This is a genomic window from uncultured Thiodictyon sp. (genome assembly GCF_903828115.1).
Taxonomy (GTDB): domain Bacteria; phylum Pseudomonadota; class Gammaproteobacteria; order Chromatiales; family Chromatiaceae; genus Thiodictyon.
On sequence record NZ_CAIKKU010000575.1, the window covers coordinates 1 to 48,932 of the forward strand.

Annotated in this window: 36 protein-coding genes and 1 pseudogene; 13 read left to right on the forward strand and 24 right to left on the reverse strand. The window is 63.6% G+C overall.

Annotated features, from left to right (window positions below; translation table 11 throughout):
• Positions 1 to 415 precede the first annotated feature (415 nt).
• A pseudogene (locus QZY48_RS21650) lies at positions 416 to 631 on the forward strand (glycerol-3-phosphate dehydrogenase); the annotation flags it as partial.
• Positions 632 to 696: 65 nt separating this feature from the next.
• Here QZY48_RS21650 and QZY48_RS21655 read toward each other — a convergent pair.
• The 5 genes from QZY48_RS21655 to QZY48_RS21675 all read right to left on the reverse strand — a co-directional run bounded on the left by QZY48_RS21655 (position 697) and on the right by QZY48_RS21675 (position 12,306).
• The gene (locus tag QZY48_RS21655) at positions 697 to 3,351 is read right to left on the reverse strand and encodes a DEAD/DEAH box helicase (RefSeq protein WP_295435049.1); all 2,655 of its coding nucleotides are present in this window, start codon (positions 3,349 to 3,351) and stop codon (positions 697 to 699) included.
• A gap of 21 nt (positions 3,352 to 3,372) precedes the next feature.
• Positions 3,373 to 3,795 carry a type II toxin-antitoxin system VapC family toxin gene (locus tag QZY48_RS21660; protein ID WP_295435051.1) on the reverse strand — a complete coding sequence of 141 codons (423 nt, stop codon included), beginning with the start codon at positions 3,793 to 3,795 and terminating at the stop codon, positions 3,373 to 3,375.
• Positions 3,792 to 4,019 (reverse strand): type II toxin-antitoxin system Phd/YefM family antitoxin, encoded by a 228-nt coding sequence (locus tag QZY48_RS21665; RefSeq protein ID WP_295435053.1) that lies wholly within the window; start codon positions 4,017 to 4,019, stop codon positions 3,792 to 3,794. Before QZY48_RS21665 ends, QZY48_RS21660 begins: the two co-directional genes overlap by 4 nt.
• 151 nt (positions 4,020 to 4,170) lie before the next feature.
• Positions 4,171 to 11,661, reverse strand: a complete 7,491-nt coding sequence (locus QZY48_RS21670; RefSeq protein ID WP_295435055.1) for a hypothetical protein — start codon at positions 11,659 to 11,661, stop codon at positions 4,171 to 4,173.
• Positions 11,662 to 11,829: 168 nt separating this feature from the next.
• Entirely contained in the window at positions 11,830 to 12,306 is a 477-nt protein-coding gene (locus QZY48_RS21675; RefSeq protein WP_295435056.1) for a tRNA (cytidine(34)-2'-O)-methyltransferase, read from the reverse strand.
• Positions 12,307 to 12,480: 174 nt separating this feature from the next.
• Here QZY48_RS21675 and QZY48_RS21680 point away from each other — a divergent pair, with 174 nt between their 5' ends.
• On the forward strand, positions 12,481 to 12,705 hold the full coding sequence (locus tag QZY48_RS21680; protein WP_295435058.1) for a hypothetical protein: 225 nt from the start codon (positions 12,481 to 12,483) through the stop codon (positions 12,703 to 12,705).
• Between the two features lie 87 nt (positions 12,706 to 12,792).
• Here QZY48_RS21680 and QZY48_RS21685 read toward each other — a convergent pair whose 3' ends face one another.
• From QZY48_RS21685 to glnA, 5 genes are all read right to left on the reverse strand, one after another.
• A complete protein-coding gene (locus QZY48_RS21685) occupies positions 12,793 to 13,188 on the reverse strand; it encodes a hypothetical protein (protein WP_295435060.1) in 396 nt (131 codons plus the stop codon).
• A gap of 63 nt (positions 13,189 to 13,251) precedes the next feature.
• Complete coding sequence (gene ntrC, locus QZY48_RS21690; RefSeq protein WP_295435062.1) at positions 13,252 to 14,670, reverse strand: nitrogen regulation protein NR(I); 1,419 nt, start codon at positions 14,668 to 14,670, stop codon at positions 13,252 to 13,254.
• Positions 14,663 to 15,739, reverse strand: coding sequence for a nitrogen regulation protein NR(II) (glnL, locus tag QZY48_RS21695; protein ID WP_295435104.1), 1,077 nt, complete (start codon positions 15,737 to 15,739; stop codon positions 14,663 to 14,665). Before glnL ends, ntrC begins: the two co-directional genes overlap by 8 nt.
• A gap of 91 nt (positions 15,740 to 15,830) precedes the next feature.
• On the reverse strand, positions 15,831 to 16,340 hold the full coding sequence (locus QZY48_RS21700) for a DUF4124 domain-containing protein (protein WP_295435106.1): 510 nt from the start codon (positions 16,338 to 16,340) through the stop codon (positions 15,831 to 15,833).
• A 94-nt stretch (positions 16,341 to 16,434) separates the two neighbouring features.
• The gene (glnA, locus tag QZY48_RS21705; protein ID WP_295435063.1) at positions 16,435 to 17,838 is read right to left on the reverse strand and encodes a glutamate--ammonia ligase; all 1,404 of its coding nucleotides are present in this window, start codon (positions 17,836 to 17,838) and stop codon (positions 16,435 to 16,437) included.
• 690 nt (positions 17,839 to 18,528) lie between these two features.
• On the opposite strand from glnA, the gene glyQ reads away from it, so the two are divergent.
• Genes glyQ through QZY48_RS21725 form a run of 4 tightly spaced genes read left to right on the forward strand, consistent with a single transcriptional unit; the run spans position 18,529 to position 22,870 of the window.
• Positions 18,529 to 19,434: a glycine--tRNA ligase subunit alpha gene (gene glyQ / locus QZY48_RS21710; protein WP_295435064.1), complete on the forward strand. Its 906-nt coding sequence runs from the start codon at positions 18,529 to 18,531 to the stop codon at positions 19,432 to 19,434.
• On the forward strand, positions 19,431 to 21,554 hold the full coding sequence (gene glyS, locus QZY48_RS21715; protein ID WP_295435066.1) for a glycine--tRNA ligase subunit beta: 2,124 nt from the start codon (positions 19,431 to 19,433) through the stop codon (positions 21,552 to 21,554). The genes glyQ and glyS overlap by 4 nt, the downstream gene beginning before the upstream one ends.
• A gap of 9 nt (positions 21,555 to 21,563) precedes the next feature.
• Positions 21,564 to 22,124 carry a D-glycero-beta-D-manno-heptose 1,7-bisphosphate 7-phosphatase gene (gene gmhB / locus QZY48_RS21720; RefSeq protein WP_295435067.1) on the forward strand — a complete coding sequence of 187 codons (561 nt, stop codon included), beginning with the start codon at positions 21,564 to 21,566 and terminating at the stop codon, positions 22,122 to 22,124.
• Entirely contained in the window at positions 22,121 to 22,870 is a 750-nt protein-coding gene (locus QZY48_RS21725) for a 1-acyl-sn-glycerol-3-phosphate acyltransferase (RefSeq protein WP_295435070.1), read from the forward strand. Before gmhB ends, QZY48_RS21725 begins: the two co-directional genes overlap by 4 nt.
• A 45-nt stretch (positions 22,871 to 22,915) precedes the next feature.
• Here the strand turns inward: QZY48_RS21725 and gyrB are convergent, their stop codons facing one another.
• The 4 genes from gyrB to dnaA form a co-directional block, all read right to left on the reverse strand.
• On the reverse strand, positions 22,916 to 25,327 hold the full coding sequence (gyrB, locus tag QZY48_RS21730; RefSeq protein ID WP_295435072.1) for a DNA topoisomerase (ATP-hydrolyzing) subunit B: 2,412 nt from the start codon (positions 25,325 to 25,327) through the stop codon (positions 22,916 to 22,918).
• Positions 25,328 to 25,508: 181 nt separating this feature from the next.
• Complete coding sequence (recF, locus tag QZY48_RS21735; protein WP_295435074.1) at positions 25,509 to 26,594, reverse strand: DNA replication/repair protein RecF; 1,086 nt, start codon at positions 26,592 to 26,594, stop codon at positions 25,509 to 25,511.
• A gap of 15 nt (positions 26,595 to 26,609) precedes the next feature.
• On the reverse strand, positions 26,610 to 27,710 hold the full coding sequence (gene dnaN / locus QZY48_RS21740; RefSeq protein WP_295435075.1) for a DNA polymerase III subunit beta: 1,101 nt from the start codon (positions 27,708 to 27,710) through the stop codon (positions 26,610 to 26,612).
• Between the two features lie 197 nt (positions 27,711 to 27,907).
• Positions 27,908 to 29,242, reverse strand: a complete 1,335-nt coding sequence (dnaA, locus tag QZY48_RS21745; RefSeq protein ID WP_295435077.1) for a chromosomal replication initiator protein DnaA — start codon at positions 29,240 to 29,242, stop codon at positions 27,908 to 27,910.
• 289 nt (positions 29,243 to 29,531) lie between these two features.
• On the opposite strand from dnaA, the gene rpmH reads away from it, so the two are divergent.
• Genes rpmH through mnmE form a run of 5 tightly spaced genes read left to right on the forward strand, consistent with a single transcriptional unit; the run spans position 29,532 to position 33,365 of the window.
• Complete coding sequence (gene rpmH, locus QZY48_RS21750; RefSeq protein WP_100922234.1) at positions 29,532 to 29,666, forward strand: 50S ribosomal protein L34; 135 nt, start codon at positions 29,532 to 29,534, stop codon at positions 29,664 to 29,666.
• 5 nt (positions 29,667 to 29,671) lie between these two features.
• A complete protein-coding gene (gene rnpA / locus QZY48_RS21755; protein ID WP_295435109.1) occupies positions 29,672 to 30,088 on the forward strand; it encodes a ribonuclease P protein component in 417 nt (138 codons plus the stop codon).
• Positions 30,073 to 30,294, forward strand: coding sequence for a membrane protein insertion efficiency factor YidD (gene yidD, locus QZY48_RS21760; RefSeq protein WP_295435079.1), 222 nt, complete (start codon positions 30,073 to 30,075; stop codon positions 30,292 to 30,294). Before rnpA ends, yidD begins: the two co-directional genes overlap by 16 nt.
• Positions 30,295 to 30,299: 5 nt before the next feature.
• Positions 30,300 to 31,997 (forward strand): membrane protein insertase YidC, encoded by a 1,698-nt coding sequence (gene yidC / locus QZY48_RS21765; RefSeq protein ID WP_295435081.1) that lies wholly within the window; start codon positions 30,300 to 30,302, stop codon positions 31,995 to 31,997.
• A gap of 30 nt (positions 31,998 to 32,027) precedes the next feature.
• The gene (gene mnmE, locus QZY48_RS21770) at positions 32,028 to 33,365 is read left to right on the forward strand and encodes a tRNA uridine-5-carboxymethylaminomethyl(34) synthesis GTPase MnmE (RefSeq protein WP_295435083.1); all 1,338 of its coding nucleotides are present in this window, start codon (positions 32,028 to 32,030) and stop codon (positions 33,363 to 33,365) included.
• A 17-nt stretch (positions 33,366 to 33,382) separates the two neighbouring features.
• On the opposite strand, the gene QZY48_RS21775 is transcribed toward mnmE, so the two are convergent.
• The 3 genes from QZY48_RS21775 to QZY48_RS21785 are packed head-to-tail and all read right to left on the reverse strand — an operon-like array spanning position 33,383 to position 37,309.
• On the reverse strand, positions 33,383 to 35,395 hold the full coding sequence (locus QZY48_RS21775) for a DUF3488 and transglutaminase-like domain-containing protein (protein ID WP_295435085.1): 2,013 nt from the start codon (positions 35,393 to 35,395) through the stop codon (positions 33,383 to 33,385).
• Positions 35,364 to 36,392, reverse strand: a complete 1,029-nt coding sequence (locus QZY48_RS21780) for a DUF58 domain-containing protein (protein ID WP_295435087.1) — start codon at positions 36,390 to 36,392, stop codon at positions 35,364 to 35,366. Before QZY48_RS21780 ends, QZY48_RS21775 begins: the two co-directional genes overlap by 32 nt.
• Entirely contained in the window at positions 36,389 to 37,309 is a 921-nt protein-coding gene (locus QZY48_RS21785) for an AAA family ATPase (RefSeq protein WP_295435089.1), read from the reverse strand. The genes QZY48_RS21780 and QZY48_RS21785 overlap by 4 nt, the downstream gene beginning before the upstream one ends.
• A gap of 169 nt (positions 37,310 to 37,478) precedes the next feature.
• Here QZY48_RS21785 and mnmG point away from each other — a divergent pair, with 169 nt between their 5' ends.
• Positions 37,479 to 39,353 (forward strand): tRNA uridine-5-carboxymethylaminomethyl(34) synthesis enzyme MnmG, encoded by a 1,875-nt coding sequence (gene mnmG, locus QZY48_RS21790; RefSeq protein ID WP_295435090.1) that lies wholly within the window; start codon positions 37,479 to 37,481, stop codon positions 39,351 to 39,353.
• 48 nt (positions 39,354 to 39,401) lie between these two features.
• Positions 39,402 to 40,109 carry a class I SAM-dependent methyltransferase gene (locus QZY48_RS21795; protein ID WP_295435092.1) on the forward strand — a complete coding sequence of 236 codons (708 nt, stop codon included), beginning with the start codon at positions 39,402 to 39,404 and terminating at the stop codon, positions 40,107 to 40,109.
• Between the two features lie 361 nt (positions 40,110 to 40,470).
• Here QZY48_RS21795 and QZY48_RS21800 read toward each other — a convergent pair whose 3' ends face one another.
• The 7 genes from QZY48_RS21800 to QZY48_RS21830 all read right to left on the reverse strand — a co-directional run bounded on the left by QZY48_RS21800 (position 40,471) and on the right by QZY48_RS21830 (position 48,730).
• Positions 40,471 to 43,518 (reverse strand): tetratricopeptide repeat protein, encoded by a 3,048-nt coding sequence (locus QZY48_RS21800; RefSeq protein WP_295435093.1) that lies wholly within the window; start codon positions 43,516 to 43,518, stop codon positions 40,471 to 40,473.
• 1 nt (position 43,519) lies between these two features.
• Positions 43,520 to 44,701, reverse strand: coding sequence for a hypothetical protein (locus tag QZY48_RS21805; RefSeq protein WP_295435095.1), 1,182 nt, complete (start codon positions 44,699 to 44,701; stop codon positions 43,520 to 43,522).
• A gap of 232 nt (positions 44,702 to 44,933) precedes the next feature.
• The gene (locus tag QZY48_RS21810) at positions 44,934 to 45,245 is read right to left on the reverse strand and encodes a hypothetical protein (RefSeq protein ID WP_295435096.1); all 312 of its coding nucleotides are present in this window, start codon (positions 45,243 to 45,245) and stop codon (positions 44,934 to 44,936) included.
• Positions 45,246 to 45,444: 199 nt separating this feature from the next.
• Positions 45,445 to 46,914: an AAA family ATPase gene (locus QZY48_RS21815; RefSeq protein WP_295435112.1), complete on the reverse strand. Its 1,470-nt coding sequence runs from the start codon at positions 46,912 to 46,914 to the stop codon at positions 45,445 to 45,447.
• 181 nt (positions 46,915 to 47,095) lie between these two features.
• Positions 47,096 to 47,293 carry a GNAT family N-acetyltransferase gene (locus QZY48_RS21820; RefSeq protein ID WP_295435098.1) on the reverse strand — a complete coding sequence of 66 codons (198 nt, stop codon included), beginning with the start codon at positions 47,291 to 47,293 and terminating at the stop codon, positions 47,096 to 47,098.
• 275 nt (positions 47,294 to 47,568) lie between these two features.
• Positions 47,569 to 47,892, reverse strand: a complete 324-nt coding sequence (locus QZY48_RS21825; protein ID WP_295435100.1) for a DUF1778 domain-containing protein — start codon at positions 47,890 to 47,892, stop codon at positions 47,569 to 47,571.
• A 307-nt stretch (positions 47,893 to 48,199) separates the two neighbouring features.
• Positions 48,200 to 48,730, reverse strand: a complete 531-nt coding sequence (locus tag QZY48_RS21830; RefSeq protein WP_295435102.1) for a hypothetical protein — start codon at positions 48,728 to 48,730, stop codon at positions 48,200 to 48,202.
• Positions 48,731 to 48,932: the final 202 nt, after the last annotated feature.

Below are 48,932 nucleotides of genomic sequence, written 5' to 3' on the forward strand. Positions count from 1 at the left end.
CGGGCAGCGTAGGGGGAACATACTGATCGGGCTGGAGGCAGCGGTCAAGGGGTCTCTGAACGGCTACGAGCAAACAGCAAGACGCACTGCTGGTCCTGGAGGAGACCGCCCAGTCTCTGAAAGACGCGGCCGGGGCTTTGGATGCGTCGTCCGCCTATGACGAAGGGCGTCTGATGGGCTACTACGAGGCACTGTCAACGCTCTTGTCCCAGTGTGCCGCGCTGGATATCACGCCGGCCGATCTGCATTTGGGAGCGGATTTTCGTCCGGAATCTCTGTTGCGGCCGTCTTCCGTTGCCCGCGCCGCGTAGGTCGGGTTAGCGGAGCGTAACCCGACGGCCAGATTGCCATGCCGGGTTACGACGCGCGGCACCTTCGGTGCGGACGGCAGGTCCCGACGGACCCGACCTACGGGCTGGCGCGGGGCGCCAGCGTCGCCGAGGCGCGGGCCGCCATCGGACAGGAGGTCGAGGGCGTGATCACGGCCGCGGCCGTGCGCACCCTCGCCCACCGGCTCGGGGTCGAGATGCCGATCAGCGAACAGGTCTACCAGGTGCTCTACAAGGGGGTGCCGCCGCTGGCGGCGACGGCGGCGCTGCTGGAGCGGGAGCCGAAGGCGGAGTTTGGTTGAGCCGAGCAGCGGTTTGGACCCGGATTCGGGTATTTCTCACGCAACGCACGTCAGCCGTCAGCCGTTTACTTGCTGTCAGCGCTCTCCGGCCAGAACAGGGTCAAATCGCTCATCAATGGCTTGCGAAACGGTAGTCGCAGGGTTTCGACGCTCGCGAGGGCATGTCGGCGGGCTTCGTCGAGCCAGCCAGTCAGCACTTCCGAAGACCGGCAGGCGGAGCCCGTGTCCGGCTCCGTTGCCGTCATCCTGCGCTGGTTGAGGATCTCCAACACGTCCTCGTCACGGACCAGAACCATCTCACCGACGTCATTGGCAGTGACGCCGGCAACGACCTGTCGCACCTGCCCGCTCTGGCTCGTGACCGCATCCATGAACCGGAATACCGCCAATGGGTGAGAAAGCCCCTTCACCTGTGCCAGCGCCCCCTCCCATTCGCACGCCTGGGTCAGCGCCTGATCGAACAACTGGTGCCCTACGCCAACGATCTTTTTCGCCTCCTCGTTGTCTTTCGGATTTCGGTGGAAGATCAGCCCCTCGTAGCGCGACCGGATACCCGGTGAGGTCAGCCAGACCTCCGGGGTCTTGAAGCTGAAGATGCCATCCTCGCGTTCAGGGCGGCGCCGATTACGAACCAGCATCCCATGGAAAAAGGGGATCAAATCCGGTAGGTCTTTGCGCGGCACGTCGGCGAGTTGGGAGAGGTCGAAACTCTGGCAATGGCCCACCAGGTCCAACACGGTGGAGATGGCCGCTCGGCCGCCGAGGCTCCGGGTCTTGGCATCGAACCAATCGTCCAGCCGCTCGGGGCGCACGCCTTGTCCCTCGCCGAACAATTCGTTGAAAAAGCCGGGACCGGCCATCCCGAGCACCATCTGCATCAGGTCTTCCGGCTCATCCATCGCATGACCCAGGGCCTCCATGATGTGTCTGAGCTTCTGCTCGAGCTTGCCCCAAATCCGGGACTCCACTGTGCTGGGATTGCGCACCGTGACGACTTCGACCGGTCGGGTCTGTCCATAGCGATTGAGCCGTCCGACCCGCTGATGCAGGCGCATCGGATTCCACGGCAGGTCAACATGGATCAGCGTATGGCAGCGCGCCTGGAGATCAATGCCCTCGCCGCCGGCCTCAGTGGAGACCAGGAAGCGGATACGCCCCTGATTGAATGCCTCAGCGGTCGTCTCACGGTTACCGCTCAGCGTCCGCTCCTGACCGGACGGCAGACGGACGCCGACGAGTCGATCGTCACCGTTGATGAAGCCAACCGTACTCTCGCCAAAACGTGCCATCAGGGTCGAGACCACCAGGGCCTGGGTCGCCTTGTATTCGGTGAACAACAGGACCGAGCGCTCGCCAAAGCGCGCGTCGATCAGCTCTCCGATGCGCAGGATCTTACTCTCGTCCGTGATTGGCTCAGCCGCCTCGATCAGGGAGCGCAGATACGGTAACTCGTCGGTCATCAGTTGGAACCTGGCCTCGTTCTCCCAACGCTCGAGGGCCTCGAAGACATCCTCGTCTGTCTCATCGGCCGTGCGCTCCGCACTCGCCTGTTCTTCTCTGAACTTCGTCACCTCATGCTCGAGCTTTGCGAGCCGCTTACGCAGGGCCGAGCGGATGGCCGCGACGGAACTCGAGGCAATCTTCTGCATGGCGATAAGGACCAGGGTCACCTGGCGGCGCCCGCTCTGATCCAATCCGGAAGCATAGGCGTTACCGGCCGTAATGAAGCGGGTCAGGAGTTGGTAGAAGCCCGCCTCCGCCTCACTATAGGCGTAGGTTTCCGGATGATTGACCACGGGTTGGAACAGACGCATGCCTGCCATATCCGTGACCTTCTGCTTGAAGTTGCGGATCAGGAACGGGCGCAGCAACGGAAGTTGCTCAGGCTCCGGGCGCCGTGGGCTGAAGACATCGGGCTGTAACAGGCCCATCAGCGACCAGAACCCATAGGGCTTGCCGCGGTGGGGCGTCCCGGTAAAGAACAGGCAGGACTCCACCCGATCCTCCGTGATCAGTCGTTCGACGAATCGATAGCCCAGGGTCTTGCCGGTCTCTTCATCCGCATTGAGGTGATGTGCCTCATCGACGATCAGCATGTCCCAGCGGGGCGCGTCCAACAGACGCTCATGGCGACCCTTGCGGTCGGCTCGCAAGGTCGGCAGCGAAGCGACCACCTGATTGTGTGTACTCCAGAAGTCGGCCTTCTGCGTATCCACCTCGGGACGGTACATCGACATCCGAATATCGAATAGGGTACGCAGGCGGTATTGCCACTGTTCCACCAACGAGGCAGGGGTGAGGATCAGGAGTCGCCGGACCTTGCCGCTCGAGAGCAAGGGCCAGAGGATCAACCCGGCTTCAATGGTCTTGCCTAGACCCACGTCGTCCGCGATCAAGAGCCGGATCGGCCATTGTTGCAAGGCGCGATGGCAGACCCAGAGTTGATGGGGCAAGAGATCGATACGGGAGCGCGAGAACACCCCCCAGGCATCGTTGAGCGAGCGGATCGCCGCCGCTTGGGCCTTGAGCGTCACATCCAGTGCGGGGGACCAGTGGCCCAGTCGGACAGCCTCGGCCAGTGCGATGCGCCGGGTCAGCGCCGCCGTCTCGCAGGACTCGATCCGGTCGCCAAAGCGGACGATGACGGTCTCGCCCTGATCCAGGATGACCGTGCCCGTGCCGAAAGCGGGGTGTTGGACCTGTTGATCCTTCTCAAACATGTTGTCTCACTCCAGTCTCGATCAGCCGACGGGGAGCAGTGGGACACCGCAGGCCGGGGCCGCATCCGCAAGCCGGCGGTCCAAGGTCGCGAGGTCCGCGGACAGGCGTTTCGCCAGCGCCAGATGCAGCGCGTCGCCGGCACGCAGGCCGCCCGGACCCGCGATCAGCATCGCCGCCGACCTGAAATCGGCTGGATCGACCTCGACGAGGGTCAAATTGGACGAGGCGAAGCGGTGGAACGTCGATAGCGCCTGCTGCCGCGTTGCGTGATCGATCGCGCCCGTACGCTCTTTGATGGCGCCCACGCTCGCCATCTCCGTCAGGGTCCAGGCCGAAATGACCAGTCCGCGGGAGCGTGCCGCCTTGACTTGGCCGAAGACCAAGGCCGCGTTGGGCTCGCGGAAAAAGATCGCACCCAGCACCGAGGTATCGAGATAGATCACAGGAGGTCTTGCTCACGCAACTGCGCGACCGTTACACCCGGTGCCGGCGGGCCGGACTCCACCCAAGCTTCAAGCGTATCCCAATTGCAGGCAATCCCTGGTTCCGGAACCAGCCGCGCGATTGGCCGTCCGCGGCGGGTAATGACGACTTCCTCTCCCGCCTCTACGTCGGCGAGCAGGGATGAGAGGTGGGACTTGGCATTGGCGACGGTCGCAACCTTCATGGCAGGGTCCGGTGGGTGGTGTGGGGCCGAAGTATCGGTCGGACTTGGCTGGACGGCAAACTGCGGCCCGCGGGGCACGATTCCAGGGCCGGCGCTGCACGGCCCTTCCCCTGGTGGCCGACTGCCGCCGTCGACATTTCGTTTGCGAAACTCAAGGGCTGAACAGTCGCCGTTGTAGATCTTCATCTCCGGTGACCAGGCGTAGGGGAATGTCGTACGCGCTGTCAAAGGTCGCTGCCTCGCCCAAGTGTTTGCACAGCAGGTCGTGGATACCCTTGGATGTCTCGACGAGCTCGTCGAACTCTGCAAACCAGTCCCGGATGCGCTGGATAGGGGCGTACGCGTGGGGGACGGCCAATGGATTGGTGATGACGCCGCGTTGCAGCAGCTCCCGGATGACCAGTGGCCCGCCCACCCGCAGGGTGCGGGTTAGGGGCGGTGCCTCGATCCCGCCGCCCTGGAAGTGAGGGTTGACCTTGGGCGCGAGGAGCAGGTCAAGGGGGAAGGGTGCGTTGAATCGGTCGATGGACAAGAACAGATCCACGTAGTCGTCTATCCAGCGGCGCAGCCGGTAGAGCTTGGGGAACTGACCGATCCATTGGGTCCACTCCTCGTCGTCGTGCTGGGCCTCGGCATACTGCTCGATGATCCCCATCCACTTCTCGGGATACTGCGTTGGGTCTCGCTCCGAGAACACCTGCCACCAGGTCTCCCCCGCGCAGTCCTCACCCTGGCAGTGGGTCGCCTTGCACTTGCGGAGAAAACCGAGGTGTTGCCGACCCTGAGTTCGGGGGATGGTCTGAAAGGCCGCGATGGCGAACAGGGTGAACCAGCCCGGGCGGTCGCGGATGCGGCCCTCCTCATCCAGGCCAAGATCCAGGTCGCCGGGCGGAAAAAGGTCCTGGCGGTACTTGGGCTCCTCCTGGACCCTGGCGGTCTTCCACCAATCGGCGATTCGGGTCAGGGCCGTGCCAAGATCGAGCGTTGGTGGCAAGGGGCGCGGCGGGATGGGCGGCTGCCAGATCTGTTGCAGTTGGCTCGCGGAGGCGAGGCGCCCCCGAAGCCGTTCCATCTGGGTCGAATTCAGCCCGGCCACCAAAGCCTGGTCGTGGAGGGCATCGGGGAGCCAAGCCTGGGTCTTGACCTGCTCCGCCACCCGCTGCCCCAGGTCACCGTCACTGAGGTAGACCAGCGCCGCGCGGCGCAACTCTGGCGTGTCGGCAGCCAACGCCCAGCCCGCCAGAGCGGGCGCATCCGCCTGCAAGCCCTCGCGGACCAAGATGAAAAAGGCGACCTTGGCCTCCGCACCGTCGCCGCCCAACCAGTAGCTCGGGTGCAGCCGTCGTGCGGGCGGCGCGAAGGCATGGCGCAGGGTCTCGTCCTTCTCGATCCCCTGGCCGCCACCGGACACCAGGCGCGCCGACTCTACCCAGGTATCCGCGGCAGTGCGGAAACGTAGGGCGCGCAGGCGCCGCTTCAGGTCGTCGTCACGCCAGCCGCGGTCGTCTTCGGGCAGCAGGTGCAGGCCGCCCAGGGCCAAGGCGTCCTCCGGCGTCACCTCCGCCGGATCGATCAGGGCCACCAGGGCAGAGAGGCCGAGGTTGGCCGGTCTAGCCATGTCCCCCTCGCGGAGGATCCTTCCAATCGCCTCCGAGACCACATGCTGCCGGGGGTACCGGACCGCGAAGCGCTCCCAAGCACTTAGGGTGGCGATGGCCCTGGGGCTCGCCAGGGACTTGTCGAGCTGATAGCGAGCCTCGCAAAGGTCGACGAGCGCCCGAAGGGGCGCGGCGAGGCCGTTGGGGACCGCCTTGGGTCTAGCGCTCAAGCGCTTGAGCAGGAACAACCCAAGCGCCTTGGTCAGGCTCGCAGCCCCGTCCTGACGGTTGCGCCAGTGCTCGGTGAGGCAGGTCCAAAGACTCTGCCAGAGGTCATGAGGTTCCAAATCCTCGGCGAGCCCCAGGTCTCGGCGCAGGCCAGGCCAGTCCGAACGGCCGCGGTCGAACAGGGTCCCAAGCAGTTCCCCCACCGCCGCCCCGAGCCGCTGGGCCACCCCCAGGTTGTGCTGACTGTCCCCAGCCAGTCGGGCCCGACCCGCGTCCAGGTCGAAGGGCGCGGTGCAGGCGAAGCCGAGTCCGTCGGTCTCACGCAGCGGAGCCGTTACCCAGAGGGACGGCGTGTCCTTGGGCAGCAGGCGGAAGCCGCCGGGGCCAAGGGCCAGCAGGACCGCGCCGGGGTCCGTGCGCAGGCATAAGGCCTCGGTCTGGGCGCCCCAGCCGTCTGGGCCCCCGTCGCGCAGGCGCAGCCGGCCTTGTTCCACGCCAGGGGCGATCTCAGTGGGCTCCCAGTCGAAGGGTTGTCGGGACGAGCAATCAAACAGGTCGATCTTCCGCACCGCCCGGGCAAAGATGCAGAGGACCCCAGCCAGGGCCCGGAACCGGTCCAATATCCGCCCGCGGGCTCCTTGGTCGATCCCCGGAAGCTCGATCAGGGTCCCACGTCCGCGCAGCTCCGGCGGTGCCTGTCGGTTCAGCGCCCCGCGGGCCGCGGCGGTATCGGCCCAGGGCTCGGGCAGGATGCCCGCAATCACCTCGAAGGCCAGGCGCCCGCTCAGGATGCGCGGGCGCTCGCAGGCGAGTAGCACGCTCTTAAAGCCCAGGCCGAACTTGCCCGTCACACCCTGGCCGGGCTGTTTGTCCGAGGCGGAGAGGATGAGCATCTTCTCCAGGTCACGACCGAAGCCCCGCGCCTCGCCATTGAAGCCGGCAGGACCCCGGGCGTTGATGGGTCGCCCCCAGTGCATCAGGCGCAGACCCGCATCGTCCGACTCCACCACGACCCGGCGGGCACCGGGCGGGATCGTGCAGCCCCCGCCGGGATGAGCCTCCATCTGGCCCAACTCCACCGCCGCATCGTCGGCGTTCTGGAACAGCTCGAAGGGGATGCTGCCCTGGTCATACTGGTATTGCTTGAGTTTCGCGCAAACCCCCGCGAGGATGGCGGCGGCAATCGTCTGGTCCTGGTCGATCAGGCGAGTAAGGTCCTCAACACTTCGCCGCTGGCCCTGCCATTCCCGGCCCGCATCCCGGCCCGCATCCCGGCCCTTGTCCTCGACCTCGGCGACGCGGTGGCGCCAGTCGTCACAGCGTGCCAGTGCAGTCTTAAGGTTCGATTGATCTGTCGGGAACTGCCGTAAGTAAAGGAGGGCATGATCGAGGATGAGGCGACGAGCAACCCGCACCTGCACCTGGTCGCTGCGGCTCAGATCCTGCCAAAGAACTTGAAAATCGCTCGGGGGCTGATTGTATAGGCCGGCATAAAGGGTCTCCGCCATCGCCCTGAGCAACAGACCTAACTGTGCTTCGCCCAGGGCGCCCGGATCGACGCGGCGCAGTTGGAGCAGGGCACGATAGCCGCCCATCCATTGGATTCCCCCCACCAGAAGGCTCTTGGCCTCCTGGGCGATGGGCACATTGATCCAATCGCCCAGCAGGTTCGGGACCTCGGTGCAGTCGCCCGAAAGCACCCGGACGGCGACCTGGATCTTCTCCATCAATTGGTCCCGGCTGAACCCATGCATCCAGTTGCGATGCATCGAGTCACCGCCGGGGTCGACCCAGGGAACCTCGGAGAAAAGCAGGTCCAAGGGACGGGCGTGCAGGTATACCGAGGCAAGCTCGCGATAGCCCAAGACGCCCAGGACCAGTCCGATCATGGGCTCCGGGACCCAGCCGCCCTCCCAGGGTTTGAAGTAGGCCGCGAGCGTCTCCTTTGAGGTCCGGAGGGCCGCATCGAAATCGGTCCGAGTCGCTTGGGTGGCCATGCCGTCGGCCTCGGCCGGACCCGTATCCGCCCGCCGGATGACCGAAACCAATATCTCGGCCTGGCGGCTGTCCACGAGGCAGGCGCTGTCGATGCCGTGGGCACCGGCGCAGAGCCGGTCGGCCGGTTGCCAACGCCGATCTGCCGAGGCCAGACGCAGGTCCCTCAGCGACAGCCGGGCGAATCCTGGGGTCTCCATCAGCCAACCGAGGCATCGGTCGAATACGCCCTTGCGGATACTCCAGTCCGTCGTGGCCCGGCTGAGCCAATCGAGCACGTCGAACAGGCGCTCGGATTTCAAGGGCTGGGCGAGCCCGTCGCGCAGGGCAAGCCAGGCGGTCTGGCCGTCGAAGCCCTCGCTTGGGGCCTGCGCCAGCTTCAGCAACTGCCAACCGGGAAGATGCGAACAGTCAGAGAGGAGCGCAATCTCGCCATCCTCTGGTGCATTCCGCCAGGGTCCGATGCGGTACTCCTCCAGGTCGGCGAGCAGCAGGCCCAGTTGCTTGAGACCGATCTCGCCGGACGCGCAGAGTCCGCGGCCACGATCACTCCAGGCTGGGTGCCCGGTCAACGCCGGATCGAGGTCGGAAGCGACGGCGTAATAGGGACCGTGGGCGGCACGGTGCTCCGCGACCAGGCGGCGGGCCTGGTCAGCCATCCCCCCGGGAAGCTCGATCACATCCTGAGGCTTCACAGGGCGACCATCCGCCATCGGTAGCCAAGCGGACCTACTTAGCCTTTCTTCCAGGTCCGGATCGGGTTCGGTGGCAAGCTTGGAAAGGGCATCAAGAACGGCTCGCCAATGCACGGATTGGTCGAGCGCGGACAAGCCGAGCTCGATGATGGCCCGGTGGTTCAGAGGCTTGAGCCAGTCGCGCTGTTGGTTGGCAACGGTCCGGTTGAGACTGCGGGCGATCAAGGTCGCCTCGCGGGTCAGCGGGTCATCCGCAGCCCCACCCTCAGGTGCCAGGTACACCCGCTCGTTCAGGGCAGAGACCGGCTCGCCGGTCACGGTCGTGTGGAGCGGCAGCCGTTGCCAGAGCCCTTGGTCTTCGATCTTGGAGAGGATCTCCTCGCGCTCCGCCGGGTCAAAATCGGTCGGTACCGGGATGCCTGCACCGGGCCGGGCAAGCTCGCCCAGCAGGTTGAGGGCGCCGATCTCGCGCACGTCGAGCATTGACCAACCGGACTGCGGGACGGTCTCGGCGAGTTCGGAGGGAACCAGACTCCAGCGATCCACGGTGTGTATTCGGCCCCAGAGCTTGGCCCAAACGGGGTGCTGATTGTGGCCGGGGAACCAAAGTGGCTGCCCATCGGCCCGGCGATGGTCTGCGCAACCGTGTAGCAGAAAGCGCAGGCCCTGACGCGCCAACTGGTCCGTGCCAGGATCGTTGGCCTCTTTCAAGAATTCGCGGCGGTCCTTCAGACTGCCCAGTCGCCCTGAATCATCCCGGCCGATGGCGGCGAGACAGGACCGCTTGTCTCCCGCGGCAGGCAATGGGGCCTCGTTCGGAAACAGGTCACGATAGCGGTCCGCCCGCACGAGCCAGATGCGGCTGTCCGGAAGAACGGCGGCGAGCAGCGGTGTCAGCCCCAGCCGCTCCCGATCCTGGGTTCCCTGGGCAAAGCCGAACAGGGTCCCCGCTTCTCGGACTGCGCGAATCTCAGCCCCGGAAACCGCCCGATTGCGCCCAGTGCGGGCATCGCGGATGGCGATGATGCGCAAGTCCTTGTGGACGCGCAGAAAACGTCCACGGGTATCCGCACTCAGTCGCCTGATGAGATCGGCCACGACATCCAGTACGGCCTGTTGGTCCGCCTCTGCATCGTCCATGGCGAGGTGCCGATCGAGTACCCGCAGCCACGCGGCCCAGGCGCCTTCCGACGTCTCGGGCGTACTGACCAACTCCGGTTCCAATCCACGCGGGATCAGCAGGATCGGCGAGTCGATACCCCAGAGGCCCCGCAGGACGGGTTCGGGCAGCTCGGCTGCCAACATCAGGCGCCGCGTCGGCTCGACGAAGCCGATCACGCGGCGGGATTTCTCGGCGTGCTGGCGGCGTCCATCTCGGCTGGCAGCGATGAGTCCGGTACGCAGCAGGGCAATAAGCCGCTGTTGCAGCGGCCCAGTGTTGAGGACGGGTCCGGCGCAACTGGCGAGAAAGTCCGCCAGGTAGTCAATCCGTGGCCCGTCGGTGAAGAGTCCGGTGACTTCGCTGAGCAGGTCATCCACCTCGGTCTCTTTCCACTGGGACGACCGGTTGGGGTTGGACAAGGACGGCGCAGTCACGTCAAACGGCAGCAGGCCGCTGGACTTGAGGCGCGGAAATACGTGCCAGGGTCTCTGGGGGTCGGATTTCGGCGGGGTGGGCAAGGGTCGCAACCGGTCAAGGTCCCGGCCGTGCGCGCGCCTCCAGCCCGGTTCGGCATCCGGCTCCATGACCCGCACCCAGGCAGCCGTGTAGCAGATATGACTGGCGAAATCGCGAAACCATTGGGTTCTCCCAAGCGCCCGCGTCAGTGCCGCAGAGTCAACATCGCTCAGGTGGGAATCGGCGGCATAGTGCTCCAAGGCCGGGATGACCAAGGGCATCAGCACCCGCTGGGCCAGGTGCTGATTCCAGGTTCGGCGCAGCAGTGAATCGTCAATCGATTCAGCACCGAAGTCCTCTGGGGGAAGGTGCAGTTTTTCCAGCTCATGGGGCTTCTTGCGCCCGGCGTCAATGAAAAACTGCCCATGCAGAATCAGGGAATGGCCGGGATGGCCAGCGTCAATCTTAAGCCGCTCGCCGCCCTGCTCGACCGGTAGGAATACGGCCCAATGAAGGTCTGAACGGGTATCGAGCGCCGGAGCTGAGCAAAAAAGCACTGCCGCCTCCGGACTTGTCTTGTCGGGGGCTTGCTGTTCTTGTCGACGTTCGTCGCGATACCGGCTACGGGGCCATTCGCCGCGGGCCTTGAGCTTGGCAAAAGTCCCGTTCGGGTCCTGGTCCTCGGCACCCAGGCCCGCGAAGCGCAACGATTGACCCGAGTCACCGAACACCACCTTGCCGCTGCTGCGCTCGGCCATGCGCTCGCCGAGCAGGCGTTGGTCCGCCTCAAGCCCCAGCACGAAGGCGTTGCGTTCCCCGCGATGCTCGATCCCCTCCAGGTGTTTCAGAAGCGGCAGAATCTCCGCGAGGTCCAACGGCAGCCCGGGTTCGTCCAGAAAGTCCAGATCGGGGTGCGGGTCGTCGCCCGGGTAGTGCGGGCTGATGGGGATCTCATCACCCAAGGGGCTGCGCACATGCTCTTTGCGGCGCAGGGGTACCCACAGCAGGAACCAACTCTCAGCCTCTTCCCGCACGAGAGGCTTTGCCAGGGCCTCCAGCCGATCCCAGTCTCCGGCGTGAACTTGATCCCATTCCGGGTGGGGGTCCTGCCCGTCCTGCTTCCACGGGTTGAGTCCTCGTCGGTAGTCCGACTGACCATCCCAGGCAAGGTAGAAGATCGCCTCGCAGAGATGGAAGACGCTCTTCATCCCCAGCCCGAATTTGCCGATGGCCGACGCATCGCCGGCCTTGCTGTTGATACCGAAGGCGCACAGTGCCTGGGCGTCGCTGGGCTTGAACTCACCGTCGTTGAAGAACCAAAAACCAGGACCGTTCAGGAGTGGATGGGCGGCATCGGGGAAACCGGGGTGGTGGGCGAAGACGAAGGTCCGCGCCTTCGCGTCGTCCGCGTTCTGGATCAGTTCTTTGAGGATCGGGAAACCGTTGTCGTACCGATCCCGCAGGTTGTCGGCGATGAGATTGATGTAGTCGGTTGTGTATCCGTCCATGTTCCTTGCCCGGTAGTTTGACGACCCAGCGCGCGTTCACCCCTAGTCTACCCGTTATTGACTCGACTCGACTCGTGTGCCCGTTCTCAAAACGCGGATCTCGGACTTGATCTGCCGTTCGCTCGCAGGATTGCTGGGAAGGGTCCGGACTGGCGCTACGGACTCGAGTCAGGTTTCCGGCTCAAAGGCCCCACAGAACCCGTGCTGCCGCCACGCCTCGAAGAGGACCACCGCCGCCGCGTTCGACAGGTTCAGGCTGCGGTTGCCGGGCTGCATGGGCAACCGCAGACGCCGCTCGGCGGGCAGGGCCTCGAGCAGGTCAGGCGGCAGGCCGCGGGTCTCGGGCCCCAGCAGAAAGCAGTCTCCCGCCCGGTAGGCCGGTGCGTCATGGCGGACCCGGCCATGGGTGCTGAGGGCGAAGACCCGGGATTGGGGCAGGCCGGCGAGGCAGTCGGGCAGGCACGCGTGCACCCGCACGTCGGCCCATTCGCGGTAGTCGAGCCCGGCGCGCCGCAGGCGCCGGTCGTCCAGGCTGAAGCCAAGGGGCTCGATCAGGTGCAGGGTCGCGCCGACGTTGGCGCACAGGCGCATGACATTGCCGGTGTTCGGCGGGATTTCCGGTTGGTAAAGAATGAGATGGAACATTTTCAGTCAGGTACGGCGGGGCCTCGGGACGCCCTCCCGGGCAGGGAGGTCCGGGTGGTAGAGGGGGTCGGGTGCCGGGTTGACCAGGGCTCGGATCTGCATGGTATATTAAGACTTCCGAATTTACTAAATTCGCCGACCACTTTCGACCCACACCCCCTGGGGGAGACGTTCATGAGCGACCTTGATGCGTTGAAGACCGAGAAACAGGCACTGATCGACAAGATGCTCGCGATGCAACAGCGGTTCATCGCGTACGAGCATCAGCATGGCGTCGGCGGCAAGGACTACTGGGGCACGGGCGGGGGACCGCTGGCGGGCTATCCGCAGGAATATATGGCGATGGCCAACCGCGTGGTGGACCTGGCGCATCAGATCGTCGGCTCGTCGCGCATTTGACGCGGTAGGCGTTGCCCCCACCCACCCGGCTCCCACAAGGGGGGAGCCAGAGGATCGGCGAAAAACCCGCAGGACCCCGCGGGCCGCTCAGGCCCGCAGATGTTCGATGTACTTCGGCACACCCTCCAACTCCAGTCGCACGGCACCCGCCTCGACCACCAACGGCTGGTCCTGCCCCTCGAGCAGCAGCAGGCAGCGGATCCGGCCCCGGCTCGAGAACGGAATCGGGATCATGTCCCGATAGCTGTAGATGTTCTCATCGATCTCACCCCCGGCACAGTGGCAGGGACCGGGAGGCACCCCGGAGTGGGCCGCCACGCCCTCCAGAACGAGTGTGCCGGCCTGCCACCAACGGGTGCGCTCCGCTGAACCGGTCATCCGCTTGATGATCAGGGCGCGCGAAAATACGATGCCGATTGCGGACTCGGCCTCGGTAATCGAGGCGATCTGTGAGCCCTTGAGGTCGATGTGGCTGTGGTCCATGGGAGAGTCCTGGGGCGTTCGGGATGGTCCGGGAAGGGCAATCGATGCGTAGCGGCAGTCCGGTCAGCCGTCCTGCGGATCACTGCCGAGATCGAGCTGAAGCTCTTTGATCTTGCGAGTTAGGGTATTGCGGCCCCAGCCCAGGAGCCGGGCGGCATCCTGACGCCGCCCGCCGGTGTGCTCCAGGGCCGTTTGAATCAGGATGGTCTCGAAGGCGGGCATGGCCTGGTCGAGCAGGGCGCTCTCGCCGCGCTTGAGACTCTGGCGCGCCCAGCGCCGGAATACCGCCTCCCAGGATTCGTCCCGATCGCCCTCCGGTTTTACCGCGTTCAACTCGGGCGGCAGGTCTTCCGCATGGACCTCCTTACTGGATGCCATGACGGTGAGCCAGCGCGCCGTATTCTCGAGCTGGCGGACATTGCCCGGCCAATCCAGGCGCTGGAGCTGGTCGACCGCGGTGGGCAGCAGCAGCTTGACCTCGCAGCCGAGCTCGCGAGCGGCCTGGACGAGGAAATGGCGCATCAGCAGTGGAATATCCTCGCGCCGATCGCGCAGGGCCGGCAGGTGGATGCGAATGACGTTCAGGCGGTGATACAGGTCCTCCCGGAAGCGCCCCTGGCGCGCCAATTCATCCAGATTCTGATGGGTCGCGGCGATGATCCGCACATCCACCCGAATCGGTGCCGTGCCCCCCACGCGATAGAATTCGCCATCGGACAGGACCCGCAGCAGGCGCGTCTGGAGTTCCGCGGGCATATCGCCGATCTCGTCGAGAAAGAGGGTGCCGCGGTCGGCCTGCTCGAAGCGCCCCTCACGCCTGGCCTGGGCCCCGGTGAAGGCGCCGCGTTCATGTCCAAAGAGCTCGGATTCCAACAGGTCGCGGGGAATCGCGGCCATGTTCAGGGCGATGAAAGGGCGTTCACTGCGCGGGCTGTGGCGGTGCAGGGCGCGGGCGACCAGTTCTTTGCCGGTTCCGGACTCGCCATTGATCAGGACGGTGATGTTGGAGCGCGCCAGCCGGCCGATGGCGCGAAAGACCTCCTGCATCGACGGGGCCTCACCGATGATCTCGGGGCGATCGAGCTCGGGCAGGTCTTCCTGGACATCGCTGCGCACCCGGCGGCAGGCCCTGGTGACCTGGGAGACGGCCTCGTCGATATCGAAGGGCTTGGGGAGGTATTCAAAGGCCCCGCCGTGAAAGGCCGAGACGGCGCTGTCGAGATCCGAATGGGCGGTCATGATGATGACCGGCAGGCCCTGATAACGAGCGGTAATCTGGCGCAGCAGGTCCAGCCCATCAATCCCGGGCATCCGGATATCCGACAGGATGGCGTCCGGGCGCTCCCGTTCCAGGGCCTCCATGATGCCGACCCCGTTGGAGAAGCAGGTCACATGCATCTCGGCCTTGCGCAGTGCCCGCTCCAGGACCCAGCGGATCGATCGGTCGTCGTCGATCACCCACACCCTGGGCTCTTTAGTCATGTTCGGACTCCAACGGCAAATAGACGAAAAACCGCGTTTCGCCGGGACGGCTCTCGCATTCGATCAGCCCGCCATGCTGATTGATGAGTTCCTGGGCGATCGCTAGTCCCAGTCCGGTACCGCTGGGGTTCCCGGAGACCATCGGGAAGAAGATCTGGTCCTTGAGTTCATCCGGTATCCCAGGCCCGTCATCGCTGACCTCCGCGAGCAATACCAGGCGGTGGCGCCGGTTGCCGATGGTGAATTGGCGCAGCACGCGGGTGCGAAAACCGAGGGTCCCGACCTTGCCGGCCGCGGCGGCGGCATTGCGCGCGATATTCAGCAAGGCCTGAATCAGACGGTCCTGGTCGGCGGTAAATTCGGGGATGCTCGGGTCATAGTCGCGCTGTACTGCGGGTCCCGACGGGTTTTCCGCCAGGATCAGTCCGCGTACATGCTCGAGCACGGTATGGATGTTCACCTTGACGCGGATCGGCATCCGGTTCGGCCCAATCATGCGGTTCATCAGGGCCTGCAGCCGATCGGCCTCTTCGATGATGATGCGGGTGTATTCACGCAATCCCGGGTCGGGGAGTTCCCGCTCCAGGAGCTGCGCAGCCCCGCGCAGACCACCCAGTGGATTCTTGATCTCGTGGGCGAGACCCTTGATGAGGGCCTGCGTAGCCTGATGCTGAGACAGCAGGTGCTCTTCGCGGCTGATGCGCAGTTGCCGATCCACCTGGTGGATCTCGACCAGCAACTCGGCCTCTGCATCAAAATGGTGCAGGGGTAACACGGTACAGTTCACCGTGATGGTGCGCCCGTCCAGGAGGGTGACATTGAGTTCACGCTCGGTGAAGGGCTGCCGCGAGCGCAAGGCCTCTTTGAGGCGGTGCTCAACCTTGGTGTCCGGACAGGGCAGCACATGGACCGCGTGCAGACCGACCACATGGCGAGCGCTGAACTGAAAGAGCATCTCGGCCGCCGGGTTCAAGTACCGCAGGCACAGGTCGGCGCCGAAAAGCATCACCGCGGTGTTTAAATGATCCAGAACCGTCTGTTCAAGCGGCGATGTGGCCACGTTACTGATATTCCTGTCGGGTGTCTGAGGCCGTGCACACCCATCCCGGTGGATGGCGTTATAAGGTCGTGCCAAGCGATGCGCAGTCCACCAGCGGCGGCTAAGGCAGCACGCCCGGCGGGATAGGCTTACGTAGATGGAAGATGACGATCGAGGTGCCGGCAATGACCGCACCCTGGGGGTCGCGGATCTGGGCATAGGCCCGGTGGCTGCCGAAGTTGAGCCCCTGAAGGTTAAGTTGCGTACCCGCCGACTTCTCCACAGGGATGGCGACGTCGTCCAGGACCAACTCGATCTTGTGTCCTTCCATCAAGGGTGGGTCCAGCAGCAGGCTGACCGCCACCGTGTCCTCAGGCTGCCGCAGGGTCTTGTTGGTTTCCGGAGACAGGATCTCGAACGCTGAATAGGGTCCCGGTTTCGGCGCAGCCCCCGGAGGGGATACCGTCGAGTCGGCGGCGGCCGGCTTGGGCAACTTGAGCCCGATGGCCTGGGAGTCCGGCTCGCGGCGGTCGGAAAACTGAGTACGACCATCGGCGTCGACCCATTTAAAGACCTGCGCGGACGCGCCGATCGACATGAAGAAGATGAAAACCGGCAGTATCCTGATCATCGCCACAGGATAGTCGAGTCGGGCCTCTGACTCAACGTGGCGGCGGCACCCCGTGCGGGGCACCGCCGACGCGCCGGGCCGAGGCCCCGAGGTTCTAGAGGCTGTAATAGAGGTCGAACTCGACCGGATGGGTGGTCATACGCAGCCGCGTGACCTCGTGCATCTTCAACGCGATGTAGGCATCGATCAGATCATCGGTGAAGACCCCACCGGTGGTCAGGAACTCCCGGTCCTTGTCGAGCTCGGCAAGCGCCATATCAAGGGCATGGCATACGGTCGGGATGGCCTTTTCCTCCTCGGGCGGCAGGTCGTAGAGGTCCTTGTCCATCGGGTCGCCGGGGTGGATCTTGTTCTGAATCCCGTCGAGCCCCGCCATCATCATGGCCGCAAAGGAAAGGTAGGGGTTACCGGTGCAATCCGGGAAACGGACCTCGATCCGGCGGGCCTTGGGGCTGGACACATGCGGGATACGGATCGACGCCGAGCGGTTGCGGGCCGAGTAGGCGAGCATGACCGGGGCCTCGAAGCCGGGGACCAGCCGTTTGTAGGAGTTGGTGGAGGCATTGGTGAAGGCATTCAAGGCCCTGGCGTGCTTGATGATGCCGCCGATGTAGTAGAGCGCCATCTCGGACAGGCCGCCGTACTTGTCTCCGGAAAACAGGTTCACCCCATCCTTGCTGAGCGACTGGTGGACGTGCATGCCGGTGCCGTTGTCGCCGACCATCGGCTTGGGCATGAAGGTGACGGTCTTGCCCCAACCGTGGGCGACATTCCAGCACACGTACTTCTGAATCTGGTTCCAGTCCGCCCGTTTGACCAGGGACGTGAACTGGGTGCCGATCTCGCACTGACCCGCGGTCGCGACTTCGTGGTGATGAACCTCGACCGGCACACCCATCTCCTCGAGCGCCAGACACATGGCGGCGCGCAGGTCGTTCAGGGAATCGACCGGCGGCACCGGGAAATAGCCGCCCTTGACCCCGGGCCGATGCCCCATGTTGCCGTCCTCGAAGACGCGCTCGGAGTTCCACTCGGCCTCGTCCGAATCGACCTTGTAGAAGCACCCACCCATGTTCGCGCCCCAACGGACGTCGTCGAACACGAAAAATTCGAGCTCGGGGCCGAAAAAGGCGGTGTCGGCGATCCCGGTCGACTTCAGGTAGGCCTCGGCGCGCTTGGCGACGGAGCGCGGATCGCGCTCATAGCCCTGCATGGTGTTCGGCTCGAGGATGTCACAACGGATAATCAGGGTATTTTCGTCGGCAAAGGGGTCCATCACGGCGGTCGATGCCTCGGGCATCAACACCATGTCGGACTCTTGGATGCCTTTCCAACCCGCGATCGAGGACCCATCGAACATCTTGCCGTCCTTGAACATATCCTCGTCGACAAGCGACGCGGGCATGGACACATGCTGCTCCTTGCCCCTGGTATCCGTAAAGCGAAGGTCAACGAACTTGACCTCATGTTCTTTGATCATCTTCAGGACATCGGCCATCGAATCTACTCCAAATGCTGGCTGGATAAATTGGTGCGGCTCGCCGGGGAAGCGGCGAGGGGTGGTTTGGACTTGCCGCCGCCCGCGCCCGTGGGCAAGCGAGCCTAACAGGTCGACGCAAGCGCTGCACGTTCAAGCCGCCGGACGACCCGCCGACCGGGGTATGGACCCTTGGGGCAGGAGCCCGGGAATGGTCCAGCGCAGCGATCCGTCGCTAGGGTTAAGCACGATTCGCGCCAGCGGCAGCGTCGGCCGCGGACCCGCCCGGCGAGGGGACTCTCCCGGGGTAGCGGGTCTGGACACGAGGGGATCGCCCACCCGGCCCTTGTGCGACCCACCACCGGCGCCATCGGGACGCACGAATTCGACGCCCAGCGCCCGTTGCGGCAGCCACCCAGCCGCCCCGGATCACGGGGGCCGTTCGGTTGGCTCGCGGACGCCTTGGGAAGCGCACTGAAACGGACGGCGCCCTGCCTCGAACGCACAACGATGGTGCACTGACACGGTCGCGCATTTGGAATGACACCGAGTACCTGGGGGAGATCGGCGGGGCGGGCACAGGGGTTGCGCAATTCATGCCCCAACGTCGGGAATAGACGCGGCCGCAGCACTGCGAAGTAGTTCCAACCTGACCCGCATAACAGATATACTCTCAGCCTTATACTTCGCGAGCGCGGTAGGGGGTACAGCTTGAATCTCGAGCCGGTTGATGTTTCCAGCTTCCAAGGTCTCATTTTTGCGTTGCAGCGCTATTGGACGGCGCTCGGGTGTGTGATGGTACAGCCGCATGATATGGAGGTGGGCGCCGGCACCTTTCATCCCGCCACCTTTTTGCGGTCCATCGGACCGGAGCCCTGGCGTACGGCCTACGTGCAACCCTCACGCCGCCCCACCGACGGTCGTTACGGGGACAACCCGAACCGGTTACAGCACTACTACCAGTTTCAAGTCCTGCTGAAACCGGCACCGCTCGACATTCAGAACCTTTATCTGGATTCTCTGCGGTATCTTGGGATCGATCCGCTCGTGCATGACATACGGTTCGTCGAGGACAACTGGGAGTCGCCGACCCTTGGCGCCTGGGGGCTCGGCTGGGAGGTTTGGCTCAATGGCATGGAAGTGACGCAGTTTACCTATTTTCAACAAGTCGGTGGGCTTGATTGTCGGCCGGTCAGCGGTGAGATCACGTATGGCCTCGAGCGCATTGCGATGTACCTGCAGTCGGTCGAGAGCGTTTATGACCTGGTGTGGAGCCACTCCGAGTTCGGCCTCGTCACTTACGGGGACGTGTTCCATCAAAACGAGGTGGAGCAGTCGGCTTATAACTTCGAGAAGGCCGAGGTACCGGCGCTCCTGGCGGCGTTTGACGCCAGCGAACGGATCAGTCACCAACTCGTCGCGGACGGTCTGCCCCTGCCGGCGTATGAACAGGTGCTCAAGGCTTCCCACACCTTCAATTTGCTCGACGCGCGCGGGGCGATCTCTGTGACCGAACGACAGCGGTTCATCCTGCGTGTCCGCGCGCTCGCAAGAAACGTCGCGCGCGCCTACTACGAGCGCCGGGAATCCCTCGGGTTTCCGATGCTTAAGCCATGACTCTTGATACGGGCGCGCGCATGACCCAGGATCTTCTAATAGAAATCGGCACGGAGGAATTGCCTCCGGTCTCGCTCCAAGGCTTGGCAAAGGGCTTCGCCGACGGCATCAACAGCCAACTCACCGAGAATGGGATTGGCCATGGGCCGACCACTTCTTATTGCACTCCGCGGCGGCTTGCCGTACTGGTTGCGCAGGTCGAGACCCAGCAGGCGCAACGCACGATCACCCGGCGGGGTCCTGCCGTTGCTGCCGCCTTCGGCCCGGCGGGTCACCCAACCAAGGCGCTTGAAGGTTTTGCCCGCTCCTGCGGCGTCGCGGCATCGGACCTGGCACGTGAACAGTCAGACAAGGGGGAGTGGGTCGTCTTTCGGACGCTCGAGTCCGGACAGGCCACTGCGCGGTTGCTGCCGCGAATACTCGAGCAGGCCCTGGCAGGATTACCCGTGGCGAGACGCATGCGCTGGGGCACCGGCGATGCGGAGTTCGTCCGCCCGGTACACTGGATCTGTCTCGTCTTAGGCGATGAAGCCGTGTCGGCGCAAGTACTTGGGGTTCACGCGGGGACCGAGACCTTCGGGCACCGGTTCCACGCGCCAGGCCCACTGACGGTAACGCACGCGTCACTCTACCCACAGTTACTGCGGGAACGAGGCTTTGTCGAGCCATGTTTTGAACAGCGGCGCGCGCTCATCGTCGCGCAAATCCAACAACTCACGGCCACCCATGGCGTCACAGCGGACCTTCCGGCGGCACTGCTCGACGAGGTTACGGGGCTTGTGGAGTGGCCCACCGCGATCTTTGGGTCATTTGATGAGAGCTTCCTGTCGGTGCCCCCCGAGGTCCTCATTGAGACCATGGAGAAGAATCAGAAGTACTTCCCGGTTCGTGATATCAACGGGCGCTTGCAAGCACGGTTCATTGCCGTTTCCAACATCGAAAGCAAGTGTCCGGAACAAGTGATACAAGGCAATGAGCGGGTGATCCGGCCCCGGTTCGCGGATGCGCAATTTTTTTGGCGGCAAGGTCTGATTCAGCCGCTTGCGGCCAATTTCGAGCGTTTGGAGTCGATTGTCTTTCAGGATAAGCTCGGTTCGGTCGCAGACCGGTGTCGGCGCGTCGCAACTCTGGCCGGTTTGATCGCTGCCACGATTGGCGAAGACCCGGAGTTGGTGGCGCGCGCGGCGATGCTGGCCAAGTGCGATTTGGCGACCGCCATGGTCGCTGAGTTCCCGAGCCTTCAAGGGATCATGGGCCGCTACTACGCCGAGCACGCCGGCGAACCGTCGGCAGTCTGTGCCGCCATTGAAGAGCAGTATCTCCCGCGCCACGCGGGCGACACTCTGCCAACCAAAGGCTGCGGTCTGGTGCTTGCCCTGGCAGATCGCCTGGACCTGTTGGTCGGCTCTTTTGGTATCGGGCACCGGCCAACCGGAGCCAAGGACCCTTATGGCTTGCGACGCGCCTCCATCGCGGTGGTGCGCATTCTTGTGGAAACACCCTTGGACCTCGACCTCAACTCCCTACTGTTGGAGTCTGAGCGGAGTTTTAAATCCGGCGTCCTTAGCCCCGGGACGACCGACGAGGTGTTGGCCTATATCATGGGCCGCTTGGAAGGCTATTACCAGGAGCGTGGGGTGTTGCCGGATAGCGTGGCGTCGGTCATCGCCGCGGGAGGCGCCACACTCAGCCAACTAGACCGGCGGATTCGGGCCGTGCAGTCGTTCCGCAACCGGCCGGAAACCTTGGCCTTGGCGGGGGCCAACAAGCGAATAAGCAACATCCTCGCGAAGGCGGGGGTGTCATTTGATCGCGGGGCGCGGCCGAATCCGGACCTGTTTACCGATGACGCGGAGCACCAACTATGGAATAGAATCGAGGGGCTGGAACTGGCGACGGCACCGCTCATGCGCGAGTGCGATTTTGCGGGGATCTTGGAACAACTCGCGCAGTTACGCGATGACGTCGGCCGGTTCTTTGATCAGGTGATGGTGATGTGCGAGGATCGGTCGGTGCAAGATAACCGACTGCTGCTGTTGACGCGGCTACAGGCGTTGTTCTTGCAGGTGGCGGATATCTCCATGCTGCAAATGGCCTACACGCAGTTCCCTGAGCAATGATTGCCTGCCATGTCGCGTGAACGGTTCGTATTGCTTGACCGTGATGGAGTCATCAACGAGGACGCGGATGATTACATCCGCTGCGCGGCGCAATGGGTGCCGATACCGGGTAGTATGGACGCCATTGCGGCATTGACGCATGCCGGATTCCGGATTGCGATCGTGTCCAACCAATCAGGGCTCGCGCGAGGACTGTTTGATCTTGGCGCCTTGAACGCCATGCACCGGAAATTACACGACCTGGTCTCGCTACGGGGTGGTCGACTCGAGATGATCCTGTTCTGCCCGCACGGGCCAAGTGAAAACTGCGCTTGTCGCAAGCCGCAGCCGGGGCTTCTGCGCAGTGTCAGCGACCGCACTGGGCTTGACCTGCGCGGGGTACCGTTCATTGGGGATTCCATCAGCGACGTCCGCGCCGCAAGACAGGTCGGTATGAAACCGATGCTGGTGAAGAGCGGTAAGGGGCTGCGAACCTTAGGGCTGGGAACTGCAGAGTTGAAGGGCGTTCCTGTTTTTGAGGACTTAAGGGCAGCCACGGACGAACTGATTAACCACTGGTGCGATTCTTGACTCTGCTACGCTCGCTCGCTTACCAGGTCTTCCTTACGCTATCCGTTGCGCTGTTCGGCGGGGCCATTGCAATCGTTGGACCGTGGGTGCCGTTCCGGCTCCTCGCTAAGGTTGCACGGATTTGGGCACGGGCTAACCTGATTGCACTGAAATCCCTGTGCCGGTTGGATTATCGGATCGAGGGGCTGGAACACTTACCGACCTCGACGTGCATCGTCATGAGCAAGCATCAATCGGCCTGGGAAACCATCGCCCTGCGAGCGCTGCTGCCGGTTGAGCATAGCTGGGTTTTGAAGCGGGAATTACTCGACATACCAATCCTCGGAGCGGCGCTGCGCCGGTTTCGGGTTATTGCAATCGATCGTTCCGCCGGTCGCGCTGCCCTCAAACAACTGGTCACCGAAGGCCAGCGCTTGCTTGACACCGGGCATTGGGTGGTCATTTTTCCGGAAGGGACGCGGGTCCCACCCGGTGAACGGGCTCCCTATAACGTCGGCGGCGCCCTACTTGCACAGCGCAGCGGCTACCCGATCTTGCCGATAGCCCATAACGCGGGGGTATTCTGGGGCAGGCGAAGTCTGATTAAACGGGCGGGAACGATCCAACTCGTCATAGGGGAAAGTATCAACAGCACCGGCAAGAGCGCCCAGGAACTGAGCCGCGAAACGGAAAACTGGATTGAGGGTGTCGTCGCCGGCTTGCCGACACGCGCCGATTTTCAGGGCGGTCCTACGCAGCCCGGCTAGCCATCTGCCCGGACTCCTGCCACCGGGCGGTATGATCAGTGCCAGCTAAACATCAAGATGCTCCACATCAAGTGCATGCCGTTCGATAAATTCCCGTCGCGGCTCTACGTTATCTCCCATGAGTGTGGTAAAAATCTGGTCCGCCGCGACCGCGTCTTCTACCGTCACCTTGAGTAAGCGGCGCCCCTCCGGATTCATTGTCGTGTCCCACAACTGCTCCGGGTTCATCTCTCCCAGCCCCTTGTAGCGCTGCATACTATATCCACGCTGTGCCTCTGCCAGCAGCCAACGGATTCCGTCGCCGAGATCGATAATGTCCTTCCTGCGCTCCCCACGTGCCATGTGGGCACCGGGCTGCAGTAGACCCTCAACCTTCTCCCCAAATTCAGCGATTCGCTGATAATCCGCGGTGAGGAAGAAGTCGAGTGGGATTTGTTTGGTTTCCGGAATCCCATGTATCAGGCGAGTTAATTTCAGAAAGCTCGCCTTTTGGGATTCCCGTTGTTCATAGGTCAAGACAAATCGGAGCGACGAATGGGCCAGGTGCGGTTCATTGAGACACTGCGCAAGGCCGCGGCACCAGGTTGCCATAGCCTCGGAATCCTGGAGATTCAAGGAATCGAGTCGCGGGCTGCGGACCAATTCATGGAGAAGGCTTGGATCATAGCGAGACGAGAGGCGGCGCGATATTCCCTCGAATATCTGATATTCGCGCGCCAGTGATTCCAAAGCGGTCGCCGCCAGCGCAGGTGCATCGGCAGCGACATACAGGGCTGCCTCATCGAGGGCCGCCTGCAGCATGGCGGCGTTGAGCTCCGCATCATCCAGAAGGTAATCTTCCTGCTTGCCTTTTTTGAGCTTATAGAGCGGCGGCTGGGCGATAAAGATATGCCCACGGTCGACCAACTCCGGCATCTGACGGTAAAAGAAGGTCAGTAAGAGCGTGCGGATGTGCGCACCGTCGACATCGGCATCGGTCATAATGATGATGCGATGGTAGCGTAAGTTCTCCGGATTATACTCATCGCGCCCGATGCCGCAGCCAAGCGCGGTGATCAGGGTCCCGACCTCTGCCGAAGATAGCATCTTGTCGAACCGCGCCTTCTCGACGTTGAGTATTTTCCCCTTCAGTGGCAGGATAGCCTGAAAGCTGCGATCCCGACCTTGCTTTGCCGATCCGCCTGCGGAATCGCCCTCTACCAGGTAAAGCTCTGATTTTGAAGGATCCTTTTCTTGGCAATCGGCGAGTTTTCCCGGCAGACCGGCGATATCCAAGACACCCTTGCGTCGGGTCATTTCCCGCGCCTTCCTTGCAGCCTCTCTTGCGCGCGCCGCGTCGAGCATCTTCGCAGCGATAATTTTCGCTTGGGCGGGCTGCTCCTCTAGAAAGGCATTGAAGTGGTCTACCACCAGCGATTCGACGGAAGCCTTCACCTCCGATGAGACGAGCTTTTCCTTCGTTTGCGACGAAAACTTCGGATCGCTGAGCTTGACCGACAGTACGGCCGTCAGACCCTCCCTGGCGTCGTCGCCGATTGCCTTGATCTTCTGTGTCTTCTCCAATCCCTCCCGCTCAATATAGCCATTGAGCGTTCTCGTTAACCCGGCGCGAAAACCGGCCAAATGGGTTCCGCCATCGCGCTGAGGTATATTGTTGGTGAAACAGAATATCGTTTCCTGAAATCCCTCGTTCCATTGGAGAGCCAGTTCCAAGGCGATACCCGCGCGTTCAGCGGAGAAATAGATGACGCTCGGATGGATCGGGGTCTTATTTCGGTTCAGGTAATCAACAAATGCACGAATCCCGCCCTGGTAATCGAAAGTATCCTGCCGACCACTCACCTCTTCAGAAAGTACGATCCGCACGCCGGAGTTCAAGAACGAAAGCTCGCGGAGCCGCTTGACGAGAATATCGTAGTGAAAATCGAGATTAGAGAAGATCTCAGATGATGGATAGAAACGGACATAGGTACCCGTCTCGGAAGCGTCGCCGATTTCACGAAGGGGATAAAGAGGCTCTCCCATCGCATATTCCTGGTCGTAGCGCTTGCCACCTCTTGCGATGCGTAGGATCAAGCGCTGCGAAAGCGCATTGACTACGGACACACCGACTCCATGGAGGCCCCCGGAAACTTTATAGGAATTGTCGTCGAATTTTCCGCCGGCATGCAACACGGTCAGGATGACCTCCGCCGCGGAACGGTTTTCCTCGGCGTGAATATCTACCGGAATACCCCGACCGTTATCGCTGACGCTAACAGATCCGTCACGATGCAAGGTGACGGTTATCTCGCTACAGTAGCCTGCCAGGGCTTCGTCGATGGAATTATCGACGACCTCAAAAACCATGTGATGGAGTCCGGTTCCGTCGTCTGTATCGCCGATATACATACCTGGGCGCTTGCGAACTGCGTCCAGACCCCGTAGAACCTTTATATTCGTTGAATCGTATGTCATGGCAGTGTCTGGTCTCGCAAGATAGTGGGCCTGGGACAACCAAGCGGTCGAGCCTAAAAGGACTCAGAAAGGTCGTTCGCACCGTCCTAGATGCCGGCCGATGGGGCAATTATACCCGATCGTAGGGATCTGTTTTGCAGCGTAGGGCGCGCCGTACACAGAGTTTAGCTAAAGCCGATCATCATGACAGGTCAACCACCGCCCCGCGTTCCACGTGGAACAATCGCGTGTCGGGCGGAAGATTTGTTTTCGCCAGCGCGTCCATATCCCCCACCCGCGTATACAAGCACTGTCCGCCGGTAGAACGAAAGAGGCTACATAGGATTGCGCACGAGCGACTATCAAGCTCTGCCCAAAGGTCGTCAAGCAACCAAACCGAACCATAGCCCAGTCGACCGACCTGCACTCGCTCAAACGCCAACTGCAAGAGGCACACCACGATCTTGGTCTGTCCGCGAGACATCGGAAGCTCGCCATCCCGGTTCCGCAACGCGAAATCCGCCCGGTGAGGCCCAACCCGGGTGTAACCGGATATCTGTTCCCCGCCGGCATCCGCAGCGACCGCGTCACCGAGTTCCACCCCCTCCGGCCAGCCAGACCGAAACGTCAATGTTGCTCCATCTAGAAACGAGAAACCTGCCGCATGCGCCGAAAAAGCCTTGCCTAGATCGCTGAATAACCCCTTTCTCGCATGATCGAGGTCAACCCCCAACCGAACAAACTCTTGGTCCCACAGCGGGCGACCGCGAGCCCCCGAGCGCAGCCAGGCATTTCGCTGCTCCAGAACCCGCTTGAACGCCCTTAGGACCTCAGCCCCACGCTGTTCCACGTGGAACAAATTAAGATCAAGGAAGCCTCGCCTTACCGCTGGCTCACCTTCAAAGAGCCGACCGGCACCCTCCCCGATCAGCCGCACGACAAACCACTTAGCGAAATCCGCCCCGTCGCCAACCATGACGCCCTTCACGTATCGCGCCCTAACGGCCTTCTTCCGAAGATACGCTAACTGCCAAACCGCGTCCTCGCCTCCTTCACGGACATCCCCCACCACTCTCGTCACTTCCTTGCCTAGGGACGTCAGGTCACCACTCCTTCGCCCTCTAAAACTCTTGCCCCGCGCCAACAAATACACTGCCTCCAACACCGACGTCTTCCCAGACCCGTTGGCCCCGATAAAAAGCGAGCACGGCCCTCGGACATCCACCTCCGTGTGCTCGATATTCCTGAGCCCGTCGATCCTCAGCAGTTCTACACTCGCGCTGCCCATCGTTCCACCTACCGCCTAAAGCCGCATCGGCATGACGACGTACGTCTCACTGACCGCGCCAACGCCGCGCCAAAGAGAACTACTGCTCCCATCGTCGAAATGAACCTCCACCTGACCGGTGTCAACCGCCGCGAGGAGATCCGCCAAATAGGCGACGTTGAAGCCGATCACGGTCGACTCACCGCCATAGTCCAGTTCCATCTCCTCCACCGCCTCTTCCTGCTCGGGATTATGCGCGACAAGCCTCAACACCCCCGCTTCGAACGACACCCGCAAGCCGCGATACTTCTCATTCGAGAGAATCGCCGTACGGGATAGCGCCTTCTTCAGCACTTCCCGATCCGCGACCGCTACCTTGGACAGTCCGGCCGGGATCACCCTGCCGTACTCAGGATACCGACCGTCAACGAGCTTCGACGAACACACCGAATCTCCCAGAACGAATCGTATCAACCGCTCCCCGATCTCAATCCGAACCAAATTTGAACCAAAGCTCAGTTGTCTCCTCAGTTCATTCACCGTCTTGTACGGAATGATCACGGCCCGACTCTCGGGAACACCAAGCGCACAGGCATGGGCATAGCATGCGAGTCGGTGGCCGTCCGTCGCCACGGCCCGCAGGCCTGACTCATCGAGTTCAAGCAACAAGCCGTTCAGATAATACCGAACGTCCTGCTGTGCCATCGCAAACGCCGTCTTCTCGAAAATTCGCTTTAAAATCCCTTCTTCAATCTCGATCACAAGTTCAGGCGAAACTGCCTCCATCAACGGGAAATCCTGCGCCGGCAAGGTTCCCAATACATATCGCCCGCGCCCCGCCGTCAATACACAGCGATCACCAGCTATCTTTAGGCGCACCTCCGAACCGTCCGCAAGGGAACGGACAATATCTCCCAGCTTTCGCGCCGGCACGGTCCCTTCGCCTTCCTCCATCAGATCCGCAGCGCAGCGCGACCGGATCTCGATTTCCATATCCGTTCCGACGATTATCAACCCCCCCTCCTGTGCACGTAACAGCAGGTTGCCCAAGATCGGAAGCGTCTGGCGTCGCTCGACGACCGCCACGACCCGACTCAACACCGGCAGGAGTTCTTCCCGCCCAATCTGCACATCCATACCGAGGCCCCTCTTAACAAGAGTAGAAAATATATAATAGTCTGTAGTTATAAGGACTGTGGAAATGTGTGCTACACATTTTTCTCCAAAGGTATCAGTACACTGCAACAATGCAGGGGTACTCTAAGGCGCTGATCAACCTGTGGACAACTGCCCCGCGGAATCTCCTCCGGATACCATACCCAGGTTATCCACAGTTAGGATGACAGGCTTCTCAACAAATTCTTGAAATCCTCCTCAACTGCCGGATCGCTATCCCGAAGTTCCCGAATTTTCCGCGTCGCATGGAGCACTGTAGTATGATCCCGACCGCCGAACGCACTGCCGATTTCCGGCAGACTGTGTTTCGTCAGTTCCTTAGCCAAGGCCATCGCAATCTGACGCGGCCTGGCGATTGAACGACTGCGCTTGGCCGACAGCAGGTCCGTGCTGCGAACCTTGAAATATTCACAAACTGTCTTCTGAATACTGGCGATGGTCACCCGCTTGTCTTGTGCCGCCAACATGTCCCGTAGGGTCTCTTTGGCAAACTCTACGGTGATCGCCCGGCCGGTAAACTGGGAATTCGCTACGAGCCGCCGCAGCGCTCCTTCCAGTTCTCTGATATTGGAACGGATGCGTCGGCCAACGAAGAACCCGACATCTTCCGGGAGCACAATGCCGAACTGGCTTGCCTTACTCTGGAGGATGGCGACGCTTGTTTCCAGGTCGGGAGGCTCGATCGAGACCGTCAGCCCCCACCCGAATCGGGACTTCAGACGCTCTTCAAGGCCGACAACCTCCCGAGGAAAGCGATCACTCGAGAGGACGATCTGTTGCCGGGACTCAAACAGCGCGTTAAACGTATGAAAGAATTCCTCCTGTGAACGTTCCTTACCAGCAAAAAACTGTACGTCGTCGATCAGTAAGGCGTTCAGGGAACGGTAGGTCTTCTTGAACTCGTCGATTCGGTTGTGCTGTAAGGCGCGAATCATCTCCGCCACAAACCGCTCCGAGTGCAGATAGGTCACTTTCGCGTTCGGGTTGCTCTCCAGCAGCATGTTGCCGACCGCGTGCATCAAGTGCGTCTTGCCCAGCCCAACACCGCCGTAGATAAACAATGGATTGTAGGCAACACCGGGATTTTGGCTGATCTGAATTGATGCTGCCCGTGCCAGTTGATTTGACTTCCCCTCCACGAAACTGGCAAAGCTGAATTCTGGATTGATGTTTGCTTCCGCGCGCCGCTCGCTCAGAACCGAGGGCTGCATCCTGATCGCGGAGGAACCCGATCCCGGCGTGCCCGCCGGGCGATCGAGCCCGCCGACATCGAATCTCAACTGGGTAATCGTTCCCTCGCTCGTGTGGCGACATAATTCAAGCAAACGTTGTTCATAATGCTGCCGCGCCCAGTCCTGCACAAACTTATTGGGTGCCAGCAAACGCAGCAGCTCGCCTTCGCGTTGCGCCTGCAACGGCAGAATCCAGGTGTTGAACTCGGCTGCCGTCAATTCCCCTTTCAGTCTTTGCACACAATCCTGCCAAGGATCCATAGCTTCCCCCAGTGACTATTTTGAAACCGATATTACCCTCGACCCGGTCGCCGCGCCCGCGCAGTGCCGACCAGTGATCGCTACCGGTAGTGTTGCGGCCCGCCCGGCGGCCCGACCCGAGCGAGCAGTATGGCGCAGTCTAGCGCCCCGTTCCGGAGTTATCCACAACGCTCGCACCGCCGGGAAGCTGCTAATGTCGTTGACACGGACGAGCAAACCGATTATGTTCCTACGTCTTTTTCCCGACGTCTGCGAAGACGTCGCCTAGCTTCTCGCAGAGACTTTCGTCATGAAACGCACCTTCCAACCGAGCCGCATCAAGCGCGCCCGTACCCACGGATTCCGCGCACGGAGCGCCACACGCAACGGCCGCAAGGTCCTCAGCGCCCGCCGCGCGAAGGGGCGTGTACGTTTAGCCCCCTGAGCTCCATCCCGGCCGGCACGCCTTCGTCGGAACACTCAGCCACCCTCGCTGAGTCGCCAGCGGCCAACCGCCGCTTTGAAAAATCGTCACGGTTGCGTGAGGCCGGGCAGTTCAAGCGTGTCTTCGCTAAGCCACAGCGCTTCGACGCGGCTGGGTTCGTGGTCGTCGCCAGGGCCAATGGGCTGGGCCGGGCGCGACTTGGGCTCGCAATTTCAAAGCGATGTTGTGCCCGTGCGGTCGATCGTAACAAATTGAAGCGCATCGCCCGCGAGAGCTTTCGCGCTCTCGTGAACCGCCTGCCCGCGGTCGATATTGTGGTGCTGTGCGCGTCGAAGGCGAAGCGGCTCACTAATCCTGAGCTGTTTTCAGGTTTGGACCGTGCGTGGCACACGCTGTTAGGCAAAATATGGGTCGACTCTTGATTCTACTGATTCAATTTTATCAGGTGGTGATCAGCCCACTGATCGGCCCCCATTGCCGGTTCTACCCAACCTGCTCCCACTACACGATTGGGGCTATTGAGCGCCACGGTGTTTTCAAGGGACTCTATCTGGGAGTGCGCCGCCTCTCCAGATGCCATCCCTGGCATCCCGGCGGGCTTGACCCGGTTCCACCTAAAAAGCAGTAATTCCAATGGAAAACTTCCGCCTGGTCCTTATCGTTTCGCTGGCCGCCGTCTTGCTGCTCATCTATCAGGCATGGGTGCATGACACTGGCCAGGTCAGCAAGGGCCCTGCCGTCACATTGTCGGAGTCCCAGACGACGCCGACTGGGGCACATACCCCTCAGATCCCAGTCGTGCCGACAGATTCCGCACCTGGCCGGATCGGCGTCCGGTCCCCTGGGGCTCAGGTTGGCCCGACCGGGGGACAGGTGATTACCGTCGAGACGGACGTATTGCGCGCGGAGATCTCGCTGCGCGGCGGGACTATCTCCAGTGCATGGCTTCTCGATTACCCGGTGTCCCCCGAGGACCAAACGGATAAGGTTCGGCTGCTGAAGCCAGAGCCGCCCAATTTTTTTGTCGCGGAGTCAGGCCTGATCCCGATCGGTACCAGTGCCGACGCGCTGCCTGGCTATGATGCGGTTTTTTCCAGTGAGTCCCGGGACTATCGGCTCGGGGCCGATCAGTCGACGTTACCGGTCGAGTTGACCTGGACCAACGATGCGGGCATCAAGGTCCGTAAAAGCCTGCTTTTCAAGCGGGGCAGTTATCTGGTGGAGACCAGCCAGGAGGTTGTGAACGCGACGGATAAACCGTTGGTGGCGCGGGAATATACCCAACTGCAGCGGACTGAATATCAGGACCCGAACGCATCACGTTTTATCAGCACCTACACTGGCGGTGTTTATTACAGTCCGGTAGACAAGTACAAGAAGGTCCCCTTTGCCAATTTTAAGGACAGTAAGGACGCACAGGGGCAAAAGCTCTACGGTCAGGTAAGTGACGGTTGGATCGCGATGATTCAGCATTATTTCCTGGCTGCCTGGATCCCGCCACGCGGGGTGGAAGAGAGCTTCTACACTAACGTTCTGGATGGGAATCGCTACGTCATCGGGCAGTTTTCACCCGCCGTGACGATTGCGCCCGGTGCCACTCAGGCCTTCCCAAATCAGCTTTTTCTCGGACCGAAACTGCCGGACGCGCTCGACAAGATCGCACCCGGCCTGGGGCTTACCGTCGACTACGGTTGGTTGACCGTGATTGCCCAACCGATTCACTGGCTCCTGGATCAGATCTACGGCGTGGTCGGGAACTGGGGATGGTCGATCATCGTGCTGACCATCCTGATCAAGCTCGCCTTCTACAAGTTGTCCGAGACCAGTTATAAGTCCATGGCGAACATGCGCCAGTTGACCCCGCGGATGGCGGCGCTGAAGGATCGCTATGGGGACGACAAGGAGCGGTTGAATCAGGCCATGATGGAACTGTACAAGACCGAGAAGATCAATCCGCTCGGTGGCTGTCTGCCGATCGTTGTGCAGATTCCAGTCTTTATCGCGCTGTATTGGGTGTTGCTGGAAAGTGTCGAGTTGCGTCAGGCGCCCTTTATCCTGTGGATCGATAATCTGTCCGCGCCCGATCCCTACTACGTGCTGCCCCTGATCATGGGCGTTTCCATGTTCGTGCAGTCGAAGCTCAACCCGGCACCGCCGGACCCGATGCAAGCGAAGATCATGATGAGCTTGCCGTTCATCTTCACGGTGTTTTTCGCCTTCTTCCCGTCGGGCTTGGTGCTTTACTGGACCGTAAATAACGTCCTGTCCATTGCGCAACAGTGGCACATTACCCGCAACCTGGAAAAGGAAACGGCCAAACGCAAGCGGTGATCGACGATTCCGGTCGGCCGGGAACAGGGCGTGAGCGCTGACACCATTGTTGCCATCGCCACGCCCCCCGGCGTGGGCGGCATCGGTGTGATTCGCATCAGTGGCCCGGGGGTAAAAAAAATTTCTCGAGCCATGCTTGGGCGATTGCCCAAGGCGCGCCGCTCCTGCCTATGCTCCTTCCTCGACTCCTCGGGCCAACCGATCGATCAAGGCCTGGCGATTTTCTACCGCGGTCCTGCTTCCTTCACGGGCGAGGATAGCCTTGAACTCCAAGGCCATGGCGGCCCCGTCGTCCTGGACCTACTGCTGAGCCGCTGTCTTGAACTCGGCGCACGCCTGGCCCGCCCAGGCGAATTCACCCAACGCGCCTATCTCAACGGCAAACTCGATCTGATTCAGGCCGAAGCCATCGCCGACCTGATTGAAAGCTCCACCTCGCTGACGGCGCGATTGTCGATCCGCAGCCTCCAAGGGGTCTTCTCGACGCGCATCCGTTGCATGGTCGATCAGTTGATCCACCTGCGGACCTGTCTCGAGGCAACACTCGACTTTCCCGAGGACGACATCGATCCTCACTCCCGGGGACAGATCCGCCTCGATCTCACCGAGCTACTGGCCAGCGCACGCCTAATCCTTACCGAAGCCCATCAAGGAGAGCGGATCCGCGACGGCCTGACCGTCGTCATCGCCGGCCGTCCCAATGCCGGCAAGTCGAGCTTGCTCAACGCCTTATTGCAATATGATGCGGCCATCGTAAACCCGGTGCCCGGCACGACCCGCGACCTGCTGCGGTGCGATATGCAGATCGATGGGCTGCCAGTGAAGCTCATCGATACCGCGGGTATCCGTGAGACCACGGAACCGGTAGAACTCGAAGGTGTGCGGCGCGCCTGCCGACAACTCGATCACGCGGACCTGATCCTCTGGGTCTACGATACCAGACTGGGACTTGAACCAAATGAACTGCGCGAACTCCCCCCAGCGATCCCGGTAACACTGATACGCAATAAGATCGATCTGGCACTGCCGGGCGATGATTCGCCTATCCCCAAAGACGTGCCCGTTATACCCCTCTCGGCCCTGACCGGACGCGGCCTCGCCGAATTACGCCAACATGTGAAGTCAAAGGCTGGGGTCGACGGGATCGGCGAGGGCTCATTTGTCGCGCGCCGTCGGCATCTGGACGCCTTACGCCGTGGTCTGGACGCCATGCAACGCGCCGCCCACGCATTGGACAGCGGCATTGGAGTTGAAGTCGTTGCGCTGGAATTGCTCGAGGCGCAGCGAGCCTGCGGGGAGATCACCGGGGAGGTCACACCAGACGACCTGCTCGAGCGCATCTTCTCCAGCTTCTGCATCGGCAAGTAGTATTGATACAAATCCTTTTAAGATGCCCGACGCCGCCGTGGGTGGAAGCGGCGGACCTCTTGCGCAAGCCGCTCCTGATCCCGGTTGCCGCGCTTTGCCATATAGCGCCCGCTGACATACAGCGACAGGATACGCCCCACCTGGGCCGCGAGATCCGGCCGGGCCGCGACCACGCGGCGTCCGAAGTCCCGCGGGCCTTCGCTCGCCGCTCTCGTCAGGCCGATCGCCGCTAACCGGGCGCAAAAATGCGAATAATCGCGCGTGCCCGGGTCCATCGGCTGCGCCTGTCGCATGAGTGCAAACAGCACCAGGCCCATCACCAATGAGCCGGAGGAGACCATCATGGCCGCCAGGGCGAACTGACCGTAGTCGCGCAGTCCCAACTCGTCGAGGAACTGGTCCTGACGATCGCTGGAGAAGTCCAGCACGGTCTCCTGCCACACCGCATCCAGACTATCGGCCAGGTTACGCAGTTGTCGGATGGTCCGGCCGAAGGCCCCCTGCGGGTCGACCTGGAAGCGCAGCGGGGCGGCCGCCCCGAGTAGCCGGGAGGCACCCTGATTGTCGATCCGCGACGGCGCAACCGCGCTCGTCGGGTCTACCCGCACCCAGCCGCGCCCCTCGATGGCGACCTCCACCCAGGCGTGCGCGTCGGACTGCCAGATCATATGATAGCCGCCGATGCGATTGGGTTCTCCGCCCAGATACCCGAGCACCACCCGCGACGGCACCCCGGCGATACGCATCAGGAGTGCGAAGCTGCCGGCGTAGTGCTCGCAGAAGCCGCTGCGGGTCACGAACAGGAACTCATCCCAGGTGTTGGCCCCGAGTCTTGGCGGCACCAGGGTGTAGTGGAAATCCTCGCGCGCAAAATAGGCAAGACCGGACTGCACCAGGTCCCAATCGGAATCGGCGGTGCGCCCCCACTCGGCCACCAGCGCCCGCTCGCGTCCGCTGACGGACGACGGTAATCGCAGGGCGTACTGCCGCTCGGCCGCGGGTGGGTCCGCGGTCCGGTAGCGCAGGGCGGAGCGCGCACGGTAGCGCTTGGCCGTGGTCAGTGCCGTCGTGGCGGTCAACGTAAAGGCCGGACCGAGAATGGTATCGGCCGGGTATGCAACGGGTAGGTCCAACGCGAATAACCAACGCTGTTGGGACGCCTCCAGTACCACCTCGTAGTCGAGCAGTTCCTCCGCCAGGCTCGGTTGCGGTCCAACCATCCAGTGCGGCGGGTCGCGCCCCGGCGACCAGCGGCGATCGTCAACCTCCCACAACACCAGACCGCGCCAGTAGAGCCGTGCCGGAGCAGGCGGGGGTTGCTGGAAGCGGGCGCGAAACGCCAGCTCGCCATTGACCACCAGCTCACTGACTGAACCAGGCTCCATGGTTTCGCTCATCCCCATGGTCCCCCGGTCACGCTCTAGGCCCAGGCTCCACAGTGGCGTGCTCAGGCGCGGAAAGAGCAGGAACAGCACCAGCGTCAGGGGCACGGCCTGAAGTACGACCTGAACGGTGACCCGTACGGTCCGGTGCAGCGGCGCGGTCCCCAAACCGCCGTTGAGGTCGACCAGGAGGGCGACGACCATGATCGCCACCAGGCCCAGAAAGAGCGTCAGTCCGATCCCCTGCCCGAACAGGAACTGCACCACGATCAGCAGGCCCAGCACGATTGCGACGATCCGGTGGTCGCGCCGGTCCCGTAGTTCCAGGAGCTTCACGGCCAGCATGGTCACCAACAGGGCGGTGCCGCCGACCTTGCCCACCAGGCTGTGGTTGATGAGCACACAGTTCAGCACCCCGACCAACGTCAAGGCCAATAGGGACCAAGTGCCCGGGGTGGCGGCCGGCCAGCGCAGGGCCGCGAGCCGCAATCCAAGCATCAGTGCGCAGAAGACCGACACCTGCCACGCCAGATGGGGGGCGAGCGGCAGATACGCGGCCGCCGCCGTCAGGGTGACCGCGAGGGTCTGGTGGCGCTCGGGCCGCGCGTCGATCGGGTTAGGCTTGCGCTTGCCCGTGATTAATCGCATGGGTCGTCGCCTGGTTCATCGGCCGCCGGTTTTCTTCATGCCCACCGAGCCCCTGCTCGAACAGGGCAAGGGTGCGTAGGCACCGCTCGCGATGCGCCAGCCCGAGGTCGAGGCCGATCTGCACCCCGGGCAGGCGCATGCCGAAACGCAGGTTGGACCGGGCGGCGTCCAGCAGCTGCCGGGTCAATAGGCTGATCCGCTCCTCCAGCCCGGGCGCGGCGACCCGCGCCCAATCGATCCAGACATCCAACCCCTCGTCCCCGCCAAACTGCTTGACGATCAGGCCGCGTTCGCGCGCCAGGGCCTTCCAGTCGACGTGTCGGGGGGAATCCCCATAGCGATAGGCGCGCGGTCCCAGGTACTCGTCACTGCCCTCGCCACCGCGCAGCGCCGGGCGCCGCCCGCGACCGGGGTCCGGCGCGGGCGGCGGTGCCGCCGGTGCCGGATGGGGATACACCAGACAACTGGCCTCGGTCTGCGCAAAGCACCAGGCGCGAAACAGGTGCATCGGGTGCCGGGTCTCGACCTGCACCTCGGGCAGCGCCAGCAGCCCGCGTTTTCGCGTCGGGACACTGAGGACGACCACCTGCTGCTCCCTGGCACCGAGAAAGACCGGGGTCACGGGATCCAGCCCGCCAACCAGGCGTAGATCAAACCGGGGTCCGGCGCGTTCGTTGCGCAGCGTGACCTCGAACTGGGCCGGGCTCCCGGCGAATACGGCTGGTCCCGGTCGCGCCCCGATCGCCAGTCCGAGCAGATTGAACCAGCAATGGTGCATCGCCACCAGTCCCGTCGCGGCGAGGAAAAAGGCGAACAACAGCCCCAGGTTGTTCTGATAGTTCAGTGATCCCATGAGCATCAGAAAGACCGCCCCCCCGTACCAGAGCCCGGTCGGGGTCGGCAGGATATAGATCCGGCGAGCGGCGATGCGCGCGCTCCCGTCGGTGCCGACTGGTTCGCGGCGCAACAGCGCTTGAAATCGGCGACTCAGGTTCATGGCACCGGGACCGATGACAGGATCAGGGTCGCCACCTCGTCGTGGTCCAGGCGGCCGCTGCCGTCGCCGCTGACCAGCCGGTGGATACAGCAGGACGGCAGGACCGCCTGGAGGTCCTCCGGCAGCACATAGGCACGGTCCTCGAGCAGCGCCCAAGCCTTGGCGGCCCGCAACAGGCCGACCCCCGCCCGGGGCGAGAGTCCATGCACGAAGCGCTCGCTGCGCCGGGTAAACTGCAGGATGGCGAGACAGTAATCGATAATCGAAGCCGCGGCATGGACCTGGGTGACCAACGCCTGCAGCGCGGCCAGCTCGCCGACGGACAAGACCGGTGCCTGGTGCTCCACCATGATCCGCCGATCCTCCCCGGCCAGCAGGACCCTTTCCTGGTCGGCGGGCGGATAGCCTAAACGGATGCGCATCAGAAAGCGGTCGAGTTGGGACTCCGGCAGCGGAAAGGTCCCGATCTGGTAGGACGGGTTCTGGGTCGCAATCACGAAGAAGGGCTCCGGCAATTGCCGGGTCTCCCCATCCACGGTCACCTGTCGCTCCTCCATCGCCTCGAGCAGGGCGCTCTGGGCCTTCGGCGTCGCGCGGTTGATTTCATCGGCGAGCACCAATTGGGCGAACACCGGACCCGGGTGAAAGCGGAAGCGTTCGTGCTCACGTTCGTAGACCGATACCCCGATCACGTCCGCCGGCAGCAGGTCGCTGGTGAACTGGATGCGCGAGTATTGCAGCCCTAGCAATCGCGCCAGCAGGTGCGCGAGCGTGGTCTTGCCGACCCCCGGCAGGTCCTCGATCAGGAGGTGGCCCCGCGCCAGCAGGCAGGCGAGCGCCAGGCGCAGCTCCCGCCCCTTGCCCAGGATGATGCGCCCCGCCGCGTCCAGCACCCGTTGTGTCAGGTTGGTCGCCAAGGGCCGGATGGGTGCCGGTGCGGACCCTCTCACGCGCGCCCCGGCGCGGCGTCCGAACCCCGGCGCTCAGGGGATCGAGGCACAGGAAAATCGCGATAATCCATGGTTTTGGGGAAGCCTACTTGCGTTAAACTGTAAAGCCTTGTCCGTATTCCTGGAACCGACCCTCATGTTTGCGACCGATTCATACGATGTCATCGTCATCGGCGGCGGCCATGCGGGGACCGAGGCGGCCCTGGCCGCGGCCCGCCTGGGTGTGCGCACCCTGCTCCTGACCCACAACGTCGAAACCATCGGCCAGATGAGCTGCAACCCCGCCATCGGCGGCATCGGCAAGGGCCACCTGGTCCGGGAGCTCGATGCCTTGGGGGGCCTCATGGCCCGGGCGGCGGACCGCGCCGGGATCCAGTTTCGCATCTTGAACGCCAGCAAGGGGCCGGCGGTGCGCGCCACCCGCGCCCAAGCAGACCGCGCGCTCTACAAGGCGGCGGTGCGCGCCGCCTGTGAGGCGCAGCCCAATCTCGCCATCTTTCAGCAGGCGGCCGACGACCTCATCATCGAGAACGGACAGATCACCGGCGTCTGCACACAGATGGGGCTGCGTTTCAAGTCCAGCGCCGTGGTGCTCACCGTCGGGACCTTCCTGGCCGGCCGCATCCATGTCGGGCTCGCCAATTATGAGGGCGGGCGGGCGGGCGATCCACCGGCCAATGCCCTGGCCCGGCGCCTGCGCGACCTACCGCTGCGCTGCGCCCGCCTGAAGACCGGCACGCCGCCGCGGATCGACGGTCGGACCATCGACTACACCCATCTGGAGGAGCAGCCGGGGGACCAGCCCACGCCCGTCTTCTCCTTCCTCGGCAGCATGGCCGATCACCCGCGCCAAGTCAGTTGTCACATCGCCCACACCAATCCCCGCACGCACGCCCTGATCCGCGGCGGTCTGTCGCGCTCACCCCTCTACACCGGCTTGATCGAGGGGGTGGGCCCGCGCTACTGTCCCTCCATCGAGGACAAGGTGGTGCGCTTCGCAGACAAGGACAGTCATCAGGTCTTCGTCGAGCCGGAGGGCCTTTCCACCCATGAGGTCTATCCCAACGGCATCTCCACCAGCCTGCCCTACGACGTGCAGGTCGCGCTGGTGCACTCCATCGCGGGCTTTGAACGGGCCCACCTCACCCGCCCCGGCTACGCCATCGAATACGACTTCTTCGACCCGCGCGACCTGCACGCGACGCTTGCGACCCACCACCTCGAGAACCTGTATTTTGCCGGCCAGATCAACGGCACCACCGGTTACGAGGAGGCGGCCGCCCAGGGGCTGCTGGCCGGGGTCAACGCCGCCCTGCGGGTCTTGGGCCGGGACCCCTGGTATCCACGCCGCGATGAGGCCTACCTGGGGGTGCTGGTGGACGATCTCATCACCAGCGGCACCATTGAGCCCTACCGCATGTTCACCAGCCGGGCCGAGTACCGCCTGTTGCTGCGTGAGGACAACGCGGACCTGCGCCTGACCGAGATCGGGCATCGGCTCGGCCTGGTCGGGGAGGCGCAGTGGCGCGCCTTCGACAGCAAGCGCGAGGCCATCGCGCGCGAGCGCGAGCGGCTGCGCGAGACCTGGGTGCGTCCGCACGCGGTGCCGCAGGCCACGCAGGAGGCCGTCCTGGGCGAACCCCTGCGCCGCGAGGTCCGCGCCCTGGACCTGCTCGCCCGCCCCCGGGTCGACTGGGCCGCCATTGTGCGCCTGACCGGCGAGCCGCCGCACCCGGTTGCACCCGCCGTCGCCGAGCAGCTCGAGATCCAGTGTCACTACGACGGCTACATCGCCCGTCAGCAGGCGGAAATCGACCGCCAGCGCGACCAGGAGTGTAAGCCCTTGCCGGACGGCTTCGACTTCGCCGGGGTCCGCGGGCTCTCCGCGGAGGTGCGCGAGAAGCTCGCCCGGGTGCGCCCCCAGACCCTGGGTCAGGCGGCGCGCATCCCGGGCGTCACGCCCGCCGCCGTCTCGCTGCTGCTGATCCACCTCAAGCGGCAGGCCGGGTGAAGCGACGTAACGCCGTGGCATCGGACCACCGCATCAAAGGAGACTTCCGTGAGCGAATCCAAGCTAGTCGGCCGCACGGCCGAGATCACCAGTGCCGAGGAGGTCGTGGATGTCGGCTTCGGGTTCGCCGCGCAGGATATCTACTGGCCCCGCCGCTTTGCCCCGCGGCGGATCATCGGCTTTAACATCACGCCCGAGCAGGTGCACCTGGCCCGGGCCCGGGTCCGGAAACTCGGCCTGGAGGACCGGATCGACCTGCGCGAAGGCTCGGCCACCGCGACCGGGCTGCCCGACGCCTGTTGCGACGTGGTCACCGCGGTCGAGTGCGCCTTCCATTTCGATACCCGCGAGGACTTTTTCGCCGAGGCCGCCCGCCTGCTGCGCCCGGGCGGGCGCCTGGTACTCGCCGACTCGATCCCATCCGGACCCGACCCCGATCCATGGCAGAACCCCTTGCAGGCCTTGGTGTTCGGCGCGGCCCGCGCCGCGCTCGCGGTACCGCGCGCCAATGTCTACCCGCGCGAGGTCTATGCCGCGAAGCTCGCCGCGGCCGGGTTCGAGGCGGTGCAGGTGACGTCGATCCGCGACCAGGTGTTCCCGGGCTGGCACCGCGCCCTGGTCGATGACCCCGGGTTGCGGCGGCGCCTGGGCCCGGTGGGATGGCTGCTGCGCAGCATTCCCGCGGAGCAGATGTATGCACCCTTCGATTACGTGCTGGCCGTGGGGCGGCGGCAGGGTAGCGCGACGGTCGATTAGTACCGCGTGATCGAAGTGCCGGACCATTGACCGCATCGCTGCCGTAGGGTGCGCTGCGCGCACCTTGAGCGGCTGCGCTCGGGCGCTGCGGTCAGGGTCCCGAGCGGCGCCATGGTGCGCGCGGCGCACCCTACGGCAGTGGGGCTGTCAATGGTCCGGAGCGAAGCCGGGGACCGGTAAAACCGAAGAAAGGCGCGGTTCCCCCTGGTAGGCATGACTCGACGATGAAAAAGTCGTGTCGCATTCTCGGTATTTTGGACATTAGGTATACTGTCCCCGGGATTTCAGGTCCGGCATGGGGGGCGTCGCTTAACGGATGGGATTAGGGGATTCAAGCCTGGCGGGACAGGAGGCGGCGATGTCATGCGCGGGAGTCAGCGGGCGGGACTGGGGCGGTGAGTCGGGCATAGATCTGCTCGGCGGGGCGGCGGACCTCGGGGGCGACCTCGCGCAGATAGTCCGGGGTGCCCTCCAACGCGGCGGCGATGGCCTCCCGCAGGGGGCGCCAGCGTTCGCCAGCCTCGCCACGGTCCAGCAGATCCAATGCCTCCGAAGCGCGACTGGCGGTCACCGCCGCGCGGAAGAGCAGTATAATTTCCTCCCAACTCATCTCTACGTATGAATCCACCCCCACCTCGATAAGCCGCCTGATGAGCGGCGCTGCGGTTGTCCAGTCATCAAGCTTGATCAGGATGGTAGCTAATGTAGGATTGGGGAATAGACTGCTGGGCGCCAATTCTGCGGCGCGTTTCGCTGCTGACTTGGCTTCTGACGCATCCGTGCCGCGATGATACAAGAAACAGGCCAGGGTGCTACTGAACCGAGCGTCTTCCGGAGCCATAGCGACAGCACGCCGAAAAGCCTGCTCGGCCTCACCATATCGCGCAAGATTGTCTTCCAGCAGGTGACCTAGGGCCAACCAATTCTCCGGATCGTTTGGGTCAAGTTCGATGGCATGGCGAAAGGCTTGCTCAGCCTCGTCGTAGCGCGCAGCATAAATTTTTAGCAGGTTACCGAGGTGCCACCAGGGATACGCATCGTTGGAATCTAACTCAATGGCGTGTCGCAACGCTTGCTCGCCTTCTTCTCGGCGGCGAAGAAAATACAGCAACAGGGTGCCGAGAAGGCTCCAGGCCCGCGAATAGTCGGGATTGATGTCGATGGCACGACGGTAGGCTTGTTCGGCATCTTCATAGCGACCCAACTCGTGATTGAGTAGATTCCCGAGTTTGTACCAAGGATCGGCGTCGTTTGGATTGATCGCGATGGCCTGGCGGTAGGCTTGCTCGGCGTCCTCGTAGCGGGCGAACCGGGCGCTCAGCAACGTACCTAGATTACACCAAGGCGCGACCAGTTTAGGCTCGCAATGGATCGCGCGACGGTAGGCTTGCTCCGCATCGTCGTAACGTGCAAGGTGGAATTGCAGCAAGTTGCCGAGGCCGTTCCACGGATATACAACCGCCGAATCGAATTCAATGGCGTGTCGGTAGGCCTGCTCGGCCTCCTCGTAGTAGTCAGTGTAGTCTTGCAACAGGTCGCCTATCTTACTCAGAATCCATGGAGAGCGAAGTGACGATACTTGCAGTGCGGCAAGTACAATTTTGGCCTGAGTTACATCCTTGACTTCACGAAATGACCAAGAAATCGGAACCAATTCCGGAGCACTTAGGCGTTCAGCCGCGGCTTGAGCACCGTCAACGTCGTCACGGGCATCCATATCGCCTTCTGCCAAGGCCCGGTACAGACTGTCTGGTTCTTGTCCAAACGCGCGACTATAGCTGGTGTAACCTGCATCTACCGCTGCATTGATCTCGCGCCATTGTTCGTGGCTTAGATCCTTGGCCACGTCCGCGAATCCTAATTTTAATGCCAGAGGCAACTCGGGGTTACCCAGGAGGCGCACTAGAAATGCGTCCTGGTTGATCTCCGCCCCAACGGCCTCCAGCGCCACGCTGGCTCGCTCCCGGGTCTCCGCCAATGCCTGCATCCTTTCTACCTTGGTCCGGAGGAACGCGTCTTCGCCGCTCAAGTCGAACATCTCGCCAATGCGCGTGCGGGTTTCGCTATCAGCGATCAACGCGCGCAGTCCGTGCGTTTCTAAGGCAGAGCGTAGCGGCGGGCTGTCGATGCACTGGGCCAAGGCCAGACTGTACTCGGCATCCCGCGCATTCGAGCGGCGGCGCGCAAGCTGACCGCGCGCATGACCCTGAAGCTCCTCCGCGTTGAACCACATCCGCAGAAACCGCACCAGCCAGGTGAGCCGCCGCCGCACGCGCCGGCTGGCGCGCATCAGGTACCAGATGTTGAAGAAGCGCTCGCCGATCTGAAACAGTGCGCGTTTGCCGCGGTAGGGCTCGGTCTTCTCGACCAGTCCCTGGGTCTGGAGCCGGGCGAGTTGGGCGGAGACCAGGTTGATCTCCCAGCCCAGGCGGTCGGCGATCTGGCGGGCGGTGGCCGGGTCCCAGTGCAGGGCCAGGGCGTCGACCAGCTTCTGGCTGAGTTCCGGTAGTTCCTCGAAACGCGCCTTGTAGAGCGGTGTGACCCGGTCGAGCAGGCCCTCCAGGTCGCTGCGCACGTCCCCGCCCCCGCCTTGGGCGAGCACGCCATAAAGCAGGACCGTGGTGCGCGGGTTGCCGCCGGTCAGCACATGCAGGGTGCGGATGCGCGCCGGGTCGCTCCGGACCAGTTCGGCCACCGCCGGGGTGTTGCCGACCTCGGCGAGTCGGATCAGGGTGGCGCGCAGTTCCTCCTCGGTGAGGCCCTTCAGTTCGTCGATGCGGAAGAAGTCGTAGAAGGCGGCGTCGTACTTGTAGCTCGCCTCAATGGCGCGGGCGCTGGCGCCGAAGACCAGTAGTTCAGTACGGCTTTGGAGCGTCTCGCGCAATGCCCAGTGGCTGTCGCGCAGGCGGTCCAGGATCAGGTCGGCGTTGTCGAGCAGCAACAGCAGGCGCCGGCCGAGGCGCGCGGCCTCGTCCAGCAGGGCGGCGAGGACGGTCTCTGGGGCAGCGCCAGCCAGGCCCTCGATGCGCTCGTCCAGCGCCTGGGCCTCGGCCCGGCGGCCGGCGCGGTCCAGGGCGTCGCCCAGGGCGTCCAGGCAATTGAGCCAGAGGTCCGCGGGTCGCGCGATATTGTATTGTTCCTCCGGGAAGGTCAGCGGCAGCCAGATGGCCGCGAGTTCCGGGTCCTCGTCGATGGCGACGGCGAGGCGCCGCAGAAGGCTGGTCTTGCCCATGCCGCGTTGGCCGAGGAAGAGCCGATGCTGGGGGATCCGCCCCGGGGGCTCGCGCCGCAGATCGGCCAGGATGCGCTCCAGGAGCGGCAGCCGGCCGACGAAGTAGCGCTTGAGCTCGTCGCGGCTCAGCAGGTCCGGGTTGTAGACGGCCACACCGTGCAGGGCTTCTTCAATCATTTCAGAGCGCCACCCGCGCATGCCAGTAGCGGCGCAATAGTTCCAGGCGGAAACGATAGCGGCCCTCGACCTGGAACAGGTAGCCGTCACTCTCCAGGATATCGAGCAGGTAGCGCAGGCGCTCTTCGCAGGCGTCCGGGTCCTGGACGCGCTCGCTCAATGCGAGCTTCAAGGTATCGCGGCTGGCCCCCCGAAGGTCGCGACAGCAGTGGTTCAGCAGGTGGACCGCGTAGCCGTCGTCCGGGGTGCCCAGTTCCTCACCGAGTCGCTGGCGCCAGTAGTCGAAATAGCCCTTGTGCGAGGGGCCCAAAAGCTCCACGAAGACCTGATCCACCAGCATCGCGGAGGGTTTGACCCCGGCATCGCAAAGGTCGTACAGCTTGCTGAAGGCGATCTGAAGGTAATAGGGCACGGGCCAGCCAAGCTGCTCGATCAGGCGGGCGCGCAATGGTTTGGTGAGGCGGATGGCGTAGCTCTCGGCGAGACTTTGCAGGAATCGGTCGGCCGTGGCCGGGTCGAAGGCGCCGAGCGGGGTCGGCACCAGGTCGTTGACCGTGTCGCCCAGCCCCAGGCGGGCCGCGACGGTGTCGAGTCCGATGGAGCCCGCCAGGACCCAGCGGATGCCCCCATGGTGGTCCTGGCGCAGGTTGCGCAGCCAGTAGAGAAAACCGCGTACCCGCTCACGGCCGTCGTCCTGGCCCAGGAGCTTAAGCAGGAAGACCGGCACCTCATCGACACAGATGAGCCAGCGTCCGTCCAGGTCGCCGATGCCGGCGGCCAGAGCCTCGCCGACCGCCCGCCAGCCGGGGTTGTCGGCCGCCGCCAGGTCGATGCCGACCGGGCCGATCTTGATGGACTTGAGGTTCGGCAGGCGCGCCGCGAGCCCCTTCTGCAGCCGCGCCAGGTCCGAGCCGATTCCGGATTCCGCGGCAGCCACCGCCTTGGCCAACTCCTGGATGCAGCCCATCTCGTCCTCGCAGGGGGCGAAGCTCAGGCCCATGGCCCGGAAGCCGTGGTCGGCCGCGTCCGCGCACAGGGCGCGCATCAGCGAGGTCTTGCCGATCCGCCTGGGGGCCAGTAACAACAGGCTGTCACTCTCCAGCCGACGCCACATCTGGCGCTGTTCCTGTTTGCGGTCGAAGAAGTCGTCGCCCTCGACGGGGGCGCCAGTGACGGAACGCATAAGGCATCTCCCATCGGCAACATTATAAAACGAAATTAGTGTAAACCAAATCTGATGTACTGAAAAGATGTGTGCGCTCAAGCCTGGTCGCCCTGAAGGGCAACCTACACTCGCCCGTGGCCGCAATTCTGATCGAGGCCGACGGTACGGATGTCCTGGCGCACCTGGCGCACCAGGGCAGGTCCCTCGGGCGCTCCTGCTTGCGCATCGGCGCTTGCGTAAACCCCTATCCCTACCGCGGGTCTGGATTGCCCGGCCCGGCCAGCAGCGCGCTCAGGCGGGCGAGTTCCTGTTCGGCTTGCTCGGCCCGCAGCCGCTCGGCCGCGGCGCGCGTCTCGGCCGCCGCGGCCCGCCGGTTGGCGACTTCGACCGGCAGCGGCAGCAGCCCGTCCCGATCGGCCCAGCGCAGCCAGGTCGCGGCGATGCCGTCGAACTCGCCCTCCCACAGCACGAGCTTGAGCCCGAGGACCGCCACCGGCAGGCTGCCGTCGTCCTCGGTGGGCAGCCGCGGCAGGACGGGTATCTGTAACGCGGGAACGATCATGGGCGGATACCTGACAAGGGGTTCGCTGCCGCTGAAGCATACGCGGGAACCGGCCCGGCGCAAGGGACAAGCGGCGGACCCGGGGGCCGGAAAAGCGGGGACCTGTGACGGATTTTAGGGACAGCGGGCGCTCCGGATGCTGCGCAGATCCCTTTGTTTCTTCTTGGCGTCTTGGCGTGAGCAATAGCCGGATTCAGGGTCAATGGGCCGGCACGCAGCGTTCCCGCGCCCAGTCGCGCAGGGCCTCGATCTGCTCGGCCATCACCACGGACAGGGGTTGAGTCCGGCCCAACTCGTTGAGCAGGGCGCAGGTGTCCGGCGCCCGGGTCGTGGCATCCACCGCATAGAGGGCGGACACCACTGCCTGCTCGATCCCGGCCCCGGTGAAGCCCTCGCTCGCCTGCGCCAGACGCAGCAGGTCGAAGCCGGCCGGGTCGAGTCCGCGGCGCCGCAGGTGGATGGCGAAGGCCGCGGCCCGCACCGCCGCGTCCGGCAGGTCGACGAAGAACAGCTCGTCGATCCGCCCCTTGCGGACCAGTTCCGGCGGCAGCCGGTCGATGTCATTGGCGGTGGCGACCAAAAAGACCCGGGTGTTGCGCTCCGCCATCCAGGTCAGCAGCGTCCCCAGCACCCGCCGCCCCACGCCCTCGTCCTCGGTGCCGGTCGCGATGCCCTTCTCGATCTCGTCGATCCACAGACAGCAGGGGGCCATCTGGTCGGCGGTGGCGAGCGCCCGGCGCAGGTTCTTCTCGGTCTCGCCGATGTATTTGTCGTAAAGGGTGCCGAAGTCCAGCCGCAGGAGCGGTACCCCGAAGCGCCCCGCCACGGCCTTGGCCGCCAGGCTCTTGCCGCCGCCCTGCACGCCCAGGAGCAGGATGCCGCGCGGGTAATCCTGGGTGCGGGCGGGGTCTAGGAAGGGCGCGCGGCGGCGCTCCACCCAGGCCTTGAGGTTCGCGAGCCCCGCTACATCCGCGAAGGAGCGGGTGTCGTACTCGAAGCTGATGAGGCCCCCCGGGCTCAGCAACTCGTATTTGGCCCGCTTTACCTCCGCCACGTCTTCTGCCGTGATGGCCCCGTCGTTGCGGATGGCGTTGCGGATCAGGCGCCGCGCATCGGACTCGGTGACGCCCAGCAGGTTCTGGGCGAGCTGCTCGACCGCCTCCCGGGCGGCGCGCACACCGCCGCCGCCGGACTGCTTCCAGGCCTGGGCCTCCTCGCGGATCAGGGCGAGGATGCGGTTGCGCTCCGGCAGCCGCAGGTCGCAGCGCGCGCACAGGTGGCGCAACTCCGGCGGTACCTCCAGGGCGTAGCTCACCAAGACCAAGGTCCGCGGGTGCTCGCCGTAGTCCTGGGCGATCTCTTTGAGCAGACGCACATTGAGCGGTTCAGTCAGATAGGGATGGAAGTCCAGGAGCAGATAGACCCCGGCCTCGCCCCCGGAGCGCAGATAGCGCAGGACCTGGGTCGGCTCCGTCAGCCGCACCTCGGTGTCCGTGTCGAACTCGATCCGCCGCAGGCCCTCGGTCACCGACCAGCGCCAGGCGGGCTGGGCAATGCGCAGCGCGAGCTGGGCGAAGAGTGCAATCACCCGCGGCTCCTCCGTGGACTCGATCAGGATGATCGGGGTGTCCGAGCGCAGCAGGAGTTCGAGGTCGTGCAGGTCCGTCATGGGTGCGTCGCTCAACTGGTGGGGTGAGGGGATTCTAGCCCCCTGGGGCGGGACGAAGAAGGTTCACGCAGGGGCGCAGAGAGGAAGGCGCTTGTTTGGTCTGGGGTTGGGCTGGTGCGGCAGGTGTCGAGGCTGGCGCGCATCTGTGGTATGAGCCGGTCGAGTGTCGTGCCGTTCGGCATCACCAGATGGGTAGGTAGAGCTTGAGCGGCTCATCGGCGCAGGATTGAAAGCCGAAGCGCTGGTAGAAGCGAGAGGCCGTGTCGTCTTTCGCATCCACGAAGACCCCGGCGCTGCCCACCAACTGTGCGGCACCGCGGGCGCGATTGAGCGCATCGGCCAGCAGCAGGCGGCCGAGCCCCTGGACCTGAAGACTCATGGCGGATGGCGAGACGCCCGAGCCGCGTGACCGGGACCTGGCGGGGATAGCGCTTGGTCGAAATGGGCGGCAGGTCGGCGAGCGGGACGATGGCGGCGGCCAGGGCGTAAAACCCGAGGATGCTCGTCGGGCCAAGGTCCGGATGGCCTGCCGCCGCGAAGTGGTCGACCGCGGCCTGACCGGCGGCAACGGCGACGAAGGTCCGGGAGACCCCCTTGGCCTGGTGCTGCAGGGCCGTTTGCCGCAGCCACAGGTCCAGCGGGGCCACGCCGCACTCAAACCCGCTTCGGTTGTGGCGACCAGTCAATGGTTCCAGTCTGATCATCGTGCCGCGCTGCGTAGTCCGCAAGGGCCGCCAGCAGCTTCGGGTTGGGCGGCGGCGGGTTGTCGATGGCGTCCAGGAAGGCCCGTGCGTCCCGCTCCGACAGGCGGATCACCTGTTCCTGTTCGATGATTCGTTCGGCTTCGCGCAGCGCCGACTGCACGACGAACTGGTTGACGGTGGACCCGACCAGGCTGGCCGCGAGTTCCAGCGTCTCCTGGACGCGGAGCGGTACCCGGGCGGTGATGCGGCCGCGTTCGATGGTGGTCTGCGACACGGGGTTTACCCTCGGATTTCTTAATCAGGAGAAGTCTAGCAGGCCGGTGTCATTCTCGTCCGTGACGGCATGATGCTCAAAGCCGATCAGGGCCTTGATCATAATCCCGGGCACTTTGCTGCCCGCGAGGCTGTTGGTCCGCACAGCGGACCCTACGGATCGCGGACTTACCGTAACGGGCGATCGTTCTGGACGACATGAACCGGGCCCGGGCGTAGCGCCTCATCGCCAGTTGAAACGCCGGGGCGTTGCCGCCGACCCACCGCTGCACGAAGTCTGCGCCGCGACCTGCGAGGGCTGCGTGGCCCTATTTTCCTGAGACCAAATCTCGGAATCGAGGCCAGATCGCCCTCTCTGCCCACTGACTCTCGCCGGTGTCTTCAAACTTCGTGTCGCTGGACCTGCCGTCTGCTTGAACGTAGGCCATCGCGACCGTCTGTGATGCCGGGTCGAAAAACACCTGGGCCACCTCGAAACTGGAGAGGATCGCCAGGTCCGGCCGCTCGGCGTCACACTCCCCTTCCCGATATGAGCGACGATACTCACGCATCGCCCCCCGGCGTTCGGTCTCTGTCCAGCGCGAACCTTCGAGTCCCTTCTCCAGGCGGCCCCAGAATGCGGCCTCTCCATCCACTCTTGCACTGTATGTAAAGACCAACGAGTCGATGTCCAGATTCCGATACACCCCGCGAATCTGATCGGGGCTCACGAGGAACCGCCCCATCCGTCCCCGGATCGCTTCGGGACCAGGCACCTGCTCCATCGACAGAAAGTCACAGCCCGACAGCAAGATCACTGCCATCAAACCAACAAAAATATGGATGCGATGCCCGCGCATGGTTTTTCACCCCGAACGTTGGGCCTGGCCAGCCCAAGACCACGCCGACACGGGGTCGCAGTCTAACAGTAACAGCAAAGCCGAGAATTCTCGAATCGGGACCCGCAGACTGTCGCGGCCGGCGGCTGAATCCGTGCCGGTCGCGCAGCGACGCTGTGGGAGCGGCTTCAGCCGCGACGAGGCCGCGCAAGGTACCGCAACG

What these genes read in the sequence shown, in the direction of transcription:
- QZY48_RS21655 (WP_295435049.1), bottom strand. Translation starts at nt 3,351, where the DNA reads ATGTTTGAGAAGGATCAACAGGTCCAACACCCCGCTTTCGGCACGGGC.
- QZY48_RS21665 (WP_295435053.1), bottom strand. Translation starts at nt 4,019, where the DNA reads ATGAAGGTTGCGACCGTCGCCAATGCCAAGTCCCACCTCTCATCCCTG.
- QZY48_RS21670 (WP_295435055.1), bottom strand. Translation starts at nt 11,661, where the DNA reads ATGGACGGATACACAACCGACTACATCAATCTCATCGCCGACAACCTG.
- QZY48_RS21675 (WP_295435056.1), bottom strand. Translation starts at nt 12,306, where the DNA reads ATGTTCCATCTCATTCTTTACCAACCGGAAATCCCGCCGAACACCGGC.
- QZY48_RS21680 (WP_295435058.1), top strand. Translation starts at nt 12,481, where the DNA reads ATGAGCGACCTTGATGCGTTGAAGACCGAGAAACAGGCACTGATCGAC.
- QZY48_RS21685 (WP_295435060.1), bottom strand. Translation starts at nt 13,188, where the DNA reads ATGGACCACAGCCACATCGACCTCAAGGGCTCACAGATCGCCTCGATT.
- ntrC (WP_295435062.1), bottom strand. Translation starts at nt 14,670, where the DNA reads ATGACTAAAGAGCCCAGGGTGTGGGTGATCGACGACGACCGATCGATC.
- QZY48_RS21700 (WP_295435106.1), bottom strand. Translation starts at nt 16,340, where the DNA reads ATGATCAGGATACTGCCGGTTTTCATCTTCTTCATGTCGATCGGCGCG.
- glnA (WP_295435063.1), bottom strand. Translation starts at nt 17,838, where the DNA reads ATGGCCGATGTCCTGAAGATGATCAAAGAACATGAGGTCAAGTTCGTT.
- glyS (WP_295435066.1), top strand. Translation starts at nt 19,431, where the DNA reads ATGACTCTTGATACGGGCGCGCGCATGACCCAGGATCTTCTAATAGAA.
- gmhB (WP_295435067.1), top strand. Translation starts at nt 21,564, where the DNA reads ATGTCGCGTGAACGGTTCGTATTGCTTGACCGTGATGGAGTCATCAAC.
- gyrB (WP_295435072.1), bottom strand. Translation starts at nt 25,327, where the DNA reads ATGACATACGATTCAACGAATATAAAGGTTCTACGGGGTCTGGACGCA.
- recF (WP_295435074.1), bottom strand. Translation starts at nt 26,594, where the DNA reads ATGGGCAGCGCGAGTGTAGAACTGCTGAGGATCGACGGGCTCAGGAAT.
- dnaN (WP_295435075.1), bottom strand. Translation starts at nt 27,710, where the DNA reads ATGGATGTGCAGATTGGGCGGGAAGAACTCCTGCCGGTGTTGAGTCGG.
- dnaA (WP_295435077.1), bottom strand. Translation starts at nt 29,242, where the DNA reads ATGGATCCTTGGCAGGATTGTGTGCAAAGACTGAAAGGGGAATTGACG.
- rpmH (WP_100922234.1), top strand. Translation starts at nt 29,532, where the DNA reads ATGAAACGCACCTTCCAACCGAGCCGCATCAAGCGCGCCCGTACCCAC.
- yidD (WP_295435079.1), top strand. Translation starts at nt 30,073, where the DNA reads ATGGGTCGACTCTTGATTCTACTGATTCAATTTTATCAGGTGGTGATC.
- yidC (WP_295435081.1), top strand. Translation starts at nt 30,300, where the DNA reads ATGGAAAACTTCCGCCTGGTCCTTATCGTTTCGCTGGCCGCCGTCTTG.
- QZY48_RS21775 (WP_295435085.1), bottom strand. Translation starts at nt 35,395, where the DNA reads ATGCGATTAATCACGGGCAAGCGCAAGCCTAACCCGATCGACGCGCGG.
- QZY48_RS21780 (WP_295435087.1), bottom strand. Translation starts at nt 36,392, where the DNA reads ATGAACCTGAGTCGCCGATTTCAAGCGCTGTTGCGCCGCGAACCAGTC.
- mnmG (WP_295435090.1), top strand. Translation starts at nt 37,479, where the DNA reads ATGTTTGCGACCGATTCATACGATGTCATCGTCATCGGCGGCGGCCAT.
- QZY48_RS21800 (WP_295435093.1), bottom strand. Translation starts at nt 43,518, where the DNA reads ATGATTGAAGAAGCCCTGCACGGTGTGGCCGTCTACAACCCGGACCTG.
- QZY48_RS21805 (WP_295435095.1), bottom strand. Translation starts at nt 44,701, where the DNA reads ATGCGTTCCGTCACTGGCGCCCCCGTCGAGGGCGACGACTTCTTCGAC.
- QZY48_RS21810 (WP_295435096.1), bottom strand. Translation starts at nt 45,245, where the DNA reads ATGATCGTTCCCGCGTTACAGATACCCGTCCTGCCGCGGCTGCCCACC.
- QZY48_RS21815 (WP_295435112.1), bottom strand. Translation starts at nt 46,914, where the DNA reads ATGACGGACCTGCACGACCTCGAACTCCTGCTGCGCTCGGACACCCCG.
- QZY48_RS21820 (WP_295435098.1), bottom strand. Translation starts at nt 47,293, where the DNA reads ATGAGTCTTCAGGTCCAGGGGCTCGGCCGCCTGCTGCTGGCCGATGCG.
- QZY48_RS21830 (WP_295435102.1), bottom strand. Translation starts at nt 48,730, where the DNA reads ATGCGCGGGCATCGCATCCATATTTTTGTTGGTTTGATGGCAGTGATC.